Origin of the sequence: Flavobacterium sp. (assembly GCF_040382755.1) — a bacterium.
In the GTDB taxonomy this organism is placed as follows: domain Bacteria; phylum Bacteroidota; class Bacteroidia; order Flavobacteriales; family Flavobacteriaceae; genus Flavobacterium.
Genome location: NZ_JBEIET010000006.1, coordinates 1 through 41,104, shown reverse-complemented (window position 1 = coordinate 41,104; position 41,104 = coordinate 1). Strand labels below are relative to the sequence as shown.

Here is a 41,104-nt window from a genome sequence, read left to right as displayed (position 1 = left end):
TGCTAATTTTTCTACTGTTGGTGCTAATGCATATCCTGCTTTTTTAGCGTATAAAGCCAACTGAGCAGATAATATATCTTTTTCTGCAGGAATATGTAATTCCTTAAACATTTCATTTGCCATTTCTTCAATAGCCGGAGCCATTTCAGCGCGTTTAGCTGCATCTGCTTTAGTATACATTTCTAATTGTCTACCTAAAGATCTACTTATTGTTCCAAAAGCTGACGTTCTAAATAACTGTTGTAAATAATTATCATGACGCGATTTCTCATTCGTCATATCATAATATTTATTGATATTGGCTACTACATTTCCGTATTTAGCTTGATTTGCTGGTTGATTTGCCCAAGTATTAAATTTAGCTTCTTGAGCTGCTTTTGATTTTGCTGTTCCAAATTTTGTTAAGGCATCAATCATACCTTGACGGTTTTTCCAATAGTTAGCTACACCTGCAAATTTAGAAGCATAAATTAAATTTAAAGCATCCGATTGAACCATATATTTTTTCATATTGTCCATTCCAGTTTTAGAACCTTCTACCCAAGCTGGGTAAGCAAATTTTACGTTTTGCTCAATTCCACCAGCTGGCATCCAACGATTTGTACGACCTGGATATCCTAAAATCATAGCAAAATCATTTTCTTTAACACCGCTTAAATTAACTGGTAAGTGATGTTTAGGGTTTAACGGAACATTGTTTACAGAATATTCTGCTGGATTTCCGTTAGCATCTGCATAAATTCTAAACATAGAAAAATCTGCAGTATGACGTGGCCATTCCCAGTTGTCTGTATCTCCACCAAATTTTCCTAAGCTTTCTGGAGGCGTACCAACTAAACGAACGTCTTTATAATCTTGATATACGAAATAGTAATATTCATTTCCTTGAAAAAACGGACGAACTGAAACGGTATATTTTCCGCCTTCATTGTTTTCTTTTTCAATTTTAGCAATTTCTTGGTTGATTGCTTTTTCTCTTTCAGCTTCACTCATTCCTGGAGTTACAACTGATAAAATTCTTTTTGAACAATCGTCCATACGAACGAAGAAACGCACAAATAAACTCGAAGGTTTTAATTCTTCTTTTCTATTTGCTGCCCAATATCCTTCTTTCAGATAATTTTTTTCTGCAGTAGATAATTCCGCTATCGCATCATAACCACAGTGGTGATTGGTTAATACCAAACCATCTTTTGAGATTAATTCAGCTGTACAACCTCCGTTAAACTGTACAATAGCATCTTTTAAACTGTGGTTGTTAATGCTGTAAATTTCTTGTGGGGTTAATTGTAATCCCATTTTTTGCATATCACGGTGATTTAAACGTTCAATGAACATTAAAAACCACATACCTTCATCTGCTTTAACGCTCATTGGCATTAGCATAATTCCAGCAACTAAGGATAAAATAATTTTTTTCATTTTAATTTTAGGTAAAGTTAATTAATATTAATAGTAGTCGATAAATTGAAAAAATGTTACAAATTTCTGACTATTTTTTCTTTAAAAATATTTTTGTTGATCTTATTAGTATTAAATAAAAAACAGTTAAAAGTATACTTCCAACTGTTTTTTAAAATAGTATTTATTATGAAATTATTCTATAATTATTTTTTTGGTTATTTGAGCACCTTTACTTTGGATAGTTACAAAATACATGCCACTCAATGCATTATCTAATTGAATGTTTTGAACTAAATCAGAAGTTTGATTGTATTCTGCGTTAAAAATTTCTCTTCCCAATGCATCAATAATTATAACCGAATAATTATCTGTAACTTCAGTCAATTGAATTGAGAAAATTCCTTTATTAGGATTTGGATAAATTGAAAAATTATTCTTAACAAAATCATTATTTGCTAAAACATTTGTTTGTAATTGAGAAGATATTGTATTATACCAAGCAAGCATCCTAGTCGCTTGCCCAGCAGTAAACATATACATACAAGCGTCGTTAGTATAATCCATGTAATTCATTGATAGTGCTGAAGTAGATCCATCACAACCTGCTACAAAACCATCAGAAGGACAACCGTAAGTTGGGGTGCCAAGTGGAGGTGTATCACAAACTTTATCACCTTGAGTATTACAATTAGTACCACAATTTTGAAAAGTATGTAATAAATTGAAAAAGTGACCTAGTTCATGCGTCAAAGTTCTACCTAAATTGTATGGAGCACCCGGAACATATCCCGTACAACTTGATGGAGATCCAGTCATTGTAGCTCCAAAAGCATTGTTATCAATTACTACGGTCATACCCTGTGAAGGTAAGCCTCCTAAAGGAGAGTATCCTAAAATTCCACCACTAATATTCCTAACAACTAAATTGCAATATCCTGACCAGTCAAAATCACTATCAGCATTAGATAAAAAGTTGGTGCCAAAAGTAATAGCTAAATCTCCATTTGATAATCCAGAAGTCATTGGATGATTTTGAGTAGCTATTTCCCATGAAACATCCATATCACCAATGTTTACACCTGGGTAATATACACTAGCTGATGTCCAAAGTGATAGATCGGAATTTGTGGCATTGTAATCTGCGTTTAAAATTGCTACTTGTTTTTGAGCTAATAATCTTAAACAACTTTTAACAGATTCAGTACTTGAATTTGCTACTGATGGATAGTGAATAGCTACGGGTATTCTAATTAAAGTATTTGTGCTAAATGTAGAGTTGCCATTTTTCTTTTGTTCATTTGATAGTCTCTGTAATTCACTTTCAAATTGTTTTTGCAAATCTAAATACTGTTGTTTCATTTCAGGATTAGACAACATTTTTTCCATGTAGGCATCAGTTCCGCATGTTCTGTGTTGTCCAAAACTTATGGAAACAACAAAAAGTAATAAAAGTAATTTTGTTTTCATTTGAATAATTGATGATTAAGTTTCAAAAATATAAAAAAAATTGAATAAAATGTTAAACATTCAACATTTTCCACAATTTATCTTTCAATTCTGTTAATCCTTGTTGGGCAACAGATGAAATAAACATATAATCTAAACCTTTAAGGTCTTTATCTAATTGTTGTTTCATTTCTTTTTGTAATTCGTCGTCTAACATATCACATTTAGAAATTACCAACAATCGGTCTTTATCCAACATTTCGGGATTGTAACGTCTTAATTCATCAAGAAGAATTTCGTATTCTTTCTTAATATCATCCGCATCAGCTGGAACTAAAAATAATAACGTAGAATTTCTCTCAATATGACGTAAGAAATAATGCCCTAACCCTTTACCTTCAGCTGCTCCTTCAATGATTCCAGGAATATCTGCAATTACAAAGGATTGAAAATCTCTATAAGCTACAATTCCTAAATTGGGTTTTAAAGTAGTAAATGCATAATCCGCAATTTTTGGTTTTGCAGAAGTTAAAACAGATAATAAAGTCGATTTTCCAGCATTTGGAAAGCCTACTAAGCCTACATCCGCAAGCACTTTTAATTCTAAAATAACATCAACTTCCTCCCCAGGAATTCCAGGTTGTGCATAACGTGGTGTTTGGTTAGTAGAACTTCTGAAATTCCAGTTTCCTAAACCACCTTTACCGCCACGAGCTAAAATTTTAGTTTCGCCGTCTTCTGTAATTTCGAATAAAATTTCACCCGTTTCTTTATCTTTTATTACTGTCCCTAAAGGAACTTCTATAAATTTATCTTCTCCATCATGGCCAGTACTTCTGCTACTTCCTCCATCTCCACCGTGACCTGATTTTACATGTCGTAAAAATTTTAAATGAAACAACGTCCATAAATTTTTACTCCCCTTAATAATTACATGACCACCACGACCACCGTCTCCACCATCTGGACCACCTTTTTCAATAAATTTTTCTCTGTGTAAGTGAGAAGAACCCTTCCCGCCTTTACCAGATGCAACATATATTTTTACGTAGTCTACGAAATTTCCTTCAGTCATTTTTTTGTTTTTTAGCTTTCAGTTGTTAAACCAACTGAAACTATATTCTAAAATATTAATTTTTAATTTTTATGCAGACTAAAAACTGCGAATAAAACAACTTATTCCGTAAGTGGTTTTATTAAAATTTTATCAATTTTAACGCCATCCATATCCATTACTTCAAATTCTAATTTGTTCCAAATAAGTTTTTCACCTTGTTTCGGAATATTTCCTAATTCTGTAATAATCAAACCACTAACAGTAGTAACCTCATAATCATTAAGCATATCATCTAAATCGAAATACGTCATAAAATCGTGTAATGAATATTGTCCATCCACCAACCAAGTTCCATCTTCTCTTGCAATTAATTGATATTCTTCATCTGAAAAATCAGCTGCGTCACCTACTAATGCTTCTAAAATATCATTTAATGTAATTATTCCTTGAAAAACGCCATATTCATCTGTTACCAATGCATAATGAATTTTAGACATTTTAAAATTTTCTAACGCTTTATAAGCCGAAGTATGTTCAATAAAATATACCGGCTCAATCATAATTTTCTGTAAATCGAAATCGCCTTTTTCAATATTTGCAAATAAATCTTTTAATAAAACTACACCTATAACTTCATCTAAATTTTCATTACAAACAGGATATACAGAATGCAACTCGTCTAAAATTTTTGCTTTTAGTTCTTCATAACTTTCATCTAAAGCCAAATAAACAATGCTTTTTCTGTGCGTCATTAAAGAATTTACTTTTCTATCGCCAATATGAAATACGCGTTCCACAATATCTTGCTCAATTTCTTGCACTTCTCCTACTTCCGTACCTTCTTTAATAATGGCTTTTATTTCTTCTTCAGTAACCTTGCCATCTGCGGTTGGTTTAATCTTAAATATTTTTAAAATAAAATCTGTAGAAGTAGTTAATAACCATATAAATGGTGCTGTAACAACAGACATTACTTTCATAGGAACGGCTACAGACTTAGCAATGGTTTCAGGATAATTTAGCCCAATTCTTTTTGGTAATAATTCGCCAAATACTAAGGAAAAGAAAGTTAATATTACAACAACAACTCCAACTGCTAAAGTGTGAGCATATGGAAAAGTTAATGTATAAGTTGCGAAAAAAGTTTCAACATCTGTTGTTATTTTATCGCCAGAATAAATACCTGTTAAAATACCAATTAAGGTAATACCAATTTGTACCGTAGACAAAAATTTGTTAGGTGAATTGGCTAAATCTAAAGCTGTTTTTGCACTCGTGTTGCCTTTTTTGGCGGCGGTTTCTAACCTATTTTTTCTTGCTGATATGAGTGCGATCTCTGACATAGAGAAAATTCCATTGAGCAGTATCAACAAGAATATTATGACTATTTCCAATTTTTATATAGTTGAATTAAATGCAATGTACTTAAAATTTATCGATTATTGTACTTAATCGTTCAGTAATTTCTTCAATCGAACCTATTCCATTTACAGCATAAAACTTTCCTTGTGCCTCGTAATACGACATTAAAGGTGCTGTTTTTTCGTTATATTCTTGGTATCTGTTTCTAATTTTTTCTTCGTCTTGATCGTCTGGTCTGCCTGAAGTTTTTCCTCTTTCTAACAATCGTTTTACTAAAATTTCATCGTCTGCTTCTAATGCAACTGTAGCTGTAATTTCTTCGTTTTTAGACGTTAAAAAAGCATCTAAAGCTTCTGCTTGAGCAATTGTTCTTGGAAAACCATCAAACAAAAAACCTCTTGATTGACTGTTTTTTTCTACTTCACTTTGTAACATTTGAATGGTAACAGAATCTGGAACCAAATCTCCTTTATCCATATAGGTTTTGGCCAATAAGCCTAATTCTGTTTCGTTTTTAATGTTAAATCTAAAAATATCTCCTGTAGATAAATGCGTTAACGAATATTTTTCTTTTAAAAATTCTGCTTGAGTTCCTTTACCAGCGCCTGGTTTTCCGAATAAAACAATATTAATCATTGTGTTGTTAAAGTTAAAATAAACCACAAATTTACAAACTATTAAACATATAAAAATCATTATTGTGTGTTTTTTTAAAAAATGATTATTTTTACATCGATGGATCAAGCATTTTATAAAATAATATCGGAAAGTACTGCACATCGAATAAGTCGAGAATTTATTCGCGATTATGTAGTTCAACATCCAGAAAAATTGCAATATTTAATGGAAATTGGTCTAAATGAAAAAGATAAAATTCACATAAAAGCGTGTTGGTCGTTAGAATTGATTTTCGAAATTAAATTGGAACTAATTCTCCCTTTTATTAATGAATTTATAGAAAAAATAGATCAATACAAAAATCATTCTGCTATTAGACCCGTTTCTAAAATATGTTTGTTTTTATCGAAATCAAAAACTATAAAACTAACAGAAAAACAAGAAACAAAAATTATTGAAACCTGTTTAGACTGGTTAATTCAGGATGAAAAAGTAGCAGCAAAAGCGTATTCTATGATAACTTTATACAATTTTGGTAAAAAACATTCCTGGATAAACGAAGAATTAAAAGCCATACTTTTACAAGACTATTTTAAACATTCTGCAGCGTATCGAGCGGCTGCAAAAGAAATTTTAGAAAAACTAAAATAGCGGCTAATTGCGAAACAAATTCAAATTAGTATCTTTGCACAAACACAACACTAACAACTAATGAATTATTTTTCTTCAGATTTTAAATTAGGAATTTTAGGTGGCGGTCAATTGGGCAAAATGCTTTTGACAGAAACTCGAAAATTTGATATCACTACTTTCGTTTTAGACCCAAGTAATGAGGCACCAGCGCAATTTGGTGCAACTAAATTTTTTGTTGGAAGTTTGTTAGATTACGAAACCGTTTACCAATTTGGTAAAATGTGTGATGCCATAACTATTGAAATTGAAAATGTAAATTTAGACGCATTAGAAAAATTAGAAGAGGAAGGCCATATTGTTTATCCATCACCAAAAACGTTACGATTAATTCAAAATAAAGGAAAACAGAAAGATTTTTATGTTGAAAACAATATTCCAACATCAAAACACCAACGTTTTGTAGATTTAAATGATTTAAAAAAAGCGTTAGAAAAAAACGAGCTAGAATTTCCTTTTGTTTGGAAATGCGCCCAATTTGGTTATGATGGAAATGGCGTGAAAATTTGTCGTTCTACAATGGATTTATTACATTTACCTGAAGTAGAATGCATTGCAGAAGAAATGGTGCCGTTTAAAAATGAGTTAGCCGTGATTGTTGCCCGAAATGCAAATGGCGAGGTAAAAACCTATCCTGTAGTGGAAATGGAATTTCATCCAGAAGCCAATCAGGTGGAATATGTAATTTGTCCAGCCAGAATTGATGAAAAAGTGGCACAATTAGCAATTGAAACAGCACTACAAGTTTCAAAAGCTTTCAATCATGTTGGTTTATTAGCTGTAGAAATGTTTCAAACAGAAAACGACGATATTTTAGTAAACGAAGTCGCACCAAGACCACATAATTCAGGACATCATACTATTGAAGCAAGTTATACTTCGCAATTTGAAAACCATTTGCGTTCGGTGTTAAACTTACCTTTAGGAAATACAGATAGTAAAGTAGCTGGAATTATGGTAAATTTGGTAGGTGAAGAAGGTTTTTCTGGACCTGTAATTTACGAAAACATCGAAAAAATAATGGCAATTGATGGCGTGACACCTCATATTTACGGCAAAAAAGAAACCCGACCATTCAGGAAAATGGGACACGTTACGATTGTTAATGAGGATATGGCAGCAGCCAGAAAAATTGCCGAAGAAGTGAAAAATAGTATAAGAGTGATAAGCCCCCCAACCCCCGAAGGGGGAGATTAAAAGCTCAAAAAAATAATCAATTTAAACCCTACTCACCCCTAGTAGGAGTTCCCCCTTTGGGGGTTAGGGGGCTAATATGAGTAAAGTAGCCATTATAATGGGAAGCATTTCGGATATGCCAGTGATGCAAGAAGCCATAGACATTTTAAAAGGATTTGATATTGAAACCGAAGTAGATATTGTTTCGGCACATAGAACACCCGAAAAATTATTCGATTTTAGTAAAAATGCACACACTCGTGGTATTTCAGTAATTATTGCCGGAGCTGGAGGTGCAGCACATTTACCAGGAATGGTAGCATCTATGAGTCCGCTTCCGGTAATTGGAGTACCTGTGAAATCCAGCAATTCTATTGATGGATGGGACTCTGTTTTATCAATATTACAAATGCCCGGAGGAGTTCCTGTTGCAACCGTAGCTTTAAACGGCGCAAAAAACGCTGGGATATTAGCCGCACAAATTATAGGTAGTTCAGATAAATGCGTATTAGATAAAATTATTTTCTATAAAGAAGGTCTGAAAGAAGCTGTAAATAAAGCAGCATCAGAATTGAAAAAATAAAATTAAACTATTAAGAGATTAAGAAAAATTAAGATTTTGGTTAGCCATTTTGCTTAATCAAACTTAATCTCTTAATGGTTAAAAAACATAAAAACAATTAGTTATAATGAAAATCTTAACCTCAAAATTCAATACCAAACATAACACCGCACCATTTTCGCAAATAAAATTAGAAGATTACAAACCCGCATTTATTGAAAATATCAGCAAAGCAAAAGCCGAAATTGATGCCATAATAACGAATTCTGAACCAGCTACTTTTAAAAACACCATCGAAGCATTAGAATATTCTGGTGAAGCGTTAGATCGATTGTCAAGTATTTTTTTTAATTTAAATTCGGCAGAAACTTCAGATAAAATGCAAAAAATCGCACAAGAAGTTACGCCATTACTTACAGAATTTGGAAACGACATAGCTTTAAACGAAGATTTATTTAAAAAAGTAAAATCCGTTTATGAAAACAAAAACAATATAAATTTAACAACAGAACAAGCTACATTATTAGAAAAAAAATACAAAGGTTTTACTCGAAATGGTGCGTTACTTTCTGAAGATAAAAAAGTACGATTAAGAGAAATTGATACCGAATTGGCGCAATTGCAATTGACTTTTGGAGAAAATACCTTAGCAGAAACCAATAATTTTGAATTGCACATTACTAACGAGACTGATTTAAAAGGGTTACCTGAAGGCGCCAAAGAAGCCGCAGCTGATTTAGCCAAATCTAAAAATAAAACAGGTTGGGTATTCACCTTAGATTTTCCAAGTTATATGCCATTTGTAACTTATGTTGAAAAAAGAGAATTAAGAAAAGAAATGGCAATTTCATTTGGTAAAAAAGCCTTTCAAAATAACGAATATAACAACGAAGAGATTACTAAAAAAATTGTAGCACTTCGTCACGAACGTGCTAATTTATTAGGATACGAAACGCATGCGCATTTTGTTTTAGAAGAACGAATGGCTCAAAACCCAACAAAAGTAATTACTTTTTTAAATGATATTTTAGAAAAAGCCAAACCCGCTGCTAAAAAAGAATTCGAACAATTAGCTGCTTTTGCAAAAGAATTAGACGGAATTGAACAATTAGAAAAATGGGATAGCGCCTATTATTCAGAAAAATTGAAACAAAAATTATTCAATTTAGACGATGAGGCTTTAAAACCGTATTTCAAATTAGAAAATGTTTTAAACGGCGCATTCACAATTGCAGAAAAACTTTTTGGAATTACATTTAATGAAGTTTTTTACATAGATAAATACCATTCTGATGTACAAACTTTCGAAGTTTTAGATGAAAATAAAAATTTAGTTGCGATATTTTACACCGATTTCTTTCCAAGAAAAGGCAAAAGAAATGGCGCTTGGATGACCTCTTTCAAACCACAATATATAAAAGACGGAAATAATGAAAGACCTCACGTTTCTAATGTCTGTAATTTCACGCCACCGACTGCTACAAAACCTTCTTTATTAACGTTTAATGAAGTCACGACTTTATTTCACGAATTCGGCCACGGATTGCATGGTATGTTAGCCAATACCACCTACCCAAGCCTTTCGGGAACTTCGGTATTTTGGGATTTTGTAGAATTACCATCACAAGTAATGGAAAACTGGTGTTACGAACCAGAAGCCTTGGCTTTGTTTGCGAAACATTATGAAACCGGCGAAATTATTCCACAGATATATGTGGAAAAAATCAAAGAATCAGCGAGTTTCTTAGAAGGAATGGCAACCTTACGTCAATTGAGTTTTGGCTTATTAGACATGGAATATCATTGGAAAAACCAACCGATTGAAAATGTAAAAGCGTTTGAAAAACAAGCTATGGGCGACACGTCATTATTTCCAGATGTTGCAGAAAATTGTATGAGTGTTTCTTTTTCGCATATTTTTCAAGGTGGCTATTCTTCTGGATATTACAGCTACAAATGGGCAGAAGTTTTAGATGCCGATGCGTTTGCTTATTTTCAAGAAAAAGGCATTTTCAATAAAGAAGTAGCGACGAAGTTTAAAGAAAATGTTTTATCAAAAGGCGGCACCGAGCATCCAATGACGCTATACAAAAACTTTAGAAGTCAAGAACCAAATGCAGATGCTTTGTTGAAAAGAGCAGGATTGATTTAATTAAAAATCAAAACTAACAACCACCACAAAATAGGAATACTTTCTACCCAAAAACTGGTGTAATATTTCGTGTTTTTTGTCGAAGAAAATTCAATAAAAAGTCCGATTATAATTGCTATTACTATATCGAAACGTTCAAAACGCAAAATTAAACTCAGAATACAAAATACAGCTAAAAAAACATAGCCTAAATACTTTGCTTTTTTTACTCCAAATTTTTGAGGAATCGTTTGTAAAGTAATTGCATCATGCTGCGAATCATAAATTTCAAATGGAATTAACAACGCGCATATCAGAAAAAATAATTTGACTTGTAAAATCGTATCGTAAAAAAACACCATTTTCGTTTCTAACGTTGGAATATAACTCACCACATACGTTACGCAAAAACTCACAATAGCTATTTTTAAAAACCAATATTTTCGTAAAAACGGATACAATAAAACCAAAAAAAAGATTTGTAAAAATGCGATTTGAAAACTAAATTTTAATTGAAAGAAGCAAATTACAAATGTTAAAAATGCAACTGTTGTAATTCCTAAAACAGAATTATTTTTGTGTACTGAAAACTTAGTGGATTTCCAAAATTCGTAATATTTTAAAACCGAATAACCAAAAACACTTCCAGAAAAAATTGATACTTCTAAAAACACGTTAGAAGAAATGTTTAACGAAAGTTCTACTACTTTTACAAAGGAGAAAATGGCAAAAGCAACATGTAAACTGCTTTTGATGTATAAATCGAAAATTTGTTTTAAAACGAACATTCAACAAAAATAATCAAAGTGTTAATAACAAGCTATTTTAGTTGATAAAAATCACAAAAATTCAACTAAAAAGCAATTAATTTTAGCAGATTAATAATTACTTTTGTACTCAAATTTAAACACAACCTATTTTTATATATAAATGAAAACAGATGCTTTTGCTTTAAGACACATTGGAACAGGTGAAAACGACCTAAACCATATGTTAAAAACTATTGGAGTAGATTCAGTAGATCAATTAATTTACGAAACTATTCCTACAGATATTCGTTTAAAAAACGAACTAAATCTGGAAAAACCTATGACCGAGTATGAGTATTTAAATCATATTCAAGAATTGGGCAAAAAGAATAAAGTTTTCAAATCGTATATTGGATTAGGTTATCATCCAGCAATAGTTCCTGCAGTAATTCAAAGAAACGTTTTTGAAAATCCAGGTTGGTACACTGCGTATACACCTTATCAAGCGGAAATTGCACAAGGTCGTTTAGAAGCCATTTTAAATTACCAAACTACAGTTATTGAACTTACTGGAATGGAAATTGCAAATGCTTCTTTATTAGATGAAGGAACAGCTGCAGCTGAAGCAATGACTTTATTGTTTGATGTTAGAACAAGAGATCAAAAGAAAAATAATGTTTCTAAATTCTTTGTTTCAGAAGAAATTTTACCACAAACATTATCTGTTTTACAAACCCGTTCTACCCCACTTAATATAGAATTAGTTGTTGGAAATCATGAAACATTTGATTTTTCAACTGACTTTTTTGGAGCTATTCTTCAATATCCAGGGAAATTCGGACAAGTTCACGACTATACTGCATTCATTGCAAAAGCAACAGAAAATGAAATTAAAGTAGCCGTAGCCGCGGATATTTTATCTTTAGCAAAATTAACACCTCCCGGAGAAATGGGCGCCTCAGTAGTTGTAGGAACTTCTCAACGTTTCGGAATTCCAATGGGTTACGGCGGGCCTCATGCTGCTTTTTTCGCAACAAAAGACGAATATAAACGCTCGATGCCAGGGAGAATTATTGGTGTTTCAATTGATGTAAACGGAAACCGTGCCTTACGTATGGCGTTAGGAACACGTGAACAACATATTAAACGTGAAAAAGCAACTTCAAATATCTGTACCGCACAAGTTTTATTAGCGGTTATGGCTGGAATGTATGCGGTTTATCACGGACCAAAAGGATTAAAATATATTGCAAATAAAGTGCATAATTCAGCTAATACAGCCGTAGAAGCTTTAAACAAAATTGGTGTATATCAAACGAATACTTCTTATTTTGATACCATAAATGTAAAAGCAGATGCTGCAAAAGTGAAAGCTATTGCAGAAAGAAATGAAGTGAATTTCTTTTACATTGATGCTGATACCATTTCAATTTCATTCAATGAAACTACTTCAATTTCTGATATTAATCAAATTGTAGCTATTTTCGCTGAAGCCAAAGAAAAAACATTTGAACCTATTACTGAATTAGTAGAAACTACTGTAATATCAGAAAATTTAATTAGAAAATCAATTTTCTTACAACACGATGTATTTAATAACAATCATTCGGAAAGTCAGTTGATGCGTTATATTAAAAAATTAGAACGTAAAGATTTATCATTAAATCACTCCATGATTTCATTAGGTTCTTGTACCATGAAATTAAATGCGGCTGCCGAAATGTTGCCATTATCAATGGCAAATTGGAACAATATTCACCCATTCGCACCATTAGATCAAGTGGAAGGTTATTTGACCATGCTTAAAAAACTGGAACAACAATTAAATGTGGTAACTGGTTTTACAGGGACAACTTTACAACCTAATTCTGGTGCACAAGGCGAATATGCAGGTTTAATGACAATTCGTGCCTACCATTTATCTCGCGGTGACAAACATAGAACGGTTTGTTTAATTCCATCATCGGCACACGGAACAAATCCTGCCTCGGCAGCTATGGCTGGAATGGATATTATTGTTACAAAAACTACTCCTGAAGGAAATATTGATGTAGAAGATTTAAGAGAAAAAGCTATTTTACATTCGGCTAATTTGGCTGCTTTAATGGTAACCTATCCTTCTACTCACGGTGTTTTTGAAAGTTCAATAATTGAAATCACAAACCTTATTCATGAAAATGGCGGTTTGGTTTATATGGATGGCGCGAATATGAACGCGCAAGTTGGATTAACCAATCCAGCTACTATTGGCGCAGATGTTTGCCACTTAAACCTACACAAAACGTTTGCTATTCCTCATGGTGGTGGCGGACCTGGTGTTGGACCTATTTGTGTTAATGATAAATTAGTGCCGTTTTTACCATCTAATCCAATTGTTAAAGTGGGTGGTGACAAAGCTATTACAGCTATTTCTGCAGCTCCTTACGGTTCGGCTTTAGTTTGCTTAATTTCGTATGGATACATATGCATGTTAGGTGCAGAAGGATTAACAAATGCTACAAAACACGCCATTTTAAACGCCAATTATATGAAAGCGCGTTTAGAAGCACATTATCCAATTTTATATTCAGGTGAAATGGGAAGAGCGGCACATGAAATGATTTTAGATTGTCGTGCATTTGAAGATAACGGCATTAAAGTTACTGATATTGCCAAACGTTTAATGGATTACGGCTTCCACGCCCCTACCGTTTCTTTCCCAGTTGCTGGTACATTAATGATTGAACCAACAGAATCGGAAGATTTAGCAGAATTAGATCGTTTTTGTGATGCTATGATTGCAATTCGTAAAGAAATAAATGCATCGACAAAAGATGATACTCAAAATATTTTAAAAAATGCACCGCATACATTAGCTATGGTTACTTCAGATGAATGGGTTTTCCCATATACAAGAGAAGTGGCAGCATTTCCATTAGAATATATTGCTGAAAATAAATTTTGGCCAACCGTTCGTCGTGTTGACGAAGCGTATGGAGACAGAAACTTAGTTTGTTCATGTGCGCCTATTGAAGCGTATATGTAATATTGAATTACGATTTTAGATTTTCGAAGTCTAAAAACAAATAACATTAAAATCTCAAATTCCGATTTTGTGAATTTGAGATTTTTTTAATGACCTATTTAAACTGAAAATAAAATTTCAATAATTTCTGAAATTAACAAAAAAAAGTAAATTTTTTAACAAATTCGTAATAATTACTTAATTTACAAATTGTTATCCCTTTTTTGAATTTCAATTTCGTATTTTAGTATAAAATTAGTTTCAAATTATAATTTGAAATAAAATAAATACCGATTTGCGTATTTTGAAACTATAATAAATTTTAAAAAATGACAATAAAAATAACAGGTTCTGGAAGTTATATTCCTACAGAAACAATAACTAATAACGATTTTTCTTCACATGTTTTTTTAAATGAAGACGGTACTTCGTTTCCATTATCAAATGACGTAATCACTGAAAAATTTTATGGTATTACAGGAATTGAAGAACGTAAATATGCGCATACCGGTTTTCAAACTTCCGACATGGCAACAATAGCCGCAAAAAGAGCTATAGAAAATGCCAATATTGATCCTGAAACTTTAGACTATATAATTTTTGCTCATAATTTTGGAGATGTAAAAAAAGGCGCCATTCAAGGCGATATGTTGCCAAGTTTGGCTTCAAAAACAAAACATAATTTAGGCATAAAAAACCCTAAATGCGTGGCATACGATGTGCTTTTTGGATGTCCTGGCTGGGTTGAAGGTATGATTCAAGCTACGGCGTTTATAAAAGCTGGAATGGCAAAAAAATGCCTTATCATAGGTGCTGAAACGCTTTCTCGAGTAGTTGATCCGCATGATAGAGATTCCATGATTTATTCTGATGGCGCAGGCGCTACAATACTTGAAGCAAGTGATGAAAACGGAGGTGTTTTATCCCATGAATCAGCATCTTTCACGTATGAAGAAGCAAATTATTTGTTTTTTGGAAATTCCTATAATAAAGAGCACGACCCAAATGTGAGATATATAAAAATGCATGGTCGAAAAATTTACGAATTTGCCTTAAGCAATGTTCCAAAAGCCATGGCTGCCTGTTTGGATGCTAGTGGAATTAAAATTGATCAAATTAAAAAAATACTAATTCATCAAGCCAATGAAAAAATGGATGAAGCCATTATTCAAAGGTTTTACAAACTTTACAATCAAACCCCGCCAGAAGGCATTATGCCAATGACCATTCACAAACTTGGAAACTCAAGTGTAGCAACGGTTCCTACATTATACGATGCTTTACTAAAAGGAGAAATTGAAAATCAAGAAATTCATAAAGGCGATATCATATTATTTGCATCTGTAGGCGCAGGAATGAATATTAATGCCATCGTATATCAATTATAATATATTTTAAATTTATTGATAAATGTTTCGTGTTTATCGTTAATTTTGCATTTATAAATTACTATCAAGCTCATATTAATGTACGAAAAAACATATCCTAGTAAACGATTCAATATTACGTTAGAATTTCTAAAAAAACATATTTCAACGAATGAAACAATTTTTGATTTAGGTGTTCCCAATCCGTTTTCGAAAATAATGGTAGAAAATAAGTATACTGTTATTAATACTAAGGGTGAAGACTTAGATACCAATCAAACTGCTTTACGCGAAGAAAATTACGACGTATTTACAGGATTTGAAATTTTCGAACATTTATTAAATCCGTACACCATTTTAGAAAATGTAAAATGCGATAAAATTCTTATTTCTATTCCCTTACGTTTATGGTTTTCATCGGCATACCGAAGTAAAACAGACAAATGGGACAGACATTATCACGAATTTGAAGATTGGCAATTAGACTGGTTATTAGAAAAAACAGGGTTCAAAATAATTGATAGTGTGCAATTCACACATCCTGTTAAAAAAATTGGTTTTCGTCCGTTATTGAGATGGTTTACGCCAAGATATTATTTGGTTTACGCGGAGAGAAATCCCAAAATATAAATCCCAAATCCCAAATTACTCTTCAATTTAAGTTGGAATTTGGAATTTTTAAAATTGGACTTTTCAATATGAAATACTACATTGTCATTCCTGCATATAACGAAGAAGCTTTTATGGCTTTAACGTTACAATCTTTGGTAGCACAAACCGTTTTGCCATCGAAAATTGTAGTGGTAAATGATAATTCTACTGATAGTACCGCTGAAATAGTAACTCAATTTTCTGAAAAATATCCGTTTATTACTTTAGTAAATAAAAAATCTGATGCCATTCATCTTCCTGGAAGTAAAGTAATTCAAGCGTTTCAAGAAGGCGAAAAACACATTGATGACCAATACGATATTATTGTGAAAGTGGATTCCGATTTGATTTTTCCAAATAATTATTTCGAAACCATTATAAAACATTTTCAATCTGATGCAACAATTGGAATGGTTGGTGGCTTTTGTTATATTGAAAAAAATGGCGATTGGGTTTTAGAAAACTTAACCGATAAAGACCATATTAGAGGGGCTTTAAAAGCATATAGAAAAGAAACATATAAGCAAATTGGTGGATTAAAACCTGCGATGGGTTGGGATACCGTGGACGAATTATTATGTAAATTTTACAATTGGAAAGTCGTTACTGATGAAAGCTTACACGTAAAGCACCTAAAACCAACAGGAGCCAGTTATACTAAAGCTGCAAGATATAAGCAAGGTGAAGCCTTTTATAGTTTAGGTTATGGATTTATTATAACCGCAGTTGCCTCTTTAAAATTAGCTTCAAGAAAAGGGAAACCTTTTTTATTTATCGATTATATTATAGGGTTTTGGAAAGCAAAATCTTCAGGAAAACCATTATTTGTTACTACAGAACAAGCCAAATGGATTAGAAAATACAGATGGAAAAAAATGAAAGAAAAGTTGTTTTAAACTATTAAAATAAAATTAAAACAGTATTTTTACTGAATACTAAAACAAATAAATCGTACCCTAATTAATGATGCTCATCAGATATTTATCGCAAATTGGTCGTTATTTCATAATGCTGAAAGAGGTGTTTAATCGTCCTGTAAAATGGTCTGTGATGAAACAACTTATCCTAAAAGAAATAGACGATTTGATTATTGATTCCTTGGGAATTGTATGTTTCATTTCGTTTTTTGTTGGTGGTGTTGTAGCAATTCAAACGGCATTAAACTTAACCAATCCACTGATACCAAAATATTTAATTGGTTTTGCTACACGTCAATCAATTGTTTTAGAATTTGCCCCTACTTTTATCTCTATCATTATGGCTGGGAAAATGGGTTCGTTTATAACCTCAAGCATTGGTTCTATGCGCGTTACAGAGCAAATAGAAGCTTTAGAAGTTATGGGTGTAAACGCGTTAAATTATTTAGTTTTTCCAAAAATGATAGCGGTTTTATTGTATCCTTTTGTAATTGGAATTGCAATGTTTTTAGGTATTTTTGGTGGCTATTTGGCAGGCGTTTATGGAGATTTTACTTCAAGTACCGATTTTATTATTGGACTTCAAAAAGAATTTATTCCTTTCCATATAGTTTATGCGTTTATTAAAACTTTAATGTTTGCCTTTTTGTTAGCTACAATTCCTTCTTTTCACGGCTTTTATATGAAAGGTGGTGCGTTAGAAGTTGGTAAGGCAAGTACGGTATCGTTTGTTTGGACCTCGGTAGTAATTATTTTAATGAACTATATTTTAACTCAATTACTTTTAAGCTAATGATTGAAGTACATAACATTCAAAAAAGTTTTGGTGATCAAATGATTTTGAAAGGCATTTCGACAAGTTTTGAAGCTGGAAAAACCAGTTTAGTCATTGGTCAAAGTGGTTCTGGGAAAACAGTTTTTATAAAATCATTATTAGGCGTTCACGAAATTGATAGCGGTTATATTTCGTTCGATAATCGTATTTATAAAGAGTTAAATAAAGATGAAAAACGAGATATTCGTACCGAAATTGGAATGGTTTTTCAAGGAAGTGCTTTATTTGATAGTATGACGGTGGAAGAAAATATAGGTTTTCCATTAAAAATGTTTACTAATAAATCGCCCTCTGAAATTAAAGAACGAGTAAATTTTGTGATTGATAGAGTGAATTTGGTCAATGCCAATCATAAAAAACCATCTGAAATTTCTGGAGGAATGCAAAAACGTGTGGCGATTGCAAGAGCGATTGTAAATAATCCGAAATATTTATTTTGTGACGAACCAAATTCTGGTTTAGATCCAAAAACGGCAATTGTAATTGATAATTTAATTCAAGAAATTACTAAAGAATATAACATTACTACTGTGATAAACACGCACGATATGAATTCTGTAATGGAAATTGGAGAAAAAATTGTGTTTCTAAAAAACGGCTTATTAGAATGGGAAGGCTCTAACAAAGAAATTTTTAAAACCGATAACGCCGCTGTTACCGACTTTGTATATTCGAGCGAATTATTTAAACGTGTACGAAAAATGTATTTAGAAGATGATATCTAATTAGATGCGTTTTCTTCTATTGAAAAACCGAATTGCTTAAAATCTTCCCAAAAAGTAGGATACGATTTTGAAACTACCTCAGCATTTTCAATAATAATTGGCACTTTTAAAGCTAAAGGAGCAAAAGCCATAGCCATTCTGTGATCTTGATAGGTAGAAATCCTAACGTTAAGATTTATATTTTCTGATTGCTCCAGAATTAATGAATCATTGGTAATTGAAATTGCAGCGCCCAATTTGGTTAATTCGTTTTTTAAAGCTTCAAGACGATCGGTTTCTTTAATTTTCAGCGTATGCAAACCCGATAGATGACAACTAATTCCTAATCCAAAACAAGTTACTGCAATTGTTTGTGCAATATCAGGTGACGATTGAAGATTGAAATTGAATGATTTTTGAAATATAGTATTGACTTTTGAAATTGTTATTGAATTATTGTCATTGAAAACCGTTTCTACTCCAAAAATTTTATATATTTCTACTAAAGCAAAATCGCCTTGTAAACTATTTTCTTTAAAACTTGATAAGGTAATTTGCGTACCAATTTCGGTAAGGGCAACAATTGAATACCAATACGATGCTGAAGACCAATCGGATTCAATGGTAAATTTTGAGTTCTGAATTGCAGATTGTGGCTTTACTTTAATTTTATTTTCAATAAATGATGATTCTATACCCATTTCATTTAATATCGCCAATGTCATTTTAATATAAGAAACCGATGTGATTTCTCCTTCCAATGTTAATTCCAATCCGTTTTCTAATTTTGGAGCGATTAACAACAAAGCAGAAATATATTGGCTACTCAAATTTGCTGGAAGTGAAACTTTGCTTTCTGTAAGTTTTTTTCCTTTGATTTTTAATGGTGGAAATCCTTCTTTTTCTATATACGAAATTTCAGCTCCAAGCTCATTTAGTGCATCAACCAAAATTTTAATTGGGCGTTCTTTCATTCTTGAAGAACCTGTAAGTTGGACTTCAAAGCCGTCTTGTGCAGCAAAGTAGGCAGTTAAAAATCGCATTGCTGTTCCGGCGTGGTGAACGTCTATTTTTGGATATTGGGTTTTGGGTATTGGGTATTGGGCGCCCAAAGCTTTTATCATAACTTCGGAATCATCGGAAGTTGATGAGTTTTCTAAAACTAAATTTGGATATAATGCTTGTAACAGCAATAATCGATTCGTTTCTGACTTTGAACCCGTCAACTTTAATTGTGAATTGTGAATTATGAATTGTGAATGTAACAATAGGTTCATTTTTTTCCTATTTTTTGTTTAGTTGTTATAATAATTGAAGCTAAAATTTTATTAATTTCAATTATGTCTGATTTCAAAGATTGAAATTGAGTTACATTTAAATAATCGGATTTATATAATAATTCTAACCAATAATCAGATTCATTAGCTTCTTTTTGAGCAATTGCTAATTTATGTATAAAATCTAGTTTGCTTTCTGCTTGTTCAGATTCTCGAACCATAGCGCCAATTGAGGTGCCGCTTCTTAAAAGTTGTTTACTTAATACATATTCTTTCTTATCTTGATTCAAAAATTGGTATAATTTAACAACTCGTAATGCAAAACTAAATGATTTAGACTTAATTATATTTTCACTCATTCTATTCTTTTGAATTATTTATAGCATTCACAATTTACAATTTACCATTCACCATTATTTAAGTTTTTCATTATTTTGATGGCGGTCGTGGTCTCTATTGGTTTTTAAGTCGAGTTTTTTATCAAAAGCGTCTTGCAAATTAATTCCGGTTTGGTTGGCTAAACATAAAACAACAAAAACTACATCTGCTAATTCTTCGCCTAAATCTTTATTTTTATCCGATTCTTTTTCAGATTGTTCTCCGTATCTTCTTGCTATAATTCGAGCTACTTCACCTACTTCTTCCGTAAGCTGAGCCATATTCGTTAATTCGTTGAAATAGCGAACCCCGTGGTTTTTTATCCAATTATCAACGTCAAGTTGTGCGTTTTGTATGTCCATTTACTTCTTTTTTTTGTGATTTTGATACATATTAAATAAAGCCAACATAAGTCCGAAACTACCTGCTGTTAGTAAGGTTTTTTCGATAGTTAAATCGTTTAGAAAATACAATAATATGCCAAAAATCGTACTATGAAGTATAAATTTAGCTAAAAATTCTATTAAAATGTTTTTCATACTATTCTCTGTTTTTTGAATCAATAATAATAGTTACGGGTCCGTCATTAACTAATGCTACTTTCATATCTGCACCAAATTGTCCTGTTTGTATACGCTTCCCTAATTCCAATTCTAAAAGTTGTACGAATTTTTCATACATCGGAATAGCAATTTCTGGTTTTGCTGCTTTAATATAACTTGGTCTGTTTCCTTTTTTAGTTAACGCGTGAAGCGTGAATTGACTTACAACAATAATTTCGCCATCACTATCTTTTACAGAAAGGTTCATAACATTCATTTCGTCTCCAAAAATACGAAGATATACAATTTTAGAAACCAACCAATTAATGTCTTCCAAATTGTCTTCTGATTCAATTCCTACTAAAATTAAAAGCCCTTGATGTATTTGAGCCACTATTTGTGAATCAATAGTAACGGAAGCTTCGGAAACTCTTTGAATAACTACTTTCAAAATAATGGTAAATTATAAATTATTTTCTGGTTTCATCGCTGGCAATTCGGTCTTCGCCGTAAATGTCATTTCGGTATTGCTCTTCGTCGCCTTCTAATATTTTTAAATAACTTTGGTACCTGCTCCAAGTAATTTTATCTTCGTCAAGAGCTTTTTTTACAGCACAATGCGGCTCTTCTTTATGTAAGCAATTGTTGAATTTACAGGCTTCTTTTAAAGCAAATAGTTCTGGAAAATAATCCGAAACTTCTTGTTTTTCCATATCCACCATTCCAAAACCTCGTATTCCTGGCGTATCAATAATTCGTATATTGTCTGACAAATCAAACATCTCAGCAAAAGTGGTGGTATGTTGCCCTTGCGCGTGAGAATTAGAAATTTCTTTGGTTTTCAATTTTAATGTAGGTTCAATGGCATTTACTAAAGTTGATTTTCCCACACCAGAATGACCTGAAAACATAGATACTTTTCCTTTCATAATATCCATTAATTCTGCAACGCCTTTGTTATCGGTTGCCGAAACACGCAAACATTTATACCCAATTTCGGTGTAAATATGTTGCAAATACAATTGCTCTTCTAAAGTAGCTTCGTCAAAGGTGTCAATTTTATTGAAAATTAAAATCGCTTCAATTCCATATGCTTTTGCAGTAACCAAAAATCTATCAATAAAACTTGTTGTAGTTATTGGGTTATTGATTGTTACAATTAGAAAACCAATATCAATATTAGAGGCAATAATATGTGTTTGTTTAGATAAATTTACCGATTTACGAACGATATAATTTTTTCTATCGTGAATATGCGTAATAATTCCGTTTACTTCATCTACGGTTTCGTCTAAATCAAAATCTACCACATCGCCTACCGCTATAGGATTGGTACTTTTAATACCTTTCATACGGAATTTACCTTTGATACGACAATTATAAAATTGGTTATCATTAGATTTTACGTAATACCAACTTCCGGTAGATTTATAAACGGTTCCTGTCATGAATTATTTTAAATTAATATAGCAAATATAAGATTTCTTATGATAACGAAATAATAAAACGTTTGAAATGAATTTTGAAATTATATTCTTATTTTTTAAATTTGCTTTTATAACCTAAATCTAAAATTATGATTAAAAAATTATTTTTAAGTTGTGCATTGTGCATTTATACAATGACAACATTCGGACAAACAGTTGAGTACAAAATTGTAACTTCAATAGAATCAGTCGTTCCAGGAGGAATTGGTAGATCTAGAATTATTGAAAACGGTACTGAAGTAGATTACACGCAATTCACTACAGTTAGAACTGCTGATGGCAAGGAAAAAACTACAAGTGATCGATCAGATGTTAAAATTGATAATTTAAAAGAATCTACTTTATTGAATTTTTATAGTCTTGTTGGAATAAATTTTCAAAATATCGCTTCTAATGATGCTATGATAACTTCTCTTTTAAATAAATATAGTGTTGAAGGATGGGAATTATTTAATGTGTCAAGTGCTGCAGAAAGTGACGGTGGTAAAGATGATAGAACAGGGATTTTTATAACACGATATATTTTTAAAAAAAATAAATAATAATTAAAAGGCTATAACGTTGTTATGGCCTTTTAACTTTTAAATACTATTTCCTGATGAGCAATACTTTCTTGATGTATCGCTTTGTAAATTTTCAATACAAATTCTTCGTTTAGTCCTTTATTTTCTCCATCTACAATCATTCTTCCTAAAATTTCATTCCAGCGTTTGTTTTGCAAAATCGCTACGTTTTTCTCCTTTTTAAGTTGTCCGATTTTCTCTGCTAACTTCATACGTTTTCCTAAAATTTCAATTAATTTTGTGTCTAATTCGTCAATATAGGCGCGTTGTAAAGCCATTTCTTTATTCCATTCTGCATTTTCATCTGTTTCTTTTCTCATTTTCAAATCGATGAAAATTTGTTTCAAAGTCGCAGGTGTTACTTGCTGTGCAGCGTCACTCCAAGCGTTATCTGGATCGAAATGAGTTTCAATAATTAATCCGTCGTAATTTAAATCTAAAGCTTGTTGTGCAACTTCCTGAATCATATCTCGTTTACCTGTAATGTGCGATGGATCACAAATTAAAGGCAAATTCGGGAATCTATTTTGTAAATCAATTGCTATTTGCCATTCTGGATTGTTTCTATATTTTGTTTTTTCATAGGTTGAAAATCCTCTATGAATCACTCCTAAATTTTTAATACCAGCTTGATATAAACGTTCCAATCCGCCAATCCATAAAGATAAATCTGGATTCACTGGGTTTTTAATCAATACAATTTTATCTGTGTTTTTTAATGCATCGGCAATTTCTTGCACTGCAAATGGATTTACAGTTGTTCTTGCACCAATCCAAAGTACATCAATATCGTATTGTAATGCTAATTTTACGTGATTTGCATTGGCAACTTCAATTGCCATCAACAATCCTGTTTCTGCTTTGGCTTTTTGTAGCCATTTAAGACCAATTTCACCTACGCCTTCAAATCCACCAGGTCGTGTTCTTGGTTTCCAAATTCCAGCACGAAAAATAGAAACATCTGAATTTTTTAATTCGTGTGCAATTTTTAATACTTGCTCTTCGGTTTCAGCACTACACGGCCCAGCTATAACTAAAGGATGATTTAATTTTAAATCTACCAACCATTGTTTGTATTCTTTTGTGATTTCCATTTTTTTTGAATAAAAAATCCCGAAAAAAATCGGGATTTATTAATTTATATACTTTAATATAACGGATTGGTTATATAATTTAGTGGCGATTTTTATTCTATTACAAATATATAAAATATTTAATAACTTAAACTTACCAAACCGTTATCTTGAACGATAATTTGACCCGTAATCCCATTCGAACCCTCTGTCAAAAGAAAACAAGCCGTTTTTGAAACATCAATAGGATTTAATATTCGTTTTAAAGGATGTTTTGCAATCATATTTTCTCTAATCTGGTCTGAACGTAAAATTCCAGCGGCTAAAGGAGTATCAATTAGCGATGGCGCAATAGCATTAACTCTTATTTTTGGTGCAAATTCGGCAGCCAAACTTTTTACTAAACCTTCAACAGCGCCTTTTGCAGCTGCAATACTTGCGTGATATGGCATCCCTGATTGAACAGCTACCGTACTAAAGAAAACCACACTGGCTTGTTCTGATTTTTTAAGCGCAGGCAAATAGTGTTGAAACGCTTTTAAAGCACCAAAAAAATTCACATTTAAATCTGAATTAAAATCTTCTAAACTTAAACGATTAAAAGGTTTCAAATTGATACTTCCTAAGCAATATACCAAACCATCAACAGTATCGATAGTGGGCAACGTGTCTGCTAAAGCGTCTAATTGATGCCAATTTCCATTAAATTCATAAGTAGGCTCAGAACGAGAAATAACGTGACAAAAATTACCTTTTTCAGATAATTCTTTTACAATTTGTTCGCCAACACCTTTACTTCCTCCAATTATAATGTAGTTTTTCATTAGTTTTAATTATTTAAATATTTTTCGAAATCATTAATTTTTACTTTTGCTTTGATGTCAAACATCAAACTGTATAAACCAAAAAAGGTTCTGTTCACATAAATAAAATGCTTTGAACCTCGGTTTCCATTCATTTTACGTAGCGTTTTATCACTTGCAAATTTTTCACTTAAAGCAGCAATCTGAGCTTGAAACTCAGGTTGTGCGAAATCAAATATTTCAGCCTGAATTGGTTGTGTAAACACGCTTAATAATTCGTGAAACATATCTGTAAAAAAGGCTAATTCTTTCGGAGAATCTGTTGTTTTTAGAATTTCTAATTCGAATAATTTTTTTGTGAAATAGTCCATATCTTTTAAAGAATCTGGTGTAGACACTTCAAAATAAGGTACATAAAAATCATTCGGAATTTCCTTCATACAACCAAAATCAATCGCAATTAAGTTATCGTTTTTATCAACTAAAAAATTACCCGGATGCGGATCAGCGTGAAATTTTTTCAACTGATGAATTTGGTACATATAGAAATTCCATAACGTTTGTCCAACTTTATCACGTTGTTCTTGAGAGGCATTGCTCGAACAAAATTCAGATAAATGAATTCCATTCATCCAATCCATTGTGATAATTTTGTCAGAAGAATATTCTGGGTAATAGTTGGGAAATAATAAGTTATCAATTTTCTTACAATCAATAATTACTGCCATCGATTGAGATATTTCCAATTTATAATCCGTTTCTTCGGTAAGTTTGTCTTCAACTTCTTGAAAATATTCATCAGAAGTTCCTTGCAAATTAAACATTCTTACCGCAATTGGTTTCACTAAAGCAATATCAGATCCGATACTTTCACGTATTCCAGGATACTGAATTTTTACAGCTAATTCTTTTCCGTTTTTAGTTGCTTTGTGAACTTGTCCTATACTTGCCGCGTTAATGGAATCTGGAGAAAATGAATCAAATAGTTCTTCTGGATATTGTTTAAAATAGGTTTTAAATGTTTTTCGAACCAACGGTGCAGATAATGGCGGCACAGAAAATTGCGACAACGAAAACTTATCTACATAAGATTGTGGTAACAGGTTTTTTTCCATACTGAGCATTTGTGCAACTTTTAGCGCACTTCCCTTTAATTCCTTTAACCCATCGTATATATCTGTGGCATTGCTTTCGTGTAATTTATCTTTAGTTAAAGACGGATTCACTACTTTTTCACCATAATATTTAAGGTAATTTCCCCCAACTTTCACTCCAGTGGTAACTAATTTTGTTACACGCTCCATCTTTCCTGTTGGAATACTATCTATTTTTTTCATTATTTTTTGTTGTGTTTATGATTTTGAAAACATTCCGTTCATTTGTTCTTTCCACAAAAATTTTCCAAAATCAATAATGCTTTGTGTAGGAATATTATATGCCAAATCGAAACTCGCTTTTACTGATTTTTCAATAAATACATCGGTTTTTTCAAAATTGGATGATTCATCGTTCATCCAAAAATTGAAGATGGATAAAAATTGTAACCAAGATGCTTCTTGTAATACTTTATCTTGAATTTTTACTACAGTTTCTTGTTCAATTTTAATTGGTTTTTCTAAAATAGTTAAGGCATAATCCAAATATACTTCACGAAGTTTAGATAACTTTCCTAAGTTTTTCATTGGGTATTTATCTTCTTTCAATAAATGAATGATAAAACTTCTATTTGCAGTAGCCATTTCGAAAAATGTAAAATAAAAAGCAGATAATTTATTAGCACTATCATAGGATTGATATCCTTCATTTTTTTCAAGTAACTCTAATGTATAAGCAAACATCGAAACAAAATAGTTTTTTTCTAACAATTCAAATGAAGCAAAATAGTGATAAAAATCACTTTCATCCATATTGTTTAACTTGGCAAATTCATAAACCGAATTTGGTTTTTTTGCGTTTGTTAAACAAAAATCTGTGTATGCGGAAACAATTACATCTTCGGTAATTACTTTCTTTTTTTTAGGTGCTGCCATAGTATAAATATTTTGTTGAACAAAATTACAAAAAAATTAAACAACAAAAACCATATTAACTTAAATTTATCTATTAAAGTATTGCTTTTATTTATTATTTTTGTGGAAAACAAGAATATGTCAATAGAAGTAAAAAACATAACCAAAACGTACGGAACTCAAAAAGCGTTAGATAACGTTAGTTTTTCTGTGAAAAAAGGCGAAATAGTAGGTTTTTTAGGTCCAAACGGTGCTGGAAAATCGACATTAATGAAAATATTGACTACTTATTTAACAGCAGATGAAGGTGAAGCCGTTGTAAATGGTTTTGATGTGACTTCTGCTCAAAAAAGCGTGCAACAATCTGTTGGCTATTTACCAGAACACAATCCGTTATATTTGGATTTATATGTGCGTGAATATTTAGAATTTAGTGCTGAAGTTCATAAAACCGCTAAATCTCGTATTCAAGAAGTGATTGAATTGACGGGCTTAACTCCAGAATGTCACAAAAAAATTGGCGAACTTTCTAAAGGATTTCGTCAGCGTGTAGGATTGGCTACGGCATTACTTCACAATCCAGATGTATTGATTTTAGACGAGCCTACAACAGGATTGGATCCGAATCAATTGGTTGAAATTAGAGAATTAATTAAAAATATTGGTAAAGATAAAACCGTGTTTTTATCTACACATATTATGCAGGAAGTTCAAGCTATCTGCGATAGAATTATCATTATCCATAAAGGAAAAATTGTAGAAGATGCGCAACTTGCTGATTTAGGTAAGAATTTAGAGAAAGTGTTTAGAGAAAAAACAAAATCTTAATTCATTATCAAATGTCCAGAAAACAATTGATCTACATTAATTATTGGTGGATTATTTTTCAGAATCACATTCCCAGTATTTAAAATTTTTCCTGAAATGGATTGAATGGGTTTTAAAATCATATCATTAGAACCGCGTTGAAAGATTTTTATGTTTTGGCAAATGAAATTTTCTCCATAAAATTTACCCGTACCAAAATAGAAATTACATAATAATTCCGCAGTATTTCCTGAAATTGTAAAATTAGACACGTGATTCGATTCAATTACGGTTTGTCCGTTATTGACATCGAAATAGAAATCGCCAGTACCAGCTTCTTCTTCATTTAAAGCAAATAATCTCAGAATTGGAAAAGTCAACGTCCCATCTGAAAAAATATCTTGTTCGGTTTTGCTATGAATTTCGGAAATATTTGGTGCCGTTACATAAACAGTTGCAGCTTTAAAATCACGCGTCCAGTTACAGGTTGAATTGTCTTTTACTAATAAAAAATCGCCTTGTTTATTTACTTCTATATTACCGATTATATTAGTACCCGATTGAATGATGACTTTAAAATCTGGTCCTTCTTTTACCACCAAAGAAATTCCTGAATGCACACGAATTTTATCGAAATCAGAAATAGCATATTCTTTTGTAACAGCATCACCAGCATTTTTAATACAATCTTCAGAAATTCCACAACCTGAAAGGAATAACACAAAAGCAAAAAGTATATATTTTTTTATCATAATCGTATTCCTAAAGTTAATTCTGCCGCTTCCGCTTTTGCTTTATGCGTTTTTAAACCAATTCCTGTAAATATATTTTTATTGATATAATATTTTAACGTCAATCGCTGATAAATATCAATATCATATTTAAAAGGTTTGTACACATAATATCCAAATTGCGTTTCAATGGATAGTTTATTAATAAATAATTCGTGACCCACAAAAACACCAATTCTTTTATAATCCGTAGTAGGATCAACGGGTTCTTTATTTGGAAAGGCAACAGATGAAAACTGAATATAATCTTTTAAATATCTTGAAAAAAACATATCTGTTCCTAATTGAATGGCACTTTTTCTGTTAAAACGTTTGTCCGCATATAAACCAATGTGATAAAACTGACGCTGACCAATTCCAACTACAGGTGCTTCTGAAATTCCTGTTCGAAAGGCTAAATTATATTTAATTTTTTCTGCATACGATTTTGTGTTTGGCAAGCTGTCTTTTATAATCGTTTTGTCTTTATCAAAATTATAATTCAATCCAAAATTAAATGAATAACTGTTTATACCGCTATTTGGCGCTTTAAATCGTGCATTCGAAAAATGGGTAAGCATAAATCCTGTTTGGAAACCAATTGGTCCAATAAGGTTTTGCTTTTGATATTGTAATAAAATGTAATTATTGTCTAAAAATTTCGAGCCAAAAGCGTTGTTTTTATTGTTGGTTTCTTTATCGTACGGATTTGTTGTAAATCCAATTCCTTGTGAAACTCGGAAAAGTAAATGTCTTTTTAAAAAGTAAAAATTATAATGTAACCCTATCGCATAATTTTTACCTAAATAGTTATTTTTAAATTCGATAGCTTGGAAAGAAATTCCATAATCTGGATAACCATAAACTTGCTGCCATTCTTTTTTACCTGATGATTTTTTATTTATACTTACCAAAAATCCGTCTGGATGTCCGGTTGCCAAATGACTAACCTCTGGTGTATGTTTGAAAACATTTCCACGAAATCCTTGAACATCTATATAATAGGCGTCCGATTGATTTTGTGAAAACGAAATTCCAAAAATGAATAAAAGTAAAAAATGCTTCATAAAAATAATTCAGACAAATATAGTTTATGAAGTTTAATTACAAAGAAAATTGAAATTAAAATATTTGACTGGCAATGGCTTTGATATTTTCCGCTTTACCCATAGAGTAATAATGAAGCACTGGTATTCCTGACGCCACAAGTTCTTTACTTTGTTGTGTACACCATTCAATACCAATTTGTTTTACCGCGTCATTATCTTTAGCTTTCACAACAGACATAATTAAATCATCTGGTAATTCGATGCTAAATCTATGTGGTATTAAATTTAATTGTTTTTTGGTAGAAATTGGCTTCAAACCTGGTATGATTGGAACAGTAATTCCAGCCGCTCTGCACTTCGCAACAAATTCGAAAAATTTCTGGTTATCAAAAAACATCTGAGTGATGATGTATTCGGCGCCGTTTTTAATCTTTTGTTTTAAGAAATGAATATCGCTATCCAAACTTGGTGCTTCCATATGTTTTTCAGGATACCCTGCAACACCAATACAAAAATCGGTTTTAGATGAATTTTGCAAATCGGCATCTAAATAAATTCCATTATTCAAATCATTAATTTGCGAAACCAATTCAGAAGCAAAAACGTGACCATCTTTTTCTGGCTTAAAATAAATTTCACTTTTAACCGCATCACCACGAAGCGCTACCACGTTATCAATTCCTAAGAAATCTAAATCAATTAATAAATTTTCGGTATCTTCTTTGGTAAAACCGCCACATAAAATATGCGGAATGGCATCTACATTATATTTATTTTGAATTCCTGCGCAAATTCCTACCGTACCTGGACGTTTTTTTACAATTTTCTTTTGTAATAACCCGTTTGGTAATTCTTTAAATTCATATTCCTCTCGATGATACGTAACATCAATAAATGGCGGATTAAATTCCATTAAAGGATCAATACTATCAAAAATAGATTGAATATTTTGACCTTTTAAAGGCGGTAAAATTTCAAAAGAAAACAAAGGTTTTCCGTTGGCGTTTTGGATATGTTCAGTTACTTTCATAGCCCCCTAACCCCCAAAGGGGGAAATATAGTTGCATTCAAATTTTGCGACACAACTTGATTAATATTTATTTTATGTTTCATTTTTTTTATAATTTCATTAAATTTATATATGACGATTGGCGTTCCTCCCTTTTGGGGAGGTTAGGAGGGGCTTATATTAGGTGCTAACCATTTAGTTGCTGTTTCTATTGATATATTTCTTCTATTTGCGTAATCTGCTACTTGGTCTGATTTTATTTTTCCTAACCCAAAATACTTGCTTTCTGGATGAGCAAAATAATATCCTGAAACTGAAGAAGCTGGCCACATTGCCATACTTTCAGTTAATTTCACACCAATATTTTCCTCCACTTTTAAAATATCCCAAATAGTTGGCTTTTCTAAATGATCTGGACAAGCTGGATAACCTGGTGCTGGACGAATTCCTTTATAATTTTCTTTAATTAATTCTTGATTTGAAAGTTGTTCCTCTGACGCATATCCCCAAATTTCTTTTCGAACTTTTAAATGTAAATATTCTGCGAAAGCTTCTGCTAATCTATCGCCTAAAGCTTTGGTTAAAATGGAATTATAATCATCTAGTTGGCTTTCAAATTCGGCTGCTTTTTCTTCTACGCCAAAACCAGTTGTAACACAAAAACAACCCATATAATCCTGAACGCCACTTTCTTTTGGCGCAATAAAATCGGCCAAAGCAATATTTGGCGCTCCAACTGTTTTTTGCGATTGTTGTCTTAATGATAAAAAGGTTTTGGGTTTTGGGTTTTGGGCTAAAGGTTCTGAATATACTTCAATGTCATCATCATTTATGGTGTTGGCAGGAAAAATTCCTAAAATTCCTTTAGCTGTAAACCATTTTTCAGAGACAATTTTTGATAACATATTTTGTGCATCTTTAAACAAATCTGATGCTTGTTCGCCCACTACCTCATCAGTTAATATTGCAGGATATTTTCCATATAATTCCCAAGATTGAAAAAAAGGTGTCCAATCGATAAAATCGACTAATTCTGATAATGCTACCTCAACTGTTTTCGTACCAATAAAATTAGGTTTTATAGCTTCGTAATTGTTCCAATCTATCTTTAATTTATTCTTACGGGCTTCTTCAATCGTTAAGAAATTTTTCTCTCTTGCTCTATTTAAATAGCCTTCACGTAATGCATCGTACTCCTTGCGTAACGCAATTGAATACGACATTTTTGTTTCCGTATTTAATAAATTCGAAGCCACAGTTACCGCTCTTGATGCATCATTAACGTGAACTACAGTAGCAGCATATTCTGGAGCAATTTTAACAGCTGTATGTGCGCGTGAAGTGGTTGCGCCACCAATCATTATTGGAATTTTAATATTTAATTTATCCATTTCTTTGGCCAAATACACCATTTCGTCTAAAGAAGGCGTAATTAGTCCGCTTAAACCGATGATATCTACATTTTCTTTAATGGCGGCATCAATAATTTTTTCTGGCGGAACCATAACGCCTAAATCGATAATTTCAAAATTATTACACGCCAAAACTACTGAAACAATGTTTTTCCCGATATCGTGAACATCACCTTTAACAGTTGCCATCAATACTTTTCCAGCTGATGAAGAAGCAGTTGCATCTTTTTCGGATTCAATAAATGGTAATAAATACGCCACAGCTTTTTTCATAACACGTGCTGATTTTACCACTTGAGGTAAAAACATTTTTCCACTTCCGAATAAATCGCCAACCACGTTCATACCATTCATTAAACTGATTTCAATCACTTCAATGGCTTTATTGGCGGTTAATCTGGCTTCTTCTACATCAATTTCAATAAATTCATCAATTCCTTTTACTAACGAATACGTTAATCGTTCTTGAACTGAACCATTTCGCCATTCGGCTATTGCTTTTTCATTTACCTTGAAATCGCCTTTAAAACTTTCGGATAAATCTAATAAACGTTCGGTAGCATCTTCTCTTCTGTTTAACAAAACATCTTCTACGTGTTCTAATAAAACCTTATCAATCTCATCATAAATTTCTAACATTTCTGGGTTGACAATTCCCATAGTCATCCCATTTTGAATGGCGTGATATAGAAAAGCAGAGTGCATCGCTTCACGTACCTTATCATTTCCTCGAAAGGAGAATGAAACGTTACTAACCCCACCAGAAACATTCGCAAAAGGTAAATTTTCACGAATCCACTTTGTTGCTTGGAAAAAATCTAATGCGTTTAATTTATGTTCGTCCATTCCAGTTGCTACTGGAAAAATATTCGGATCAAAAATGATATCTTCGGCAGGAAAACCGACTTGGTTGACTAATATATCATAACTTCTTTTACAAATTTCAATTCTTCTTTGGTAATTATCTGCTTGTCCAACTTCATCAAAAGCCATAACAATTACTGCTGCACCATATCGCTTAATTAACTTGGCGTGATGTATAAAAACCGCTTCGCCTTCTTTAAGTGAAATTGAATTTACGACCGCTTTTCCTTGTACGACTTTTAAACCCGCTTCGATAATTTCCCATTTCGAACTATCAATCATTACAGGAACACGAGCAATATCAGGTTCGGCAGCAATTAAATTTAGGAATTTTGTCATAGCATAAACGCCATCTAACATTCCTTCATCCATATTTACATCGATAATTTGAGCGCCACCTTCCACTTGTTCTCGAGCAATCGAAAGTGCTTCATCATACTTTTCTTCTTTAATTAATCGAAGAAATTTACGAGAACCTGTTACATTGGTTCGTTCACCAACATTTACGAAAATAGAATCTTCGTTAATAAAGAGTGGTTCTAAACCTGAAAGTTGTAAATTTATTTTAGTTTTTTTTGACATTTTATTTTATAATCTGGCAGGCTAATCTTAAAGAATACTGCTTATTTTTTTATAATTTTCTTTTACTTCTTTCCAAAAGATTTTACTTTTAGAAACGTATTTTTTTATTTTGATTATGCTGTTTTTCATTTTAGCTTTTTTAAAATTCATTTAGAATAGTAAAATGCTAAATGACTGTTTTATTCTGATTTTCTTGGCTTAAATTCTGCGGCAACTTCTGCAATTAATTTAATGTGTTCTGGAGTTGTACCGCAGCAACCTCCTATTATATTTATTAAATTGTCTTGTAAATATTCCCGAATTAAAGCCTGCATTTCCATTGGTGTTTGGTCGTATTCTCCAAAAGCATTTGGTAAACCTGCATTTGGATGTGCCGAAATATTTATTTGTGTATGTTGTGCCAAGCGTTTTAAATAAGGTTTTAACTGATCTGCTCCCAAAGCGCAATTAAATCCTACACTTAACAAAGGAATATGCTGAATAGAAATTAAAAAAGCTTCGACGGTTTGTCCAGATAAAGTTCTTCCAGAAGCATCTGTAATGGTTCCTGAAACCATAATTGGAATATCAATATTACGTTCTTCTTTTACTTCTTCAATAGCGAAAAGTGCCGCTTTTGCATTTAATGTATCAAAAATAGTTTCAACCAAAAGTACATCCGATCCACCATCAATTAAAGCTTCAACTTGTTGTTTGTATGCAATTCGTAAGTCGTCAAAAGTTACGGCACGAAAACCAGGATCATTTACATCTGGAGACATAGAAGCAGTTCTGTTAGTTGGTCCGATGGAGCCTGCCACAAAACGAGGCTTATCTGTAAATTCGTCAGCCACTTCTCTTGCAATTTTAGCGGATTGGTAATTTAATTCGTACACCAAATCTTCCATATAATAATCGGCCATACCAATTGTAGTACCAGAAAACGTATTGGTTTCAACAATATCAGCACCTGCCTCAAAATACAAACGATGCACCGCCTTTACCGCTTCTGGTTGTGTAATAGAAAGTAAATCGTTATTTCCTTTTAATGGATGTGGAAAATCTTTAAATCGTTCCCCTCGAAAATCTTCTTCTTCAAATTTATTGCGTTGCAACATCGTACCCATAGCGCCGTCAAGAACTAAAATTCTTTCTTTAATGGCTTGTTGTATGTTGCTTTTAATTTGTTGTACTTCTGGTGAATTTGACATTTTCAACGGAATTATATTTTAAAATGATTATACTGCTTTCAAAAAAAATGAAAACACGAAATAAACTTAAAATTGATATCAGCGAAAAATGTGAAATTTTCAAGTTATCTGCTTCCTATATTAGTAGGAATAGAATGTAGCACCTTCTACAAGAGTAGGGTTGCTAAGGTTTCAATGGGTCTAATCCCTCCACCTTTCGTGATAACAATCAGTATGTTTATGAACGGGGCAAAGGTACTAAAAAAAATGAAAAAAGAAATATTTTCTAAAATTTAATTTTTATAGATATAAATTCAGGTAATTTTTCATTTAAAATTAATATTAATAGATTTTTTTTCTCAAAATAAATGATTTTGTGGAAAATTTAATTTAAATCACTTTTTATGATTTGTATTTCAAATTGATTTTATAACTTTGCATCAGAATTAAAGAGGAAAAATTTGAACTGATTGCAACCTCGTTAAAAAATGCTAAAGCAGAAACTTCCCTACTTTAGTATTTCCTTGCAATCTTTTCGTTAATTATTATATATTAATTTATAATTATGGCTTATTTATTTACGTCGGAATCTGTGAGCGAAGGGCATCCAGATAAAATTGCAGATCAAATTAGTGATGCATTAATTGACAACTTTTTAGCATTTGACCCATCGTCAAAAGTAGCTTGTGAAACTTTAGTAACAACTGGACAAGTTATTTTGGCTGGTGAAGTAAAATCTAATACCTATTTAGATGTACAAACTATTGCACGTGATGTAATCAAAAAAATTGGTTACACAAAAAGCGAATATATGTTTGAAGCAAACTCTTGTGGGGTTTTATCAGCAATTCACGATCAATCTGATGATATTAACAGAGGAGTTGATAGAGCTGCAGCTACAGATTTTGAATCGAAAGCCAACGCACAAGGTGCAGGTGACCAAGGAATTATGTTTGGTTATGCCACTAATGAAACTGAAGATTTAATGCCTTTAGCATTAGATTTAGCACACAAATTATTACAAGAATTAGCAGAATTAAGAAGAGAAAATTCAGCCATTACGTATTTACGTCCAGATGCAAAATCTCAAGTAACATTAGAATACAATGATGACAATATTCCAGTTAGAATTGATTCTATTGTAGTTTCTACACAACACGATGATTTTGATGAAGAAACTTCTATGCTTGCAAAAATTAAGAAAGATATTATTGACATCTTAATTCCAAGAATTTTAGCTAAATACCCTCAATATGCTCATTTATTTAATGATAAAATTGAATACCACATTAACCCAACTGGAAAATTCGTAATCGGAGGACCACACGGAGATACTGGATTAACAGGTAGAAAAATTATCGTGGATACTTATGGCGGAAAAGGCGCACACGGTGGTGGTGCTTTCTCAGGTAAAGACCCAAGTAAAGTTGACAGAAGTGCTGCTTATGCTGCACGTCATATTGCGAAAAACTTGGTTGCTGCAGGTGTGGCAAGCGAGGTTTTAGTTCAAGTTTCTTATGCGATTGGTGTTGCAAAACCTTGTAACATTTATGTAAATACATACGGAACAGCTAAAAATGGTTTATTAGATTCTCAAATTTCAGATAAAGTAGCACAATTGTTTGATTTAAGACCTTATGCTATTGAGCAAAATTTAAAATTAAGAACGCCAATTTATAGTGAAACTGCGGCTTACGGACATATGGGACGTAAAAATGAAGTAGTAACAAAAACGTTTAAATCACCAGATGGTGTTGTAAAAACAGTGGAAGTTGAATTATTTACTTGGGAAAAATTAGACCGTGTAGCAGATATTAAAACTGCCTTTGGAATTTAATATTTTCTAAAGTAAGAATAAAAAAACCCGATTTTCAAATGAAAATCGGGTTTTTTGTTTTTATCTAATATCTTGATTTAAGATTAAATCGATATATAAATTAATTTTATCTTTTAATTCTTTTCTGTGTGAAATAAAATCTAAGAAACCGTGTTCTAATAAAAATTCTGAGGTTTGAAAACCTTCTGGCAAATCTTTACCTGTTGTGTCTCTAACTACTCGTGGTCCCGCAAAGGCAATTAAAGCGCCTGGTTCTGCAATATTAATATCTCCAAGCATAGCATAAGAAGCAGTAGTTCCTCCTGTTGTAGGATCAGTACATAAAGAAATATAAGGTAATTGAGCTTCTGCAAGTTGAGCTAATTTAGAAGACGTTTTTGCTAATTGCATTAAAGATTGTGCTGCTTCCATCATACGAGCACCACCTGATTTTGAAATCATCACAAATGGCAATTTATTTTTGATAGCATAATTCACACCTCTTGAGATTTTTTCACCAACTACAGCGCCCATCGAACCACCAATAAAAGCAAAATCCATACAACAAATAACTATGTCATTTCCTTTAGATTTTCCTACTCCAGTTCTTACCGCGTCTTTTAGTTTGGTTTTTTCGGTAACTTCTTTTAAACGATCACTATACTTTTTAGTATCCACAAATTTTAATGAATCTACTGAAGTTAAATTAGCATCTAATTCTTTGAATTCATTATCATCAAATAAAATTCTAAAATATTCAGCACTACCAATTCGTACGTGATAATCGTCTTCTGGGCTTACCCATAAGTTTCTTTCTAATTCTTCTGAATCTACAATTTTTCCTGTTGGCGATTTGTACCACAATCCTTTAGGTACATCTTTTTTATCCTCAGTTGCGGTTGTAATTCCTTTTTCTTTTCTTTTAAACCAAGCCATAGTTTTAATGGATAATGGACAATTGAAAATTAACAATCAAATAATTATCAATTTTCAATTATCAATTGTTAATTATAAAGTATTTACGTTATTTAAATCGGCGAAAGCCTGTTCTAATCTTGTATTGAAAGTAACTTCTCCTTCACGAATCCATTTTCTTGGGTCGTAATGTTTTTTATTTGGACTGTCGCTTCCTTCAGGGCTACCAATTTGTGTTTTTAAATAATCGATTTTAGAGGTCATATAATCTCTAATTCCTTCTGTAAAAGCAAATTGTAAATCGGTATCGATGTTCATTTTGATTACACCATACGAAATGGCTTCTCTAATTTCTTCAATCGTAGAACCTGAACCTCCGTGGAAAACAAAATCTACGGGATTAGCACCTGTGTTGAATTTATTTTGAACGTATTCTTGCGAATTTTTTAATATTTTAGGTGTTAATTTTACATTTCCTGGTTTGTACACGCCGTGAACATTTCCGAAAGAAGCAGCAATTGTAAAACGTGGGCTAATTTTCATTAACTCTTCGTATGCATAAGAAACTTCTTCTGGTTGTGTGTACAATTTAGAACTATCCACATCTGAATTATCTACACCGTCTTCTTCTCCACCAGTAATTCCCAATTCAATTTCTAATGTCATATCCATTTTACTCATTCTTGCTAAATATTGCTTACAAAGTTCAATGTTTTCTTCAATTGGTTCTTCAGATAAATCAATCATATGAGAAGAATATAATGGTTTTCCTGTTTCTGCAAAATGTTTTTCAGACGCATCTAATAAACCATCAATCCAAGGTAATAATTTTTTTGCACAATGATCTGTATGTAAAATTACGGTTGCGCCATAAGCTTCAGCTAAAGTATGTACGTGTTTTGCACCGGCAATAGATCCTAAAATAGCTGCTTTTTCACCAACATTTGACATTCCTTTTCCAGCGTTAAACTGACCGCCTCCGTTTGAAAACTGAATAATTACAGGTGCATTTAATTTTGCTGCAGTTTCTAAAACTCCATTTATTGTACTACTTCCTGTAACGTTTACAGCTGGTAAAGCAAATCCTTTTTCTTTCGCGTAATTAAAAATTTCTTGAACTTGATTTCCAGTGGCTACTCCAGGTTTGATATTATGACTCATACGTTTTTATTTATTGATAATTTATTTATGTTGTTTTTTTTGAATTTACAAAAGTAAGAATTTTATTAATTTTAAAAAGGATAATTGATACCTATATTAAAAACAGTTTTAGAAAAGTTCATATCTTTCAGCCATCTTTGCGAATATTCTTTAGCAGGATTGTAAGCTTTGAAACCTAAATCGCCACGAATTACAAAGAAACCAAAATCATATCTAAGTCCAAAACCAGTACCTAAAGCAACCTCTTGAAAAGATTTTGTTCCTTTAAAAATTAATTTTTCATCTTCTACGTTATCTGAAACATTCCAAATATTTCCTGCATCCGTAAATAAAGCTCCATTTAAACTATTAAAAATATTAAATCGGTATTCTAAATTTAAAGATAGTTTTAAATTGGCTTCATTAAAATCATTAACACTTAAACTTGAACCAGGCCCTAAAGAATACGCTTGCCATCCTCTATTATCATTACTTCCACCTGCAAAATAACTTCTAGAAAAAGGCACCGAATTTGAATTTCCATATGGAACAGCTATGCCTCCAAAAAATCTAAATGCTAAGGAACTTTTCTTATATAAATGCAAATGTTTGATGTATTCGAACTCCGTTTTAAGATATTGCGCATATTCTACACCAAAAACAGTTTGATTGTCGTTACTATTTAAGGCTTCTTTTTTTTGCTTAGAAATGATACTTAAAAGATTTCCCGAACTTTCAATTTTCGCTTTAATATTATAAAACTGTACGTCATTAACACTTCTTTTGGTACTTAAATTATAAGAAAAACTTGATGATAAAATCAAATTGTTTTCAATCAATCTTTTTCTTCTTTCTCCAATGGTGTTAATGATTTTATAATCTGGATTATCACGCGGAAGCGTTAAAGGATATGCATTATTCGTTACCGCATTAATAAAGTCTACCGCTCCAGAAAAAGTCAAATTTCCAGCGTCGTCTTCAAATGCAGCATTTGTATTATATGTTTGTGCTAAATTATTTAACGTATTGTATGAATAATTATACACGTTAAAATAATTATCAATATTTAAATTTTTAACAAATTGTAAGTTAAATAAATCCAATTTAAACTTTTTAGTTTCATCTTTATTTAAACCCCAATCGTAATAAAAACTACCATAATAATTTTCTTTATCCAAACCAATATTCGTTTGTTTAGATAAACCTAAGGTGATAGAAGTACTAGGTAACGATTCTTTACTAATAATACTTTTTGTGTTAATTGGGAAGAAAATTCTTGGAAAACTTAATTTTACATCAGCACCATATTCAAGTATGTTAAAAAAAGCATCCGTACTATTTTTTATGCTGGCATCTTTAGAGGAACCCAAATTACCTCGCAACGAAAAATCTAAAATTTCGGCGCCTTTAAATAAATTTCTAAACGTAATTCCTGTAAATCCAGAAATACCAAACAACTGAATGTTTGATTGTGTAAAATCGCCTTTAATGTTGAAATTATATTTTTTTAATGGAGTTAATATTATATTTGCAATTAATCCGTTTCCAGTAGCGTCTTCTACATATTGAATTCGAAGATACGCAAAAACTCTTAAATTAGATAATGCTCTTGTAGTTAGCGTTTTATCTTGTTCGCTAAATAGTTTTCCTTCTTCAATAAAAATGGCATTTACTAATGCTTTAGGTTTATATTTTAGTTTCCCAGAACTGTAAAAATTAAATTTTTTGTACGAAATACTATCAATTCCGATGGCTTTCTCTTTTACTTGTTTATCCGTAAAAACATTGACTTTACTAATTTTATATAACTTAAATGGTTCGGTGAAAGTAGAATCGCCTCTTTTTACTACCCTATTTCCAATATTAAACGTAATGTTCAATTTATTAGCTTTACCAATTGTATCCACATCAGGACGTTTAATATAATTTTCTTGAAAATGATACAATCCTCTGTTTCGAAATTCTGTTGCTATTCGTTTTTTCTCGTTGCTGATATTTTCGGCAGTATACGTTTCGCCTGTTTTTATTAACGAATTTCCAGAAATATTTTGATATAATGAATCGACAATAGGCGTTTCAATATTTCTAAAAATACTATCAATTACATAGGGTTTACCTGTGTTTATTTGATACGTAACTTTTACTTTTTTATTTTTTAACGAATCGATTTTAGATGCTACTTTCACATCAAAAAATCCTCTATTAAATTGATACGATTGCAATCTAATTTCCGATTTTCTAACTCTTGCCGTATCTAAAATAGAAGGCGCTTCTCCTACTTCCTTGAAAAAATCACTATATCCAGAAACCAAAAACGATTTACCCAAACGATTTACTTGCTTTTTAGAATACAATTTAATCATTCTATCTAATCGGTTTGGTTTTTTTAGCAACCACGCTTGGTAAGAAGAGTCGGCATTTTTTTTACTCAAATTGTATAATTGCAAACGGGGTTTAAATCCCAATAACTTACTGTTGGGTTTTTGGTACAATTGATTGTGCAAATCTTCTGAGTTAGTAGATTTGTTATTTACTATAATTTCGTTATCTTCAATAAGCAATTGTTTCTTTTGCAGCTTTCTTACTTCAGAACAAGAGTAAAAAAGTAGTCCAAAAAGAAAAAATAGTGCTATTTTTGGAGTGAGATTCTTCAAACGCTTAATTTTTATCAAAAATACAATTTTTTATGGTTAGCAAAAACCAAATTAAACTAATTAATAGTTTACAGCAAAAAAAGTACCGTAAGTTACACAATCTTTTCATAGC

General features: G+C 31.8%; 36 protein-coding genes, 2 pseudogenes and 1 riboswitch. Of the genes and pseudogenes, 14 read left to right on the top strand and 24 right to left on the bottom strand.

All coding sequences use genetic code 11. The features are described 5' to 3' along the window. The 5 genes from ABWO04_RS01480 to ABWO04_RS01460 form a co-directional block, all read right to left on the bottom strand. A partial coding sequence (locus tag ABWO04_RS01480) for a S46 family peptidase (protein WP_353076684.1) occupies positions 1 to 1,422 on the bottom strand: 1,422 nt, incomplete at its 3' end. 174 nt (positions 1,423 to 1,596) lie between these two features. Next, positions 1,597 to 2,871 carry a zinc-dependent metalloprotease gene (locus tag ABWO04_RS01475; RefSeq protein WP_353076683.1) on the bottom strand — a complete coding sequence of 425 codons (1,275 nt, stop codon included), beginning with the start codon at positions 2,869 to 2,871 and terminating at the stop codon, positions 1,597 to 1,599. Positions 2,872 to 2,923: 52 nt separating this feature from the next. Beyond that, positions 2,924 to 3,925 carry a GTPase ObgE gene (gene obgE / locus ABWO04_RS01470; RefSeq protein WP_353076681.1) on the bottom strand — a complete coding sequence of 334 codons (1,002 nt, stop codon included), beginning with the start codon at positions 3,923 to 3,925 and terminating at the stop codon, positions 2,924 to 2,926. A 101-nt stretch (positions 3,926 to 4,026) separates the two neighbouring features. Beyond that, positions 4,027 to 5,301 (bottom strand): hemolysin family protein, encoded by a 1,275-nt coding sequence (locus tag ABWO04_RS01465; RefSeq protein ID WP_353076680.1) that lies wholly within the window; start codon positions 5,299 to 5,301, stop codon positions 4,027 to 4,029. Between the two features lie 31 nt (positions 5,302 to 5,332). Next, positions 5,333 to 5,905 (bottom strand): adenylate kinase, encoded by a 573-nt coding sequence (locus ABWO04_RS01460; protein ID WP_291240969.1) that lies wholly within the window; start codon positions 5,903 to 5,905, stop codon positions 5,333 to 5,335. Positions 5,906 to 5,986: 81 nt separating this feature from the next. Here ABWO04_RS01460 and ABWO04_RS01455 point away from each other — a divergent pair, with 81 nt between their 5' ends. The 4 genes from ABWO04_RS01455 to ABWO04_RS01440 all read left to right on the top strand — a co-directional run bounded on the left by ABWO04_RS01455 (position 5,987) and on the right by ABWO04_RS01440 (position 10,467). Further along, on the top strand, positions 5,987 to 6,538 hold the full coding sequence (locus ABWO04_RS01455) for a HEAT-like fold family protein (RefSeq protein WP_353076679.1): 552 nt from the start codon (positions 5,987 to 5,989) through the stop codon (positions 6,536 to 6,538). A gap of 60 nt (positions 6,539 to 6,598) precedes the next feature. Then, positions 6,599 to 7,774: a 5-(carboxyamino)imidazole ribonucleotide synthase gene (locus tag ABWO04_RS01450; RefSeq protein WP_353076678.1), complete on the top strand. Its 1,176-nt coding sequence runs from the start codon at positions 6,599 to 6,601 to the stop codon at positions 7,772 to 7,774. Between the two features lie 76 nt (positions 7,775 to 7,850). Next, the gene (gene purE, locus ABWO04_RS01445) at positions 7,851 to 8,336 is read left to right on the top strand and encodes a 5-(carboxyamino)imidazole ribonucleotide mutase (protein ID WP_353076677.1); all 486 of its coding nucleotides are present in this window, start codon (positions 7,851 to 7,853) and stop codon (positions 8,334 to 8,336) included. Positions 8,337 to 8,442: 106 nt separating this feature from the next. Next, positions 8,443 to 10,467 (top strand): M3 family metallopeptidase, encoded by a 2,025-nt coding sequence (locus ABWO04_RS01440; RefSeq protein WP_353076676.1) that lies wholly within the window; start codon positions 8,443 to 8,445, stop codon positions 10,465 to 10,467. Here the strand turns inward: ABWO04_RS01440 and ABWO04_RS01435 are convergent. Continuing rightward, positions 10,464 to 11,234, bottom strand: coding sequence for a hypothetical protein (locus ABWO04_RS01435; protein ID WP_353076675.1), 771 nt, complete (start codon positions 11,232 to 11,234; stop codon positions 10,464 to 10,466). The two genes, ABWO04_RS01440 and ABWO04_RS01435, sit on opposite strands and share 4 nt — an antisense overlap. A gap of 142 nt (positions 11,235 to 11,376) precedes the next feature. Here ABWO04_RS01435 and gcvP point away from each other — a divergent pair, with 142 nt between their 5' ends. The 6 genes from gcvP to ABWO04_RS01405 all read left to right on the top strand — a co-directional run bounded on the left by gcvP (position 11,377) and on the right by ABWO04_RS01405 (position 18,694). Beyond that, complete coding sequence (gene gcvP / locus ABWO04_RS01430) at positions 11,377 to 14,220, top strand: aminomethyl-transferring glycine dehydrogenase (RefSeq protein WP_353076674.1); 2,844 nt, start codon at positions 11,377 to 11,379, stop codon at positions 14,218 to 14,220. 308 nt (positions 14,221 to 14,528) lie between these two features. After that, the gene (locus ABWO04_RS01425; RefSeq protein ID WP_353076673.1) at positions 14,529 to 15,587 is read left to right on the top strand and encodes a 3-oxoacyl-ACP synthase III family protein; all 1,059 of its coding nucleotides are present in this window, start codon (positions 14,529 to 14,531) and stop codon (positions 15,585 to 15,587) included. Between the two features lie 78 nt (positions 15,588 to 15,665). Beyond that, positions 15,666 to 16,196: a class I SAM-dependent methyltransferase gene (locus tag ABWO04_RS01420; RefSeq protein WP_353076672.1), complete on the top strand. Its 531-nt coding sequence runs from the start codon at positions 15,666 to 15,668 to the stop codon at positions 16,194 to 16,196. Between the two features lie 68 nt (positions 16,197 to 16,264). Beyond that, positions 16,265 to 17,113: a glycosyltransferase family 2 protein gene (locus ABWO04_RS01415; protein ID WP_353076671.1), complete on the top strand. Its 849-nt coding sequence runs from the start codon at positions 16,265 to 16,267 to the stop codon at positions 17,111 to 17,113. Positions 17,114 to 17,180: 67 nt separating this feature from the next. Next, the gene (locus ABWO04_RS01410) at positions 17,181 to 17,927 is read left to right on the top strand and encodes an MlaE family ABC transporter permease (RefSeq protein WP_353076670.1); all 747 of its coding nucleotides are present in this window, start codon (positions 17,181 to 17,183) and stop codon (positions 17,925 to 17,927) included. Further along, positions 17,927 to 18,694: an ABC transporter ATP-binding protein gene (locus tag ABWO04_RS01405; protein WP_291240955.1), complete on the top strand. Its 768-nt coding sequence runs from the start codon at positions 17,927 to 17,929 to the stop codon at positions 18,692 to 18,694. The genes ABWO04_RS01410 and ABWO04_RS01405 overlap by 1 nt, the downstream gene beginning before the upstream one ends. On the opposite strand, the gene aroA is transcribed toward ABWO04_RS01405, so the two are convergent. The 6 genes from aroA to rsgA are packed head-to-tail and all read right to left on the bottom strand — an operon-like array spanning position 18,691 to position 22,318. Then, positions 18,691 to 19,950: a 3-phosphoshikimate 1-carboxyvinyltransferase gene (aroA, locus tag ABWO04_RS01400; RefSeq protein ID WP_353076669.1), complete on the bottom strand. Its 1,260-nt coding sequence runs from the start codon at positions 19,948 to 19,950 to the stop codon at positions 18,691 to 18,693. The genes ABWO04_RS01405 and aroA overlap by 4 nt on opposite strands. Beyond that, positions 19,947 to 20,309, bottom strand: a complete 363-nt coding sequence (locus tag ABWO04_RS01395) for a four helix bundle protein (RefSeq protein WP_353076668.1) — start codon at positions 20,307 to 20,309, stop codon at positions 19,947 to 19,949. Before ABWO04_RS01395 ends, aroA begins: the two co-directional genes overlap by 4 nt. A 54-nt stretch (positions 20,310 to 20,363) precedes the next feature. Then, positions 20,364 to 20,690: a nucleotide pyrophosphohydrolase gene (locus tag ABWO04_RS01390; protein WP_353076667.1), complete on the bottom strand. Its 327-nt coding sequence runs from the start codon at positions 20,688 to 20,690 to the stop codon at positions 20,364 to 20,366. Then, a complete protein-coding gene (locus ABWO04_RS01385; RefSeq protein ID WP_353076666.1) occupies positions 20,691 to 20,867 on the bottom strand; it encodes a hypothetical protein in 177 nt (58 codons plus the stop codon). Between the two features lies 1 nt (position 20,868). After that, a complete protein-coding gene (gene dtd / locus ABWO04_RS01380; protein ID WP_353076665.1) occupies positions 20,869 to 21,321 on the bottom strand; it encodes a D-aminoacyl-tRNA deacylase in 453 nt (150 codons plus the stop codon). Between the two features lie 19 nt (positions 21,322 to 21,340). Continuing rightward, positions 21,341 to 22,318: a ribosome small subunit-dependent GTPase A gene (gene rsgA, locus ABWO04_RS01375; RefSeq protein ID WP_353076664.1), complete on the bottom strand. Its 978-nt coding sequence runs from the start codon at positions 22,316 to 22,318 to the stop codon at positions 21,341 to 21,343. 173 nt (positions 22,319 to 22,491) lie between these two features. On the opposite strand from rsgA, the gene ABWO04_RS01370 reads away from it, so the two are divergent. Then, positions 22,492 to 22,899, top strand: coding sequence for a hypothetical protein (locus ABWO04_RS01370; RefSeq protein WP_353076663.1), 408 nt, complete (start codon positions 22,492 to 22,494; stop codon positions 22,897 to 22,899). A gap of 32 nt (positions 22,900 to 22,931) precedes the next feature. Here the strand turns inward: ABWO04_RS01370 and ABWO04_RS01365 are convergent, their stop codons facing one another. The 4 genes from ABWO04_RS01365 to ABWO04_RS01350 form a co-directional block, all read right to left on the bottom strand. Then, entirely contained in the window at positions 22,932 to 24,014 is a 1,083-nt protein-coding gene (locus ABWO04_RS01365) for a chorismate mutase (RefSeq protein ID WP_353076662.1), read from the bottom strand. Positions 24,015 to 24,133: 119 nt separating this feature from the next. Beyond that, complete coding sequence (locus tag ABWO04_RS01360; protein WP_353076661.1) at positions 24,134 to 24,817, bottom strand: SDR family NAD(P)-dependent oxidoreductase; 684 nt, start codon at positions 24,815 to 24,817, stop codon at positions 24,134 to 24,136. Between the two features lie 5 nt (positions 24,818 to 24,822). Beyond that, positions 24,823 to 26,133, bottom strand: a complete 1,311-nt coding sequence (locus ABWO04_RS01355) for an ABC1 kinase family protein (protein WP_353076660.1) — start codon at positions 26,131 to 26,133, stop codon at positions 24,823 to 24,825. Positions 26,134 to 26,148: 15 nt separating this feature from the next. Then, complete coding sequence (locus ABWO04_RS01350; RefSeq protein WP_353076659.1) at positions 26,149 to 26,826, bottom strand: TetR family transcriptional regulator C-terminal domain-containing protein; 678 nt, start codon at positions 26,824 to 26,826, stop codon at positions 26,149 to 26,151. A 117-nt stretch (positions 26,827 to 26,943) separates the two neighbouring features. Between ABWO04_RS01350 and ABWO04_RS01345 the strand changes: the two are divergent. Beyond that, positions 26,944 to 27,597, top strand: a pseudogene (locus ABWO04_RS01345) (ATP-binding cassette domain-containing protein); the annotation flags it as partial. A 32-nt stretch (positions 27,598 to 27,629) separates the two neighbouring features. Here the strand turns inward: ABWO04_RS01345 and ABWO04_RS01340 are convergent. The 5 genes from ABWO04_RS01340 to ABWO04_RS01320 all read right to left on the bottom strand — a co-directional run bounded on the left by ABWO04_RS01340 (position 27,630) and on the right by ABWO04_RS01320 (position 34,488). Next, positions 27,630 to 28,364, bottom strand: a complete 735-nt coding sequence (locus ABWO04_RS01340; protein ID WP_353076658.1) for a head GIN domain-containing protein — start codon at positions 28,362 to 28,364, stop codon at positions 27,630 to 27,632. After that, positions 28,361 to 29,449 carry an acyloxyacyl hydrolase gene (locus ABWO04_RS01335; protein WP_353076657.1) on the bottom strand — a complete coding sequence of 363 codons (1,089 nt, stop codon included), beginning with the start codon at positions 29,447 to 29,449 and terminating at the stop codon, positions 28,361 to 28,363. The genes ABWO04_RS01340 and ABWO04_RS01335 overlap by 4 nt, the downstream gene beginning before the upstream one ends. A 55-nt stretch (positions 29,450 to 29,504) precedes the next feature. Next, a complete protein-coding gene (gene metF / locus ABWO04_RS01330; protein WP_353076656.1) occupies positions 29,505 to 30,461 on the bottom strand; it encodes a methylenetetrahydrofolate reductase [NAD(P)H] in 957 nt (318 codons plus the stop codon). A 143-nt stretch (positions 30,462 to 30,604) separates the two neighbouring features. Further along, the gene (gene metH / locus ABWO04_RS01325; protein WP_353076655.1) at positions 30,605 to 33,298 is read right to left on the bottom strand and encodes a methionine synthase; all 2,694 of its coding nucleotides are present in this window, start codon (positions 33,296 to 33,298) and stop codon (positions 30,605 to 30,607) included. Positions 33,299 to 33,477: 179 nt separating this feature from the next. Then, complete coding sequence (locus ABWO04_RS01320; RefSeq protein ID WP_353076654.1) at positions 33,478 to 34,488, bottom strand: homocysteine S-methyltransferase family protein; 1,011 nt, start codon at positions 34,486 to 34,488, stop codon at positions 33,478 to 33,480. 101 nt (positions 34,489 to 34,589) lie between these two features. Continuing rightward, positions 34,590 to 34,696, bottom strand: a riboswitch (SAM riboswitch). 336 nt (positions 34,697 to 35,032) lie between these two features. Here ABWO04_RS01320 and metK point away from each other — a divergent pair. Further along, entirely contained in the window at positions 35,033 to 36,304 is a 1,272-nt protein-coding gene (metK, locus tag ABWO04_RS01315; protein WP_353076653.1) for a methionine adenosyltransferase, read from the top strand. Between the two features lie 60 nt (positions 36,305 to 36,364). Here the strand turns inward: metK and accD are convergent, their stop codons facing one another. The 3 genes from accD to tamL form a co-directional block, all read right to left on the bottom strand. After that, a complete protein-coding gene (gene accD / locus ABWO04_RS01310; protein ID WP_353076652.1) occupies positions 36,365 to 37,219 on the bottom strand; it encodes an acetyl-CoA carboxylase, carboxyltransferase subunit beta in 855 nt (284 codons plus the stop codon). A 72-nt stretch (positions 37,220 to 37,291) separates the two neighbouring features. After that, a complete protein-coding gene (gene fbaA, locus ABWO04_RS01305) occupies positions 37,292 to 38,359 on the bottom strand; it encodes a class II fructose-bisphosphate aldolase (protein ID WP_291240936.1) in 1,068 nt (355 codons plus the stop codon). 71 nt (positions 38,360 to 38,430) lie between these two features. Then, entirely contained in the window at positions 38,431 to 40,992 is a 2,562-nt protein-coding gene (tamL, locus tag ABWO04_RS01300; protein ID WP_353076651.1) for a translocation and assembly module lipoprotein TamL, read from the bottom strand. 32 nt (positions 40,993 to 41,024) lie between these two features. Between tamL and ABWO04_RS01295 the strand changes: the two are divergent. Continuing rightward, positions 41,025 to 41,104, top strand: a pseudogene (locus ABWO04_RS01295) (RNA methyltransferase); the annotation flags it as partial.

Bases quoted from the DNA above. Each gene is read 5' to 3' on its own strand.
- ABWO04_RS01475 (WP_353076683.1), bottom strand. From the start codon at position 2,871: ATGAAAACAAAATTACTTTTATTACTTTTTGTTGTTTCCATAAGTTTT.
- obgE (WP_353076681.1), bottom strand. From the start codon at position 3,925: ATGACTGAAGGAAATTTCGTAGACTACGTAAAAATATATGTTGCATCT.
- ABWO04_RS01460 (WP_291240969.1), bottom strand. From the start codon at position 5,905: ATGATTAATATTGTTTTATTCGGAAAACCAGGCGCTGGTAAAGGAACT.
- ABWO04_RS01455 (WP_353076679.1), top strand. From the start codon at position 5,987: ATGATTATTTTTACATCGATGGATCAAGCATTTTATAAAATAATATCG.
- ABWO04_RS01450 (WP_353076678.1), top strand. From the start codon at position 6,599: ATGAATTATTTTTCTTCAGATTTTAAATTAGGAATTTTAGGTGGCGGT.
- purE (WP_353076677.1), top strand. From the start codon at position 7,851: ATGAGTAAAGTAGCCATTATAATGGGAAGCATTTCGGATATGCCAGTG.
- ABWO04_RS01440 (WP_353076676.1), top strand. From the start codon at position 8,443: ATGAAAATCTTAACCTCAAAATTCAATACCAAACATAACACCGCACCA.
- ABWO04_RS01435 (WP_353076675.1), bottom strand. From the start codon at position 11,234: ATGTTCGTTTTAAAACAAATTTTCGATTTATACATCAAAAGCAGTTTA.
- gcvP (WP_353076674.1), top strand. From the start codon at position 11,377: ATGAAAACAGATGCTTTTGCTTTAAGACACATTGGAACAGGTGAAAAC.
- ABWO04_RS01425 (WP_353076673.1), top strand. From the start codon at position 14,529: ATGACAATAAAAATAACAGGTTCTGGAAGTTATATTCCTACAGAAACA.
- ABWO04_RS01420 (WP_353076672.1), top strand. From the start codon at position 15,666: ATGTACGAAAAAACATATCCTAGTAAACGATTCAATATTACGTTAGAA.
- ABWO04_RS01415 (WP_353076671.1), top strand. From the start codon at position 16,265: ATGAAATACTACATTGTCATTCCTGCATATAACGAAGAAGCTTTTATG.
- ABWO04_RS01410 (WP_353076670.1), top strand. From the start codon at position 17,181: ATGATGCTCATCAGATATTTATCGCAAATTGGTCGTTATTTCATAATG.
- ABWO04_RS01405 (WP_291240955.1), top strand. From the start codon at position 17,927: ATGATTGAAGTACATAACATTCAAAAAAGTTTTGGTGATCAAATGATT.
- aroA (WP_353076669.1), bottom strand. From the start codon at position 19,950: ATGAACCTATTGTTACATTCACAATTCATAATTCACAATTCACAATTA.
- ABWO04_RS01395 (WP_353076668.1), bottom strand. From the start codon at position 20,309: ATGAGTGAAAATATAATTAAGTCTAAATCATTTAGTTTTGCATTACGA.
- ABWO04_RS01390 (WP_353076667.1), bottom strand. From the start codon at position 20,690: ATGGACATACAAAACGCACAACTTGACGTTGATAATTGGATAAAAAAC.
- ABWO04_RS01385 (WP_353076666.1), bottom strand. From the start codon at position 20,867: ATGAAAAACATTTTAATAGAATTTTTAGCTAAATTTATACTTCATAGT.
- rsgA (WP_353076664.1), bottom strand. From the start codon at position 22,318: ATGACAGGAACCGTTTATAAATCTACCGGAAGTTGGTATTACGTAAAA.
- ABWO04_RS01370 (WP_353076663.1), top strand. From the start codon at position 22,492: ATGACAACATTCGGACAAACAGTTGAGTACAAAATTGTAACTTCAATA.
- ABWO04_RS01365 (WP_353076662.1), bottom strand. From the start codon at position 24,014: ATGGAAATCACAAAAGAATACAAACAATGGTTGGTAGATTTAAAATTA.
- ABWO04_RS01360 (WP_353076661.1), bottom strand. From the start codon at position 24,817: ATGAAAAACTACATTATAATTGGAGGAAGTAAAGGTGTTGGCGAACAA.
- ABWO04_RS01355 (WP_353076660.1), bottom strand. From the start codon at position 26,133: ATGAAAAAAATAGATAGTATTCCAACAGGAAAGATGGAGCGTGTAACA.
- ABWO04_RS01350 (WP_353076659.1), bottom strand. From the start codon at position 26,826: ATGGCAGCACCTAAAAAAAAGAAAGTAATTACCGAAGATGTAATTGTT.
- ABWO04_RS01340 (WP_353076658.1), bottom strand. From the start codon at position 28,364: ATGATAAAAAAATATATACTTTTTGCTTTTGTGTTATTCCTTTCAGGT.
- ABWO04_RS01335 (WP_353076657.1), bottom strand. From the start codon at position 29,449: ATGAAGCATTTTTTACTTTTATTCATTTTTGGAATTTCGTTTTCACAA.
- metF (WP_353076656.1), bottom strand. From the start codon at position 30,461: ATGAAAGTAACTGAACATATCCAAAACGCCAACGGAAAACCTTTGTTT.
- metH (WP_353076655.1), bottom strand. From the start codon at position 33,298: ATGTCAAAAAAAACTAAAATAAATTTACAACTTTCAGGTTTAGAACCA.
- ABWO04_RS01320 (WP_353076654.1), bottom strand. From the start codon at position 34,488: ATGTCAAATTCACCAGAAGTACAACAAATTAAAAGCAACATACAACAA.
- metK (WP_353076653.1), top strand. From the start codon at position 35,033: ATGGCTTATTTATTTACGTCGGAATCTGTGAGCGAAGGGCATCCAGAT.
- accD (WP_353076652.1), bottom strand. From the start codon at position 37,219: ATGGCTTGGTTTAAAAGAAAAGAAAAAGGAATTACAACCGCAACTGAG.
- fbaA (WP_291240936.1), bottom strand. From the start codon at position 38,359: ATGAGTCATAATATCAAACCTGGAGTAGCCACTGGAAATCAAGTTCAA.